The sequence below is a fragment of the Streptomyces sp. NPDC044719 genome (genome assembly GCF_056433405.1).
The window spans coordinates 1-56560 of sequence record NZ_JBWKHE010000001.1 but is presented as its reverse complement, the minus strand read 5'-3'; the positions used below and the strand labels follow the sequence as shown (position 1 = coordinate 56560).

The 56560-nt window shown below is 70.6% G+C and carries 54 protein-coding genes and 2 rRNA genes (1 of these 56 cut by a window edge); 27 read left to right on the top strand and 29 right to left on the bottom strand.

What is annotated here, in order from left to right:
* From AC07DF_RS00280 to AC07DF_RS00260, 5 genes are all read left to right on the top strand, one after another.
* A protein-coding gene (locus AC07DF_RS00280; protein ID WP_478965509.1) for an ABC transporter substrate-binding protein crosses the window boundary here: on the top strand, positions 1-747 show its 3' portion. Its footprint begins 540 nt before the window's first position; 747 of the gene's 1287 nt are visible here — the last part of the coding sequence; the start codon falls outside the window, past its left edge; it ends in the stop codon at positions 745-747.
* An 11-nt stretch (positions 748-758) separates the two neighbouring features.
* A complete protein-coding gene (locus AC07DF_RS00275) occupies positions 759-1742 on the top strand; it encodes a carbohydrate ABC transporter permease (protein ID WP_478965507.1) in 984 nt (327 codons plus the stop codon).
* On the top strand, positions 1739-2572 hold the full coding sequence (locus tag AC07DF_RS00270; protein WP_478965505.1) for a carbohydrate ABC transporter permease: 834 nt from the start codon (positions 1739-1741) through the stop codon (positions 2570-2572). The genes AC07DF_RS00275 and AC07DF_RS00270 overlap by 4 nt, the downstream gene beginning before the upstream one ends.
* Before the next feature lie 42 nt (positions 2573-2614).
* The gene (locus AC07DF_RS00265; protein WP_478965503.1) at positions 2615-4255 is read left to right on the top strand and encodes a glycoside hydrolase family 13 protein; all 1641 of its coding nucleotides are present in this window, start codon (positions 2615-2617) and stop codon (positions 4253-4255) included.
* Positions 4256-4349: 94 nt separating this feature from the next.
* Complete coding sequence (locus tag AC07DF_RS00260; protein ID WP_478965501.1) at positions 4350-4934, top strand: antibiotic biosynthesis monooxygenase; 585 nt, start codon at positions 4350-4352, stop codon at positions 4932-4934.
* Position 4935: 1 nt separating this feature from the next.
* Here AC07DF_RS00260 and AC07DF_RS00255 read toward each other — a convergent pair whose 3' ends face one another.
* The 4 genes from AC07DF_RS00255 to AC07DF_RS00240 form a co-directional block, all read right to left on the bottom strand.
* Positions 4936-6375: a HAMP domain-containing sensor histidine kinase gene (locus AC07DF_RS00255; protein ID WP_478965499.1), complete on the bottom strand. Its 1440-nt coding sequence runs from the start codon at positions 6373-6375 to the stop codon at positions 4936-4938.
* Positions 6376-7137, bottom strand: coding sequence for a response regulator transcription factor (locus AC07DF_RS00250; protein ID WP_478965497.1), 762 nt, complete (start codon positions 7135-7137; stop codon positions 6376-6378).
* 117 nt (positions 7138-7254) lie between these two features.
* Positions 7255-8331 carry an LLM class flavin-dependent oxidoreductase gene (locus tag AC07DF_RS00245; protein ID WP_478965495.1) on the bottom strand — a complete coding sequence of 359 codons (1077 nt, stop codon included), beginning with the start codon at positions 8329-8331 and terminating at the stop codon, positions 7255-7257.
* Positions 8332-8353: 22 nt separating this feature from the next.
* On the bottom strand, positions 8354-8986 hold the full coding sequence (locus AC07DF_RS00240) for a TIGR03086 family metal-binding protein (protein ID WP_478965493.1): 633 nt from the start codon (positions 8984-8986) through the stop codon (positions 8354-8356).
* A gap of 62 nt (positions 8987-9048) precedes the next feature.
* On the opposite strand from AC07DF_RS00240, the gene AC07DF_RS00235 reads away from it, so the two are divergent.
* Positions 9049-9873, top strand: a complete 825-nt coding sequence (locus tag AC07DF_RS00235) for a DUF6597 domain-containing transcriptional factor (protein ID WP_478965491.1) — start codon at positions 9049-9051, stop codon at positions 9871-9873.
* A 40-nt stretch (positions 9874-9913) separates the two neighbouring features.
* Entirely contained in the window at positions 9914-10249 is a 336-nt protein-coding gene (locus tag AC07DF_RS00230; RefSeq protein ID WP_215119737.1) for a YnfA family protein, read from the top strand.
* Between the two features lie 33 nt (positions 10250-10282).
* Here the strand turns inward: AC07DF_RS00230 and AC07DF_RS00225 are convergent, their stop codons facing one another.
* On the bottom strand, positions 10283-10720 hold the full coding sequence (locus AC07DF_RS00225; protein ID WP_478965489.1) for an ester cyclase: 438 nt from the start codon (positions 10718-10720) through the stop codon (positions 10283-10285).
* Between the two features lie 130 nt (positions 10721-10850).
* On the opposite strand from AC07DF_RS00225, the gene AC07DF_RS00220 reads away from it, so the two are divergent.
* A complete protein-coding gene (locus tag AC07DF_RS00220; RefSeq protein WP_478965487.1) occupies positions 10851-11627 on the top strand; it encodes an SDR family NAD(P)-dependent oxidoreductase in 777 nt (258 codons plus the stop codon).
* 9 nt (positions 11628-11636) lie between these two features.
* Here AC07DF_RS00220 and AC07DF_RS00215 read toward each other — a convergent pair whose 3' ends face one another.
* On the bottom strand, positions 11637-12830 hold the full coding sequence (locus AC07DF_RS00215) for an RtcB family protein (protein WP_478965485.1): 1194 nt from the start codon (positions 12828-12830) through the stop codon (positions 11637-11639).
* Between the two features lie 171 nt (positions 12831-13001).
* Here AC07DF_RS00215 and AC07DF_RS00210 point away from each other — a divergent pair, with 171 nt between their 5' ends.
* From AC07DF_RS00210 to AC07DF_RS00170, 9 genes are all read left to right on the top strand, one after another.
* Positions 13002-13859, top strand: a complete 858-nt coding sequence (locus AC07DF_RS00210; protein WP_478965483.1) for a DUF3558 domain-containing protein — start codon at positions 13002-13004, stop codon at positions 13857-13859.
* 134 nt (positions 13860-13993) lie between these two features.
* Positions 13994-14860, top strand: a complete 867-nt coding sequence (locus AC07DF_RS00205; RefSeq protein ID WP_478965482.1) for a DUF3558 family protein — start codon at positions 13994-13996, stop codon at positions 14858-14860.
* A 112-nt stretch (positions 14861-14972) separates the two neighbouring features.
* Positions 14973-16214 carry a DUF2637 domain-containing protein gene (locus AC07DF_RS00200; protein WP_478965480.1) on the top strand — a complete coding sequence of 414 codons (1242 nt, stop codon included), beginning with the start codon at positions 14973-14975 and terminating at the stop codon, positions 16212-16214.
* A gap of 250 nt (positions 16215-16464) precedes the next feature.
* A complete protein-coding gene (locus AC07DF_RS00195; RefSeq protein ID WP_478965478.1) occupies positions 16465-16614 on the top strand; it encodes a hypothetical protein in 150 nt (49 codons plus the stop codon).
* A 213-nt stretch (positions 16615-16827) separates the two neighbouring features.
* A complete protein-coding gene (locus AC07DF_RS00190) occupies positions 16828-19065 on the top strand; it encodes a B12-binding domain-containing radical SAM protein (RefSeq protein WP_478965476.1) in 2238 nt (745 codons plus the stop codon).
* A gap of 82 nt (positions 19066-19147) precedes the next feature.
* On the top strand, positions 19148-20404 hold the full coding sequence (locus AC07DF_RS00185) for a hypothetical protein (protein WP_478965474.1): 1257 nt from the start codon (positions 19148-19150) through the stop codon (positions 20402-20404).
* A complete protein-coding gene (locus AC07DF_RS00180) occupies positions 20401-21723 on the top strand; it encodes an MFS transporter (protein ID WP_478965472.1) in 1323 nt (440 codons plus the stop codon). Before AC07DF_RS00185 ends, AC07DF_RS00180 begins: the two co-directional genes overlap by 4 nt.
* Entirely contained in the window at positions 21720-22424 is a 705-nt protein-coding gene (locus AC07DF_RS00175; protein ID WP_478965470.1) for a hypothetical protein, read from the top strand. Before AC07DF_RS00180 ends, AC07DF_RS00175 begins: the two co-directional genes overlap by 4 nt.
* 55 nt (positions 22425-22479) lie before the next feature.
* On the top strand, positions 22480-23778 hold the full coding sequence (locus AC07DF_RS00170) for a DUF2087 domain-containing protein (RefSeq protein WP_478965468.1): 1299 nt from the start codon (positions 22480-22482) through the stop codon (positions 23776-23778).
* 90 nt (positions 23779-23868) lie between these two features.
* Here AC07DF_RS00170 and lysS read toward each other — a convergent pair whose 3' ends face one another.
* Positions 23869-25611 (bottom strand): lysine--tRNA ligase, encoded by a 1743-nt coding sequence (lysS, locus tag AC07DF_RS00165; RefSeq protein ID WP_478965467.1) that lies wholly within the window; start codon positions 25609-25611, stop codon positions 23869-23871.
* Positions 25612-25754: 143 nt separating this feature from the next.
* Between lysS and argS the strand changes: the two genes are divergently transcribed.
* Positions 25755-27509, top strand: a complete 1755-nt coding sequence (gene argS, locus AC07DF_RS00160; RefSeq protein WP_478967518.1) for an arginine--tRNA ligase — start codon at positions 25755-25757, stop codon at positions 27507-27509.
* Between the two features lie 75 nt (positions 27510-27584).
* Here argS and AC07DF_RS00155 read toward each other — a convergent pair whose 3' ends face one another.
* Positions 27585-27968, bottom strand: coding sequence for a peptidase inhibitor family I36 protein (locus AC07DF_RS00155; RefSeq protein WP_478965465.1), 384 nt, complete (start codon positions 27966-27968; stop codon positions 27585-27587).
* Between the two features lie 307 nt (positions 27969-28275).
* Here AC07DF_RS00155 and AC07DF_RS00150 point away from each other — a divergent pair, with 307 nt between their 5' ends.
* Both AC07DF_RS00150 and AC07DF_RS00145 read left to right on the top strand, forming a co-directional pair.
* Complete coding sequence (locus AC07DF_RS00150) at positions 28276-29049, top strand: peptidoglycan-binding protein (protein ID WP_478965463.1); 774 nt, start codon at positions 28276-28278, stop codon at positions 29047-29049.
* Positions 29046-29903 (top strand): helix-turn-helix domain-containing protein, encoded by an 858-nt coding sequence (locus AC07DF_RS00145; protein WP_478965461.1) that lies wholly within the window; start codon positions 29046-29048, stop codon positions 29901-29903. The genes AC07DF_RS00150 and AC07DF_RS00145 overlap by 4 nt, the downstream gene beginning before the upstream one ends.
* On the opposite strand, the gene AC07DF_RS00140 is transcribed toward AC07DF_RS00145, so the two are convergent.
* Positions 29894-30394, bottom strand: a complete 501-nt coding sequence (locus AC07DF_RS00140) for a DinB family protein (RefSeq protein ID WP_478965459.1) — start codon at positions 30392-30394, stop codon at positions 29894-29896. The two genes, AC07DF_RS00145 and AC07DF_RS00140, sit on opposite strands and share 10 nt — an antisense overlap.
* A gap of 80 nt (positions 30395-30474) precedes the next feature.
* Here AC07DF_RS00140 and AC07DF_RS00135 point away from each other — a divergent pair, with 80 nt between their 5' ends.
* The gene (locus tag AC07DF_RS00135) at positions 30475-31257 is read left to right on the top strand and encodes a DUF4253 domain-containing protein (RefSeq protein WP_478965457.1); all 783 of its coding nucleotides are present in this window, start codon (positions 30475-30477) and stop codon (positions 31255-31257) included.
* Here the strand turns inward: AC07DF_RS00135 and AC07DF_RS00130 are convergent.
* From AC07DF_RS00130 to AC07DF_RS00120, 3 genes are all read right to left on the bottom strand, one after another.
* Positions 31254-32096 carry an arylamine N-acetyltransferase family protein gene (locus AC07DF_RS00130; protein WP_478965455.1) on the bottom strand — a complete coding sequence of 281 codons (843 nt, stop codon included), beginning with the start codon at positions 32094-32096 and terminating at the stop codon, positions 31254-31256. The genes AC07DF_RS00135 and AC07DF_RS00130 overlap by 4 nt on opposite strands.
* Before the next feature lie 107 nt (positions 32097-32203).
* Positions 32204-33421 (bottom strand): aminotransferase-like domain-containing protein, encoded by a 1218-nt coding sequence (locus AC07DF_RS00125; RefSeq protein ID WP_478965453.1) that lies wholly within the window; start codon positions 33419-33421, stop codon positions 32204-32206.
* A 111-nt stretch (positions 33422-33532) separates the two neighbouring features.
* Positions 33533-34435, bottom strand: coding sequence for an SAM-dependent methyltransferase (locus AC07DF_RS00120; protein WP_478965451.1), 903 nt, complete (start codon positions 34433-34435; stop codon positions 33533-33535).
* A gap of 77 nt (positions 34436-34512) precedes the next feature.
* Between AC07DF_RS00120 and AC07DF_RS00115 the strand changes: the two genes are divergently transcribed.
* Positions 34513-34878, top strand: coding sequence for a hypothetical protein (locus AC07DF_RS00115; protein WP_478965449.1), 366 nt, complete (start codon positions 34513-34515; stop codon positions 34876-34878).
* A gap of 27 nt (positions 34879-34905) precedes the next feature.
* On the opposite strand, the gene AC07DF_RS00110 is transcribed toward AC07DF_RS00115, so the two are convergent.
* On the bottom strand, positions 34906-36261 hold the full coding sequence (locus tag AC07DF_RS00110; protein WP_478965447.1) for a helix-turn-helix domain-containing protein: 1356 nt from the start codon (positions 36259-36261) through the stop codon (positions 34906-34908).
* A 228-nt stretch (positions 36262-36489) separates the two neighbouring features.
* Here AC07DF_RS00110 and AC07DF_RS00105 point away from each other — a divergent pair, with 228 nt between their 5' ends.
* Positions 36490-37161, top strand: coding sequence for a DUF4232 domain-containing protein (locus tag AC07DF_RS00105; RefSeq protein ID WP_478965445.1), 672 nt, complete (start codon positions 36490-36492; stop codon positions 37159-37161).
* Positions 37162-37164: 3 nt separating this feature from the next.
* On the opposite strand, the gene hemB is transcribed toward AC07DF_RS00105, so the two are convergent.
* On the bottom strand, positions 37165-38163 hold the full coding sequence (gene hemB, locus AC07DF_RS00100) for a porphobilinogen synthase (protein ID WP_478965443.1): 999 nt from the start codon (positions 38161-38163) through the stop codon (positions 37165-37167).
* A 304-nt stretch (positions 38164-38467) separates the two neighbouring features.
* Here hemB and AC07DF_RS00095 point away from each other — a divergent pair, with 304 nt between their 5' ends.
* Positions 38468-39856 (top strand): FAD-binding oxidoreductase, encoded by a 1389-nt coding sequence (locus tag AC07DF_RS00095; protein ID WP_478965441.1) that lies wholly within the window; start codon positions 38468-38470, stop codon positions 39854-39856.
* Between the two features lie 39 nt (positions 39857-39895).
* On the opposite strand, the gene AC07DF_RS00090 is transcribed toward AC07DF_RS00095, so the two are convergent.
* The 5 genes from AC07DF_RS00090 to AC07DF_RS00070 all read right to left on the bottom strand — a co-directional run bounded on the left by AC07DF_RS00090 (position 39896) and on the right by AC07DF_RS00070 (position 45608).
* Positions 39896-41602, bottom strand: a complete 1707-nt coding sequence (locus tag AC07DF_RS00090; protein ID WP_478965439.1) for a bifunctional uroporphyrinogen-III C-methyltransferase/uroporphyrinogen-III synthase — start codon at positions 41600-41602, stop codon at positions 39896-39898.
* On the bottom strand, positions 41599-42558 hold the full coding sequence (hemC, locus tag AC07DF_RS00085) for a hydroxymethylbilane synthase (protein ID WP_478965437.1): 960 nt from the start codon (positions 42556-42558) through the stop codon (positions 41599-41601). Before hemC ends, AC07DF_RS00090 begins: the two co-directional genes overlap by 4 nt.
* Positions 42555-44255 carry a glutamyl-tRNA reductase gene (locus tag AC07DF_RS00080; RefSeq protein WP_478965435.1) on the bottom strand — a complete coding sequence of 567 codons (1701 nt, stop codon included), beginning with the start codon at positions 44253-44255 and terminating at the stop codon, positions 42555-42557. Before AC07DF_RS00080 ends, hemC begins: the two co-directional genes overlap by 4 nt.
* Positions 44252-45016: a redox-sensing transcriptional repressor Rex gene (locus tag AC07DF_RS00075; protein WP_478965433.1), complete on the bottom strand. Its 765-nt coding sequence runs from the start codon at positions 45014-45016 to the stop codon at positions 44252-44254. The genes AC07DF_RS00080 and AC07DF_RS00075 overlap by 4 nt, the downstream gene beginning before the upstream one ends.
* Before the next feature lie 313 nt (positions 45017-45329).
* Positions 45330-45608: a glutaredoxin family protein gene (locus AC07DF_RS00070; RefSeq protein WP_184558945.1), complete on the bottom strand. Its 279-nt coding sequence runs from the start codon at positions 45606-45608 to the stop codon at positions 45330-45332.
* Between the two features lie 147 nt (positions 45609-45755).
* Between AC07DF_RS00070 and AC07DF_RS00065 the strand changes: the two genes are divergently transcribed.
* From AC07DF_RS00065 to AC07DF_RS00055, 3 genes are all read left to right on the top strand, one after another.
* Positions 45756-46673, top strand: coding sequence for an HAD family hydrolase (locus AC07DF_RS00065; protein ID WP_478965431.1), 918 nt, complete (start codon positions 45756-45758; stop codon positions 46671-46673).
* Positions 46674-47021: 348 nt separating this feature from the next.
* A complete protein-coding gene (locus tag AC07DF_RS00060; RefSeq protein WP_189728261.1) occupies positions 47022-47792 on the top strand; it encodes an ECF subfamily RNA polymerase sigma factor, BldN family in 771 nt (256 codons plus the stop codon).
* Between the two features lie 234 nt (positions 47793-48026).
* Entirely contained in the window at positions 48027-49271 is a 1245-nt protein-coding gene (locus tag AC07DF_RS00055) for a DUF5667 domain-containing protein (protein ID WP_478965428.1), read from the top strand.
* Between the two features lie 49 nt (positions 49272-49320).
* Here AC07DF_RS00055 and AC07DF_RS00050 read toward each other — a convergent pair whose 3' ends face one another.
* The 10 genes from AC07DF_RS00050 to AC07DF_RS00005 form a co-directional block, all read right to left on the bottom strand.
* Positions 49321-50367, bottom strand: coding sequence for a lysophospholipid acyltransferase family protein (locus AC07DF_RS00050; protein WP_478965426.1), 1047 nt, complete (start codon positions 50365-50367; stop codon positions 49321-49323).
* Between the two features lie 14 nt (positions 50368-50381).
* Positions 50382-51443 carry an NAD-dependent epimerase/dehydratase family protein gene (locus AC07DF_RS00045; RefSeq protein WP_478965424.1) on the bottom strand — a complete coding sequence of 354 codons (1062 nt, stop codon included), beginning with the start codon at positions 51441-51443 and terminating at the stop codon, positions 50382-50384.
* A gap of 214 nt (positions 51444-51657) precedes the next feature.
* The gene (locus AC07DF_RS00040; protein WP_003948845.1) at positions 51658-51756 is read right to left on the bottom strand and encodes a 30S ribosomal protein bS22; all 99 of its coding nucleotides are present in this window, start codon (positions 51754-51756) and stop codon (positions 51658-51660) included.
* Between the two features lie 154 nt (positions 51757-51910).
* Entirely contained in the window at positions 51911-52123 is a 213-nt protein-coding gene (locus AC07DF_RS00035) for a helix-turn-helix domain-containing protein (RefSeq protein WP_004984898.1), read from the bottom strand.
* 129 nt (positions 52124-52252) lie between these two features.
* The gene (locus AC07DF_RS00030) at positions 52253-53068 is read right to left on the bottom strand and encodes a phosphatase (protein WP_478965423.1); all 816 of its coding nucleotides are present in this window, start codon (positions 53066-53068) and stop codon (positions 52253-52255) included.
* 79 nt (positions 53069-53147) lie between these two features.
* Positions 53148-54323, bottom strand: coding sequence for an acetoin utilization protein AcuC (locus tag AC07DF_RS00025; protein ID WP_478965421.1), 1176 nt, complete (start codon positions 54321-54323; stop codon positions 53148-53150).
* Entirely contained in the window at positions 54274-55503 is a 1230-nt protein-coding gene (locus AC07DF_RS00020) for an MFS transporter (RefSeq protein ID WP_478965419.1), read from the bottom strand. Before AC07DF_RS00020 ends, AC07DF_RS00025 begins: the two co-directional genes overlap by 50 nt.
* Before the next feature lie 75 nt (positions 55504-55578).
* Positions 55579-56223, bottom strand: a complete 645-nt coding sequence (locus AC07DF_RS00015; protein ID WP_478965417.1) for an HAD family hydrolase — start codon at positions 56221-56223, stop codon at positions 55579-55581.
* Positions 56224-56286: 63 nt separating this feature from the next.
* Positions 56287-56403 (bottom strand): 5S ribosomal RNA (rrf, locus tag AC07DF_RS00010).
* A gap of 83 nt (positions 56404-56486) precedes the next feature.
* Positions 56487-56560 (bottom strand): 23S ribosomal RNA (locus tag AC07DF_RS00005); the annotation flags it as partial.

Here is a 56560-nt window from a genome sequence, read left to right as displayed (position 1 = left end):
GCCGCCTGCGCCGAGGTGAGGAAGCTGCCCGAGGCGAAGGGCCTGTCCTGCTACGCCGGGCAGTTCCAGAAGTACGAGGGCCTCACGGTGAACTTCGCCGAGGCCGTGCACTCCGCGGGCGGCACCGTCACCGACCCGAACGGCAGGCCAGACGTCGACACCCCCGAGGCCAGGAAGGGCCTCGACTTCCTCGCCGGCTCGTTCAAGGACGGGACGATCCCGAAGAAGGCCATCACCTATCTGGAGGAGGACGGCCGCCAGGCCTTCCAGTCCGGCAAGCTGGTCTTCCTGCGCAACTGGCCGTACGCGTACTCCCTGGCCCAGAAGAGCGGTATCAAGGGCAAGTTCGCCACCGCTCCCCTGCCCGGTCTGAACGGCCCCGGCTCCTCCAGCCTCGGCGGCCACAACATGGCCGTGTCCTCCTCCGCCCGGAACAAGGCGACGGCCCTGGACTTCATCAGGTTCATGAGCAGCGAGGAGAACACCAGGACCTTCCTCGAGGACGCCTCCGTCGCCCCGCCGTACGCTTCCCTCTACGACGACAAGGCGCTCATCGCGCAGTACCCGTATCTGCCGGTGCTCAAGGAGTCCATCCTGCGGGCCGTGCCACGGCCCCGGGTGGTGCAGTACGGCGATGTGACCTCGGCGGTCCAGCAGGAGACGTACGCCGCCCTGACCGGGGAGAAGAGCAGTGCGCGGGCGTTGAGGGACCTGCAGAAGGCGCTGCGGAAGGCCGTGGCGCTGTGAGGGCCGGGGTCATGACCGGGACTCCGGCAGAGGCCGAAGTCCGTACGGAACCTCCGCGGGCGCCGAAGCCCGGCCGGGCGACCGCCGGTTCCGGGAGGCTGGCCGCGCTGCTGGTCTCGCCGACGCTGCTGGTGCTGACGGTCGTCGTGCTCTACCCGACGCTCATGGCGCTGAAGGAGTCGCTGTACGGCCCGAAGGAGCTGGACCCGGAGACCGGGTTCATCAGCGACACCGAGCCGTTCGTCGGGCTCCAGAACTACGCGGAGATCTTCGGCGAGGCCGGGGCGCGGTTCTTCAACGCCTTCTGGAACACCACGTTCTTCACCGTCGTCACGGTCGGCCTGGAGACGGTGGTCGGGGTGGCCATGGCGCTGATCATGCACAAGGCGTTCCGGGGCCGGGCCCTGGTGCGGGCCGGGATCCTGGTGCCCTGGGCGGTGCCGACGGCCATCTCCGGACTGCTGTGGCGGTGGATCTTCAACAGCGACGGCGTCGCCAACGCCCTGCTCGGGCAGCAGATCCTGTGGACCACCGAGGGCTTCCACGCCAAGGTCGCCGTCATCGTCGCCGAGGTGTGGAAGACCGCGCCCTTCATCGGGCTGCTGGTGCTGGCCGGCCTCCAGGTGATCCCGAAGGAGGTCTACGAGGCGGCCCGCATGGACGGGGCCCGGCCGGCGCGCCAGTTCTGGCACATCACCCTGCCGCTGGTGAAGCCCGCGCTGCTGGTGGCGGTGCTGTTCCGCTGCATGGACGCGCTGCGGATGTTCGACCTGCCGTACATCCTCGTCGGCGCGCAGAAGCACTCGGTGGAGACGCTGTCGATGCTCGCGCAGAACGAGGCGGCCAACGTCCGCTTCGGGCCCGCCTCCGCCTACGCGGTGATCCTCTTCCTGTACGTGTTCCTGATCGCGCTCGCCTTCGTGCGGCTGCTCGGCGCCGACCTCGTCGGGGGCGACAGCGGGAGAAGGCGCCGTCGTACGGAGGTGGCGGCATGACGCTCACGGCCAAGTGGCGGCAGTGGCTGCCGTATCTGGGGATCGCCGCGGTGGTGGCCTACTGTCTGGCCCCGTTCTACTGGATGCTGGTCTCCAGTCTCCGCCGCACCGAGGACATCTTCGACACCTCCCTCGTCCCGGCCCCGCTGTCCTTCGAGAACTACCGGGCCGTGTTCGACCCCACGCAGGGGTTCGGGCGCGCGCTGCTCAACAGCCTCATCGTCGCCGGGATCACGACCGCGGCGGCGCTGCTGCTCGCCACGTTCACCGCCTACGCGATGGCGCGTCTCGAGTTCCGCTTCAAGCGGCTGATCCTCACGCTGATCATCGCCACCTCGATGTTCCCGGTCGTCTCGATCGTGGTGCCGTTGCTGAAGCTGTTCACGGACATCGGGTGGATCAACACCTACCAGTCGATGATCGTGCCGAGCATGTCCTTCGCGCTGCCGTTGGCGGTGTGGAACCTGACCACGTTCTTCCGCCAGATGCCGGACGAGCTGGAACACGCCGCGATGGTCGACGGCTGCACCCGCGGCCAGGCCTTCCGTAGGATCATCGTGCCGCTCGCCGCCCCGGGCATCTTCACCACGGCGATCATCACCTTCATCTGCGCCTGGAACGAGTTCCTCATCGCCCTGTCGATGACCAACAAGCCCGGCATGCAGACCGCGACCGTCGCCATCTCCAAGTTCACCGGCGCCACGACCTACGAGACGCCGTTCGGCAGCCAGATGGCCGCCGGTGTCCTCGTCACGGTCCCGCTGGTGGTCATGGTGCTGCTCTTCCAGCGCCGTATCGTCGCCGGGCTCACCGCCGGCGCCGCGAAGTAGCTCACCCCGCCCGTAGTCCCGCCCCGCATCAGAAGGAGCCCCGTGTCCCCCACCGCCCCCTGGTGGCGCAGTGCCGTCATCTACCAGGTCTACATCCGCAGCTTCGCCGACGGGAACGGCGACGGCGTCGGCGACATCGCCGGCCTGCGCTCGCGCCTGCCCTATCTGAAGTCCCTCGGCGTGGACGCCGTCTGGATCAACCCCTGGTACAAGTCGCCCATGGCCGACCACGGCTACGACGTCGCCGACTTCCGCGCCATCGACCCGCTGTTCGGCACCCTGGCCGACGCGGAGCGGTTCATCGAGGAAGCGCACGCGCACGGGATCCGTGTGATCCCCGACATCGTGCCCAACCACACCTCCGACCAGCACGCCTGGTTCCAGGAGGCCCTGGCCGCCGGGCCGGGCAGCGCGGAACGCGAGCGCTACGTCTTCCGGCCCGGGCGCGGACCCGACGGGCAGGAGCCGCCGAACGACTGGGTGTCCTGCTTCGGCGGCCCGGCCTGGACCCGGCTGCCCGACGGGGAGTGGTATCTGCACCTGTTCGCACCCGAGCAGCCCGACCTGAACTGGCAGCACCCCGAGGTGCGGGCCGAGTTCGAGTCGATCCTGCGGTTCTGGTTCGGCCGGGGCGTCGACGGCTTCCGTATCGACGTCGCCCACGGCCTGATCAAGCACCCGGAGCTGCCGGACCTGCCGCCGCGCCGGGACCCGGACGCCGGGTCGCCCTCGCGGCACGTCGACCACCCGCACTGGGACCGCGACGAGGTGCACGAGATATACCGCTCCTGGCGCAGGGTCGCCGACGAGTTCCCCGGCGACCGCTCCTTCGTCGCCGAGGCCTGGGCCGACACGCCTGAGCGGCTGGCGGCGTACGTCCGCCGGGACGGCCTGCACACCGCCTTCAACTTCGACTTCCTGATGTCGAGCTGGGACCCGAAGGACCTGCGCGCGGTCATCGACGACTCCCTCGCCATGCTCAACGCGGTGGGCGCCCCGGCCACCTGGGTCCTCTCCAACCACGACGTGACCCGCCACCCGAGCCGCTACGGCCGCCGTACCGCCAAGCGCTGGGTGGCGAACGAGAGCTACCGCCCCGAAGGGCCCCTGGACCTCGAGCTCGGCACCCGGCGGGCCCGGGCCGCCGCCCTGCTGATGCTCGCGCTGCCCGGCGGCGCCTACGTCTACCAGGGCGAGGAACTCGGCCTGCCCGAGGTCGAGGATCTGCCCGAGGACCTCCTCCAGGACCCGACCTGGGAACGCTCCGGCCACACCGACCGGGGCCGCGACGGCTGCCGCGTCCCGATCCCCTGGTCCGGACGCACGGCTCCCTACGGCTTCAGCCCGGACGACGCCACGGCCGGCCCCTGGCTGCCCCAGCCCGCCCACTGGGCCGAGCACACCGTCGAGAGCCAGAGCGGCGACCCGGCCTCCATGCTGGAGCTCTACCGTGCGGCGCTGCGCGTCCGGCGCGACCATCCCGCCCTCGGCGACGGCTCGATGACCTGGCTGGACACACCGGACGGGGTGCTGGCCTTCAGCCGGGACCCGGGCTTCGTCTGCGTGGTCAACCTCTCCGCCGAACCGTACGAACTGCCCGGCCACTCCGGGGTCCTGCTGGCCGGCGGCCCGCTGGAGAACGGCCGGCTGGGGCCGGACCAGGCGGTGTGGCTGGCGGTGTAGGGCGCCGGCGAAAAGCAGTTGACCGCTCCCCGCCGTCCACGGGCACGATCACGGTTCCGCTTCCGTCCTCCGTACGCGTGAAGGAGTTCCGTCCGTGCCCTCAGCACTCTTCCCGGACCTGGCCGCCCCCGGCACATGGGTGATCGGCACCCGGTATGCCGACGGCCCCGGCCGGCAGCAGACGCTCGTAGCGGAGGAGTCGGCGTCACTGGAGCCACCGCCCGTCGGCCTCGCCGCCGTCAGCTGGTTCCTGAGCACGGACGGGGAGACCGTGCTGACGCTCGCGCGGTGGGACGACGACGCCGGGGTTCCGCCCGTCGGCCCGCCCCGCTATCGCCTCTACCGCAGCCTGGCCGAGGAGCGGGAGACCCGCGTCCCGGGCTGTCTGATCACCGCCGCGTTCGACGTCGACGGGCCCGAGCGGCAGCGGTCGTTCACCGACGCGGTGATCGCGGCCCAGCCCCGGGAGGGCGGACATCCCGGGGCGATCTCGGCCCACTTCCTGCACAGCGTCGACGGCAGCCGGGTGCTGCTGTACACGGAGTGGACCAGCGCCGAGGCCCACCAGGAGGCGGCCGAGGCCGGTGATCACGACCAGGGGCACGCGCTGTTCTCGGGGACGCCCGGGGTGCGGCTCACGCACGGCGGGCGGTTCCGGCTCCATCGCGGCCTGCGGTGACTCAGTGGGCCGGGCGCCCGTCATCCACCGGGAAGCCGCCGACCGTGAACCCGATCACCGTCCCGCCTCCGTCCCGCCGGACCGCGAACGGCGCTCCCCCGTGCGCGAGGGCCACCTCGCGGACGATGGACAGGCCGAGGCCGGAGCCCGGCAGGGAGCGGGCGTCGGCGGCGCGGTAGAAGCGGTCGAAGACGCGGGTGAGGTCGTGGTCGGTGATGCCGGGGCCGCGGTCGAGGACCTCGACCCGGATGGTGCCGGGCCGGGCGGGCCCGGAGACGACGATCTCGATGGGAGCCGTGCCGCGCTGGTCGAACTTCACCGCGTTGTCGACGAGGTTGGACAGCGCCCGGCTCAGCATCCCGGGCCGTCCGTCGGTCGTGGTGTCGCCGCTCGCGCGGAGCGTGATCTCCCGGCCGCTGCGGCGCCGGGCCAGGCCCGCCACCTCCTCCGCGAGGTCGGCGACGTCCACCCGCCGCGGCGGCTCGGTGTCGGACTGCCCGGCCGCGAGGTCGACGAGTTCGTTGACCAGGTCGGTCAGCTCGCGGGCCTCCTGGCCGAGGTCGGCGACCAGTTCCTCCCGGGTCCCGGGCGGCAGTTCGTCGATCCGGCGGAGCATCGAGATGTTCGTCCGCAGCGAGGTCAGCGGCGTCCGCAGCTCATGGCCCGCGTCCTGGACCAGTCGCCGCTGGTCCTCCTCGGACTGGGCGAGCCGGCCCAGCATCCGGTCGAAGGCCCGGCCCAGCCGTCCCACCTCGTCATGACCGGCGACCGGGACCTGGATGCCGAGCCGGCGGGTCCGGGCGACGTCCTCGGCGGCGTCGGTCAGGACGACCAGGCGCCGGGTGATGCGCCGGGCGAGCCACCAGCCGAACAGGCCGGCGGCGATCACGACGGCCGCCATCAGCAGCAGCGTCCGCCGCTGCAGCGCCCGCAGCAGGTCCTCGACGTCACTGAACTCCTGGGCGACCTGCACCGCGCCCCGGCCGCCGCCGAGGGAGACGGTCGCGACGCGGTAGACGTCGTCGCCCACGTCGACGTCCTTGTGCTCGACCACCCGGCCGGACAGGGACGCGGCGGCGATCCGCACATCTGCCCCGGTCACGGGCAGTCCCGGACTGCCCGCGTCGACGACATGGCCGTCCGGGCCGAGCACCTGCACATCGGTGCGGGCGGGCCGCACGAGGTCGTGGCCGGGCGCGGCGGAGGAGAAGTCCTCCGGCGTCATCCGGTTCTCCCGCACCTCGTCCCGCAGGTCCTGCACGACCTCGTCGAACACCGTCTGCTGGTCCACCCGCACCAGCCGGGCGGCCGCGCTGTAGGACAGGATGCCGACCAGGATCGTCACGGCCGCGGTCACCGCCGCGAACGACACCGCGAACGTGGTGCGCAGCGAGACCAGCTTCGGCCGCCGTCCGCTCAAGCGCCGGCGGAGGCGGCCCACTCAGTCCTCCCGCAGCACATAACCCACGCCCCGCACCGTGTGGATCAGCTGCGGCCCGTCCGGATCGTCGAGCTTGCGGCGCAGATAGCCGACGTAGACGGCGAGGTTCTTCGAGCCGGGGCCGAAGTCGTAGCCCCAGATGCGGTCATAGATCGTCGAGTGGTCGAGGACGATGCCGGCGTTGCGGACCAGCAGCTCCAGCAGCTCGAACTCGGTGCGGGTCAGTTCCAGCTCGCGCGCGCCCCGCCAGGCCCGGCGCGCCTGCGGGTCCATGCGGACGCCGGCGGCCTCGACGAACCGGTCGGGCAGCTGCCTGGGCGCCTCCGGCACGGGCGCGGCACCGGCGGGCCCGCCACCGGCCGGTGCGCCGCCGAGGGGGTCGCCCACGCCCACCGGGCTGGTGCGGCGCAGCAGCGCGCGCAGCCGGGCGAAGACCTCCTCCACGTCGAAGGGCTTCACCACGTAGTCGTCGGCGCCCGCGTCCAGGCCGGCGATCCGGTCGGCGGTCTCCACGAGGGCCGTCAGCATCAGGACCGGCGTCCGGTCGCCCTCGGCGCGCAGCACCCGGCACACCTGGAGCCCGTCGATGCCGGGCATCATCACGTCCAGGACGAGCACGTCGGGGCGGTTGCGGTGGGCCTGCGCCAGTGCCTCGACACCGTCGGCGACCGCCATGACCTGGTAGCCCTCCAGGGTCAGGGCGCGCTCCAGGGCGTTGCGGATGGCGCGGTCGTCTTCGGCGAGCAGCACTGTTTGGGGCACGCGTCCAGTGTGCCTGGCGACCGGGTCCCCGGGACCGGATGCGCTGCGCCGGAGCGTCCTTCTTACTCCCCTCTCACCAGGGATCACGCAACCTCGGGCGGGGTGCCTACCGTCCTCTCACCCCCGGGCCCGCGCGAGCCGGGCCGCGTGGGTCGGCGCGTCCGGCACGTCCGCCGGGCGGCCCACGGCGAACTCCTTGCGCAGCACCGGTACGACCTCCTCGCCCAGCAGGTCGATCTGCTCCAGCACGGTCTTCAGCGGCAGCCCGGCGTGGTCGACCAGGAACAGCTGGCGCTGGTAGTCGCCGGCGTACTCCCGGAAGGCCAGCGTCTTCTCGATGACCTGCTGCGGGGTGCCGACGGTCAGCGGCGTCTGCTCCGTGAAGTCCTCCAGCGACGGCCCGTGCCCGTACACAGGGGCGACGTCGAAGTAGGGCCGGAACTCGCGCACGGCGTCCTGCGAGTTCCGCCGCATGAAGACATGCCCGCCGAGCCCGACGATCGCCTGCTCGGGCGTGCCGTGCCCGTAGTGGGCGAACCGCTCCCGGTACAGCTCGACCATGCGCCGGGTGTGGTCGGCCGGCCAGAAGATGTTGTTGTGGAAGAAGCCGTCGCCGTAGAACGCGGCCTGCTCGGCGATCTCCGGGGAGCGGATCGACCCGTGCCAGACGAACGGCGGTACGCCGTCCAGCGGCCGGGGCGTCGCCGTGAAGCCCTGCAGGGGCGTACGGAACTTCCCCTCCCAGTCGACGCCCTCCTCGCGCCACAGGCGGTGCAGCAGGGCGTAGTTCTCGACGGCGAGCGGGATGCCCTGCCGGATGTCCTGCCCGAACCAGGGGTACACCGGCGCGGTGTTCCCGCGGCCCAGCATCAGATCCACCCGGCCGTCGGCCAGGTGCTGGAGCATCGCGAAGTCCTCGGCGATCTTCACCGGGTCGCTGGTGGTGATGAGGGTGGTGGCCGTGGAGAGGACCAGCCGCTCGGTGCGGGCGGCGATGTAGCCGAGCATCGTGGTCGGGGAGGAGGGCACGAAGGGCGGGTTGTGGTGCTCACCCGTGGCGAAGACGTCGAGCCCGGCCTCCTCGGCCCTGAGCGCGATGGCGACCATGGCCTTGATCCGCTCGCGTTCGGTCGGTGTCCGGCCCGTGGTCGGGTCGGGCGTGACGTCGCCGACACTGAAGATCCCGAACTGCATGGTCGCTCACCCTCCAGATTGTTTACCCTTCAACCGTACCTGGGGGAACGACAGCGGGCGCGGGGGCATTCCAGTGGGGGTCCCTGCCGGTCCGCCCGAGCAGCCGCTCCCAGGCCGGCGCGCCCTCCGCCACCGGCACCGGCTCCCCGAACACCCCCATCTTCCTGGCCGTCGGCGCCAGCTCGTCCACCGCGCCGGACAGCTCCGCCACGACCGCCTCGTCGGCGCCCGGATACTCCTGGCCCGTCGCCCGCGCCAGGTCCCACACGTGCACGGTCAGATCGAGCAGGGCCATCGAGCCGACCAGCCGCGCCGGCATGTTCATCCCGCCCGTCGTGCCCTCCTCGGCACCCGGCGCCGACCAGGCCGCCACCAGCCGCTCCGACTCCTGAGCGAGCCGCTCACGCCACTCGGGGCCCCCGGCGACCGGTTCGGGCGCCGCACCGAAGTCCGCCGCCTCCTTCACGGCCAGCCGCTGGAACTGCACGATCACCTGGAAGAGGTGATCGACCAGCGCCCGCACGTCGTACTCGGCACAGGGCGTGGGAGCGGCGAGCGCCGCGTCGGGAATCCCCCGTACCACCGGCACCGCCCGCTCCCGCGCCAGGCCCAGCAGCTCACCGATGCCGTACGTCTTCACAGGGTTCGTGTCCATGCCCCGACCGTAGGGACGTCCACGACCGCCCATCTTGAAGAAACGCGACGTACGATCCGGCCATGGAGGCACCCCGCCACGACACCCGCGGGATCGTCGACCCGTCCGGGCTGCTGAACCGCGTGCGATTCCGCCGCCACGAGCCCGCCGAGCCGCTGCGCCGGCACGTCGAGTGGTACTGGCTCATCGACTGGGACCTGCCCGAGCCCTACGCCTCCCACGTCGTCCCCCATCCGTCCGTCAACCTCACCTTCCAGTGGGACGAGGACGAGAGCCCGCCCTACGGCGAGGTCACCGGCGTCGCGCTCGGCCTCTACACCAGGAAGCTGACCGGACGGGGCCGGGTCTGCGGGGCGAAGTTTCGCCCCGGCGGCTTCCGGCCGTACGCCCCCGGGCCGCCGGTCTCCCGGTGGACGGGCCGCACACTGCCCGCCCAGGAGGTCTTTCCGCAGATCACCGCCGACACCGCCCGCTCGGTCGTCACCCCCGCCGACGACCGCGCCCGGGTCGCCGCCCTCGACGCCTTCCTGCTCTCCCTGCCCTGCGCCCCGGACCCGCAGGCGGACCTCGCGATCGACCTCGTCGAACGCATCCGCGCGGACCGCTCCGTGCGCCGCGTCGGCGACTTCGCCGAGGCGCGGGGCCTGTCGGTACGGGCGCTGCAACGGCTCTTCTCGACCCGGGTCGGCGTCAGCCCCAAATGGGTCATCCTCCGCTACCGCATCCACGAGGCCCTGGAACAGGCAGGCCACCGCGGCGACATCGACTGGGCCGCCCTCGCCGCCGACCTCGGCTACGCCGACCAGGCCCACCTCGTACGGGACTTCACGGCGACGGTGGGGGTGCCCCCCACGGCCTACGCGGCGGAGGCCCGGGCCGGGCACTGAGGGATCCTTTCACCATGCCGAGCATGCGAAGCTGACCACCATGTTCGTGCTCCGCTCCGCCGCCCTGTTCGTCGTCGCCGCGCTGTTCGAGATCGGCGGCGCGTGGCTGGTCTGGCAGGGCGTGCGCGAGAACCGGGGCTGGCTGTGGGCGGCCGGCGGCGTCCTCGCGCTCGGCGCGTACGGCTTCGTCGCGACGTTCCAGCCCGACGCCCACTTCGGCCGTGTACTCGCCGCGTACGGCGGGATCTTCGTCGCCGGTTCGATCCTCTGGGGCGTGGTCGCGGACGGCTACCGCCCGGACCGCTGGGACATCGCGGGCGCGCTGATCTGCCTCGCGGGCATGGCGGTCATCATGTACGCCCCGCGAGGTGACTGACCGGCCCCTTCGCCCGGCTCAGAACGGCCCGGCTCAGAACGGCTCGTCGGGCGGCAGCAGACCCAACTGCCCCAGGAAATCCATCTCGTCGAAGTACAGCCGGTAGTCGACGATCCGCCCGTCCCGCACGGTGGCGATGTCCACCCCGCGGATCCTGATCTCCTTCTGCGTCGGCGGGAGCGTCTCACCGTTGGGCAGCTCCAGCGGCCCGGTGTTGCGCCCGCTGAAGACCCCCTCGTCGATGGCCGTGTCGCCGACCTCGTAGGAATGCAACGGCTGGAACGTCCCCTCGGGGACCGCCTCCGTCATCGTCCGCCAGTACTCGACGATGTTGTCGCGCCCGCGCAGCTCACCCTCGTCAGGGGTGAAGGCCACCGCGTCCTCGGCGTACAACTCGCCGATGACCTTCAGATCGGCGTGCGTGGTGATCGCGTCCGTGAGCCGGTCCATGACCTCACGTGCCTCGCCCATGATCCACCTCCAGGGAAGACCGGAAAACCAGGGCACCACCCGCCCTCATTCTCCCACCGCGGGGCCGACCTATCCTGGCCGGAAGCCGGTACGCAGAAGTCGGTCCGCACATCACGCCCGAGGAGCTCCCATGGCCACCGCCGCCCCGTCCGCAGCCTCCCGCATCGCCGTCGTCACCGGTGCGAGCAGCGGAATCGGCGCCGCCACGGCCCGACAGCTCGCCGCGGCGGGCTACCGCGTCGTCCTCACCGCGCGCCGCAAGGACCGCATCGAGGCACTGGCGGAGGAGATCAACAAGGCGGGCCACCAGGCCACGGCCTACGCCCTCGACGTCACGGACCGCGCGGCGGTCGACGAGTTCGCCACGGCCTTCAAGACGATCGGCGTCCTGGTCAACAACGCGGGCGGCGCGCTCGGCGCCGACCCGGTCGCGACCGGCGACCCGGCCGACTGGCGCCAGATGTACGAGACGAACGTCATCGGCACGCTCAACCTCACCCAGGCCCTGCTGCCCAAGCTGGACGCGAGCGGCGACGGCACGGTCGTGGTCGTCTCCTCCACCGCGGGCCACGGCACCTACGAGGGCGGCGCGGGCTACGTCGCCGCCAAGCACGGCGCCCACGTCCTCGCCGAGACCCTGCGCCTGGAGATCGTCGGCCGGCCGGTCCGCGTCATCGAGATCGCCCCCGGCATGGTCAAGACGGACGAGTTCGCCCTGACCCGCTTCTCCGGCGACACGGAAAAGGCCGAGAAGGTCTACGAGGGCGTGGCCGAACCCCTCACGGCCGACGACGTCGCCGACACCATCACCTGGGCCATCACCCGCCCCAGCCACGTCAACGTAGACCTCCTGGTCCTCCGCCCCCGCGCCCAGGCCTCGAACACGAAGGTGCACCGGGAGTCCTGAGCCGGCCGGTCAGCCCTTCACGCAGACGACCTGCTTCAGCTTCGCCACGACCTCCACCAGGTCCCGCTGCTGGTCGATGACCTGCTCGATCGGCTTGTAGGCGCCCGGGATCTCGTCCACGACGCCGGAGTCCTTGCGGCACTCCACGCCCCGGGTCTGCTCCTCCAGGTCCTTCGTCGAGAAGCGCCGCTTGGCCGCGTTGCGGCTCATGCGCCGGCCCGCGCCGTGCGAGGCGGAGTTGAAGGACTTGTCGTTGCCGAGGCCCTTCACGATGTACGAGCCCGTGCCCATGGACCCGGGGATGATCCCGTACTCGCCGGAGCCGGCCCGGATCGCGCCCTTGCGGGTCACGAGCAGGTCCATCCCGTCGTAGCGCTCCTCGGCCACGTAGTTGTGGTGCGCGCTGATCTCCGGCTCGAAGGCCGGCTTCGCCTTCTTGAACTCCTTGCGGACCACGTCCTTCAGGAGCGCCATCATGATCGAGCGGTTGTACTTCGCGTACTCCTGCGCCCAGAACAGGTCGTTGCGGTACGCCGCCATCTGCGGGGTGTCCGCGACGAAGACCGCGAGGTCGCGGTCGACGAGGCCCTGGTTGTGCGGGAGCTTCTGGGCGACGCCGATGTGGTGCTCGGCCAGTTCCTTGCCGATGTTCCGGGAGCCGGAGTGCAGCATCAGCCAGACGGAACCGGTCGTGTCTGTGCAGACTTCGACAAAATGGTTTCCGCCGCCGAGCGTTCCCATCTGCTTTGTGGCGCGTTCTGCACGGAACTTGACCGCTTCGGCAACCCCGTCGAACCGCCCCCAGAAGTCCTCCCAGCCGGCCGTACCGAACCCGTGCAGCCGCCCCGGGTCGACGGCGTCGTCATGCATACCCCGCCCCACCGGAATCACCTGCTCGATCCGCGACCGCAGCCGCGACAGATCCCCGGGCAGGTCGTTCGCCGTCAGGGACGTCTTCACCGCCGACATCCCGCAGCCGATGTCGACCCCCACTGCCGCCGGGCACACCGCACCCCGCATCGCGATGACCGAGCCCACCGTCGCGCCCTTGCCGTAGTGCACGTCGGGCATGACCGCGAGGCCCTTGATCCACGGCAGCGTGGCTACGTTCCGGAGCTGCTGGAGCGCACCCTCCTCGACCGAGGCCGGGTCGGCCCACATCCGGATCGGCACCTTCGCGCCAGGCACCTCTACATACGACATAACGTCCTCAATCCCCCGTAAGCGAACAGAAGTCTTCAAGAGCAAATACCGGAGCCAAGGTCTACGAAAGGGAATCCGGACCGGCGTTCACGGCAGTGCGTGCGATACACATTGTGTTCATCGGCTGCCCCGCGACGGCAAGCCAATATCCGCCCCGAGAGGAGCCCCCACGTGCAACGGAAGGCGTACGCACCCGCTATCGCCGCGCTCCTCGCGGCCCTGCTGGCCGGCTGCACCGGCAGCTCGGGCGACGACGGCCCGACGGACGACTCCAACCCCGGTGACACCGGCACGGCTTCACCCGCCGCCGAGCCGGGCCGCTACCGCACGCTCCCCGAGCCCTGCACCGCGGTCGGCCAGAGCACGCTCGGCGAACTCCTGCCCGGCATCCGGCAGATCACCGACGGCGAGCAGCGCGAGAAGGCCTACGAGGGCGAGCCGACGGCCACGTTCGACACCGACCGCAAGGTCGGTTGCCAGTGGAAGGTCGACGGCCCGCAGGCCACCGACCATCTGCTCATCGACTTCGAACGGGTCGTCTCCTACGACAACGCCGTCAGCGACGACAGCCAGGCCGAGCAGCTCTTCGCGGAGCGGGAGGCCGCCGCCCACCTCCCCGAGCCGACGGCCACCGAGTCGGTCACCGAGTCGGCCGCCACGGAGTCCCCCGCCGCCGGCAGCACCCCGGCAGGCGGCTCCTCCGCCGCCCCGAGCGGTCCTCCCGGCTCGGCCTCCCCCCCCTCCGGCGCCGCGTCGCCCTCGACGTCCACCTCCGCCGCCCCGACCGAACTCCAGCCCCGCGTGCTGGAGGATTTCGGCGACGAGGCCTTCATCGACGACGAGCTGAGCAGCTCAGGTTCGACGGCCAAGCAGCGGACGGTGACTGTGGCATTCCGCACGTCCAATGTCATCGTGACCATCGAGTACGCCGAACAGCCCGCCACCGTCGGCGTCGTCCCGGACAGCAAGGAATTGCAGGACAGGGCCCAGAAACTGACCTCCCAGCTCGCCGATTCGCTGAGCGACTGAGGCCCCTTCACGCCCCCTTCACGCACACCCGCAAACCACGCGAAGGAAGACCACACCTCCGCCGCACCGCGTACGGTGACCACTCGGCCCCGTTCCGACCGCAGGGAACCACGAGCGTCATGAGTGAAGGAACCATGCAGCGACGAGCACAGCGAGACCAGCAGGACCAGCGAGCGAAGCGACTCAACCGCGTCCTTGTCTGCGCGGCCGCCGTCCCCGTGATGCTGGTCGCCGCCGGCTGCTCCTCGGACTCCGGCTCCGGCGACAGCACCGACAAGGCCGCGAACGCGGCGGCCTCGGCGTCCGCGAGCCCGTCGCCGACCGTCGAGGCGGCGGCGTACGACAAGCTTCCGGAGTCCTGCAAGGCACTGTCGAAGAAGACGCTGAAGGAGCTCGTCCCGGAGAGCAAGTCCGGCAAGGAGGGCAAGTCGGACGATATCTCCACGCGCGGCAGCTGCTCCTGGAACAGCCTCGACAACAACGGCGTGAAGGGCTCGCAGTTCCGCTGGCTGAACGTGTCGATGCTGCGCTTCGAGTCGGACACCACCCGCGGCTCCGGCGAGAAGCTGGCCCAGCAGTACTACGAGAAGCAGGTCCAGGACGCCCAGGCCGCCGAGGGCGCCAAGGGCGTCAAGTCGGAGCCGGTGACCGGCACGGGCGACCAGGCGACGGCCGTGAGCTACGACCTGAAGAAGAAGGAAGGCACCTTCAAGCAGCAGACGGTCGTGGCACGCGTCGAGAACGTCGTCGTCACGCTCGACTACAACGGCGCCGGCCTGGCCGGCGACAAGTCCCCGAGCGCCGGCGAGATGGCCAAGGACGCGAAGAAGGCCGCCAAGGAGGCGGTGGCCGCGGTGTCCGAGGCGAACGGAGCGGGCGGCGGCAAGGCGAGCGGCGAGCCGTCGAAGTCCCCGTCCAAGGAGCCCTCGAAGGGAGCCTCGGAGGGACCCTCCAAGGACTCCTCCGCGTCGCCGTCGAGGACGCCCGCGAAGAAGAGCTGAACACCGCCGACCGGAACCGGCCACCCGTCCTCCGCACACATGTGCCACCCTGTTGCGCGCAACAGCACGCAAGGGGAGGGGAAGACGGGTGGCCGCGCCACAACTGACTCGGATGCACCGCGTTCTCATCGGCGTGGTCGTGGCCGGCGCTGTGATCATCGCCGGTATCGGCTTCGCCGGTTCGTACGCGGCGGTCCGCGAGTTGGCCCTGAAGAAGGGCTTCGGGAACTTCTCCTATGTCTTCCCGATCGGCATCGACGCGGGCATCTGCGTCCTGCTGGCCCTGGACCTGCTCCTCACCTGGATCAGGATCCCCTTCCCCCTGCTCCGCCAGACGGCCTGGCTCCTGACAGCGGCGACGATCGCCTTCAACGGCGCGGCCGCCTGGCCGGATCCGCTCGGTGTCGGCATGCACGCGGTGATCCCGATCCTGTTCGTGGTCGCGGTCGAGGCGGCCCGCCACGCGATCGGCCGGATCGCCGACATCACGGCCGACAAGCACATGGAGGGCGTCCGCCTCACCCGCTGGCTGCTCTCCCCGGTGCCCACGTTCCTCCTCTGGCGCCGCATGAAGCTCTGGGAGCTTCGCTCCTACGACCAGGTCATCAAGCTGGAGCAGGAACGTCTCGTCTACCAGGCGCGGCTGCGCTCCCGCTACGGCCGCAGCTGGCGCCGCAAGGCCCCCGTGGAGTCCCTCATGCCGCTGAGGCTGGCACGCTACGGCGTCCCGCTGGCGGAGACGGCCCCGGCGGGGCTGGCGGCGGCGGGTATCGAACCGCAGCTGTTGCCGCAGCCCGCAGCGCCGGCACTGGAGTCCAGGGCCGTCCAGGCGACGACACCCGCCCAGGCGTCGATGCCTGCTGCGGCTGTCGAGGAGGGGCCGAGCCAGTGGTTCGCCACGCCCCAGCACGTGCAGTATCAGGGCGACTACGACCCGCACTACGAGCCTCCCAGGTATGCGCCGCCTCCGCAGGAGCAACAGGCCTTCCCCGACGGACAACCGCAGCAGGACCCGGTGCCCCAGTTCCGCGCAACCAAGTCCGAGCCTGCTCCCGAGCCGATGCCCGAGCCGGTCCTGGAGCAGGCACCGGAGCCGCAGGTCCAGGTACCGAACGGCGCGGGCGGTATGCGTCCCCTGGGCGAGGGCGTATCGGACGCAGGGCCCTCGGACGAGGACCTGTACCAGGTGTTCCGGTACTCGATAGAGGGCGAAGGCCTGCCCACGCCGACCGCTTTCGCCGCGAACGTCGAAGCCGCGTACGGGTTGCGCCTCCAGTCTCGCGATCTGAACAAGTACATGGACCAGTTCGCTGCCCGTCTCAACAGTGAGCTGCTGGAAGAGCACATCGCATAGGCCGGAACCAAGACCCCGGCAGGGCGGGGCCACATTCGCCCTTGGTGCCCGAAATCAATGAATTTCGGAATCAAATCCTAGATTGCTCGAGTCAGAAATGACTGAAGACTGCTGGCCGTCATGACGAGGGCATCTTGTGAAGAGCCGATCACGAAGATAAGTTCCTCCCACGCTGGACGGCCGGGGAGTCGAGCGCTGGCCGTGGCAACCAATTTCACAGGGCACCATTCGTCACGAACGGGAGATCCCCATGAACCTCAACCACGACACCGCGCAGGATTTCGACGTCGACGCCCTCCTCGCCCTCGCCGAGGCCGACGAGGCCCTGTCCGTCGAGGCTGTCACTCCGAACCGCCTCAACAGCAAGTACGCCCTTCTGCAGGAGCCCGGCAACAGCTGACCGAGGGACCCGCGCTACAGCCTGACCGGCTGAAGCACGCTCCGTCCGCGTTCTAGTGGCCACACTCGACTCCCCATCCAGCATCGGATCTCCACAAGGGCTCACATGCGGCAGCCTCGAATACTTCTCGTCAACCCGCCCATCTGGAACGTCTACGCGCCTCACCTCGCAGTTCCACTGCTGGCCGCAGTCATGCGTCGGCACGGCTGGCAGGTGTCGTCCCTCGACCTGAGCATCGAGCAGACGGACTGGCTGCTCTCCGCCGACGGGTTACAGGCGCTGCTTCCGCAAGCCGAGCGCCGCCTTGGCGAGACAGCCCTGGATGAGCGACGGGCGCAAGAGGAGATCCTCGCCGTGTTCGGTGACACGGTGGCGCGCATCGACAGTGCCAGAGCCGCACTCAAGTCCCGGGACATTCTGGCGGACCCGCTCGCCTTTACCAACGCCGCCACAGTCGTCCGCAATGGCCTCGCTTGCGTTTCAGGTTCCTTTCCCGGTTTGAATTTCGACCTCCGGGGGAACTTCTCCAGTTTCTCTCACCGACGCTCGGATTCCGTCCTGGAGGCGGCCAGGTCGGCGGACCGTAACGTGTACGGATGGGCTCTGGAACGTCGCCCGATCCCCGAACTGGAGGACGCCGACCTGGCGGTGGTGGGCATCTCGGTGTCCGCCGACACACAGCTGATCGCCGCCCTCACCGTGGCCCGCCACGTCAAGCGCCGGCGGCCGGACGTCCACGTGGTCATGGGTGGGAATCTCACGACGCGCATGGTGAGTCGCTGGCAGGAGGAGCATCCCTTCTTCGAGTACGTGGACTCATTCGTGTCCTACGAAGGAGAGGACGCGCTGCCCGCGCTGTGCGACCGGATCACCGGTGCCGACGACAGGACCGTCCCGGGGCTGCTGGAACGCGACGGCCGTGGTGGACTCCTGCGTACCCCGGCAGCCATGGTCGACGTGACCGATCTGCCCACGCCGGACTTCGACGGTCTGCCGTTGGACCAATATTTTGCGCCAGGCCCCGTCCTGCCGCTTCAGGCTTCGCGGAGCTGCGCCTGGGACTGTGCCTTCTGCTCGATCCCGTTCGCCAGCAACAAGTTCCGTATCCGGCGCGCCGACCAGGTCGTTCACGACATGGCCGCTCTGGCGGCCAAGTACGGCAGCGACACCTTCATGTTCGTCGATGAGATCATGACGCTCACCTCGTTGCGCGGCGTTTCACGGCAGCTGATCGACGGGGGGCACAAACTCTCCTGGTACGGGGAGACCCGGTTCAGCAAGGGGCTTGACGAAGAGCTGGCGAAGGCACTGCGGGACTCCGGGTGCCGACGTCTCGACCTCGGCCTCGAGTCGTACAACCAGCGCGTGCTGGACCTGATGCGCAAGGGGACCAAGGTCGCTGACGTCGAGCCGTCGCTTCAGGCGCTCTTGGGGAACAAGGTGCCTGTCCACCTCTTCTGCATGACCGGGTTCCCGGGAGAGACGGAGGAAGAGGCCCTGAGAACCCAGGAGTTCGCCGCTGAGACACTCCGTCGCTCCACGGAGGAGTTCGGCGTACCGTACTCCACCGCCGCCAACGGGCCGTTCATCCTGGACGTGCTCTCTCCGGTCGGTGAACGTCCCGATCTGTTCGGTGTCGAGCTGATTCCACCAGGCGAAGGCGAGGACCTGGCCTTCGACCTTGACTACAAGGTCGTTGAGGGCCTCACTCAGGAGGACGCGGCCCGACTCACCTCCGGCGGACCGGGTGCGGTCGGGGCCGCGTTCCACCAGGGGACCTGGATCGGGGATGCCGAGGAGTGGTCGTTCTTGTGGGCTGTGGCCGAGGCGGAGCTGCCGGCCCGGCGGGTGACCGCACCTGCTTACTCGTGCCCCGACGTGGGCGCTGCGACCCTGGTGCGGCTCGCGGACGGTGTGCGTGCCAGAACGTCGGCCACCGGGCGGGGCATTCTGCTGCATGTGCCGTCGGGCGACGCCCTGCTGTCGATATCGCAGGAGTGGCGTCCTCTGCTTGACGGTCGATTCCACGCGGTAGCCGACCTCTGGGCGAACGTCGCTTCGACCAGACTGGCCGCGACCACCCTGGCGCGGCTCGCCGCCCACGGGGCCGTGACCTTCGAACCGGCTGACGCCTCCGACGGGCATCGTCCGCTCTGGTATGCCGCTCACCCCCACGAGGTGACGGACAGCCGTGACGACGGCAGTTGCGTGCTCACATCTCCGGAAACGGGGAGTGGAGTCAGGGTCTCCGCCGCCGGCCGACTCCTCTGGTTGCTCGCGGCAGACGGTGCGACGGCTTCTGAACTGTCGGCCCGGTCCCGGCTGCCGGAACAGCAGCTGCGCCCGCTTCTCGAAGATCTGGCCAGGCACCGTGTGATCACAGTGGTCTCTCTCCACCCTGAGCTTCTCGGGCCGCCCCTGCCGACCGCGGCTGCGCGACGTGTGCCCTGACGGCTCGCCCCAGTCCACCGTTGAAACTGCCGCGCGTCGCGGCACGAGTACAGGAGCTTCTCCCTTGCCTCACCCCGTCTCTGTGTCAGGCGCCGAAACGGACCGCTTCTGGAAGGAGTTCGCTTCCCGTCACTGGGAGCAGCAGCCGCTCTCTCTTCCCGATGCCCCCGTTCAGCTGGATATCAGTGACGAGGAACTGCTACGGGCTCTGGTTCTGGCGGCTGACCAGACCAACCGCCCCAAGGGATCGGGACTTCCCAAGGTCGTGGTGACGGTGGACGGCCGGACACAGCCGATCGATACGCGGCCCTTCCTGCCCCTGCCCGAGGACCGCTCCCTGGACCACTACACCGCCCGGGTCGATGAGCGGATGCGACATCACGAATGGAGCGTCGCTGTATCCGGCCTGCACGCTGTCGATGCGCCGCTGTGGGACCGGGCCAAGCGACTGTCCGACGACGTCTACCGGTACACCGGAGCACGGGTCGCCGGTCGCGTGGACATCGACACCTTCATCGGCCGGTACACCTCCACCAATGTCGGCGTGCACGTCGACCACGCGGGGAACTTCGGTTTCACCCTGCGTGGCCGCAAGTCCCTCCTCACCTGGCCGCCGGCGCACGCCGGACAGGTCCCGCAGCACACCGCCGACTATGCGTCGGCTCGTGACCTGGCCGACGTGTTGGTCGGAGTGCCCGGTGCGCTGACCTACTTTCCCTCCGAGCAACTGCATGTGGGTGAGTCCCCCGAAGCAGTGGCTGTCAACGTCAACATCGCCTTCTTCACCAAGAGCGATCCGGCCGCCCTGGTCCTCCAAGCCGTCGGCGGCCTCCTCTCACACACACGTACCGCCGAGGCCGGCCCCGGCGCGCACACTCCGGAGGGCATCCCAGCCGCAGCCGCGGCCGCGCTCACGGCCCTGAAGGAACTGTCCGGCGGCGAGGTCGAAGACGTCGTCTGGGAGCACCACATGCGCTCGGTGACGTCCGGCGGTCTGGGCGTGGGCCGGCCGGCCGAATCACCCGTTCCCGTACCGCGCGACGCCCGGGTCCGGACACACCGAGACATCGTGGTGCGGCAGCGGCTGCTCACCGATGGCCGCCGCGCCGTGGCCACGCAGGGGCACACCCTCAAAGTCGCCGACCATCCGCAGGTCGAGGCAGCCGTGGCCACCTTGGCCAGGGGAGAGACGCTCGACCTCTCGGACTGGGAGCGCGGGGCGGACAGCCCGGCCGTCCCCTTGCTCCATGCCGTGCTGTTGAGGCTGTCGACCTGGCGCGCCATCGACGTCGAAGCCTCCGTGTCCGCCCCCGCACATCAGACGGAGCCGCTCCAGTGACATCCCTGCGGCAGGGCAGGGCGGCGACACTCCTGGTGATCGCCGCCCTGCTGGTGAGTACGGTGGGTGACGAGGTCGCCATGGTGGCGCTGGCCCTGCGCGGTGCTGACCGCACAGGGCTGACATCGGTGGTGTCGGCCCAGATGCTCGCCGGCCTGGTGCCCGGCATTGTCCTGGGCGGCCCCATCGGACGGATCGTCGACCGCTTTCGCGCGGACGCGGTCCTGGGCGTGGCCCTGGCCCTGGAGTGCCTGATCGCCGCGTCCGCGGCCGCGGTCGCGGACGGCGCGGTACTGCTCATCGCCACGATGCTGCTGCTGGGTGCCTTGGGGGCCGTCGCCCAGACCTGCGTGATGGCACTCGTGCCGCAACTGTTCCCGGCTTCCGACGCCCAGCTGCGGGTGAACAGCCTCATGGAGTCTGTGAGAAACGCGGGGTACATCGTCGGCCCGCTGCTGGTGGGCCTGCTGACGGCGCGTGGCGGTACCGGACTGGCGCTGGCAGTCGACGCGGGCACCTTCGCCTTCGCTCTGCTGGCCGTGCCGGTGATCAGCCGCTGGCTGGTCGTGGTGGCCCGGGAACGTGCGCGGACAGCCGACGTTTCTGACGCCACCGCTGTCGGCAGGGACCAAGCGATCACGGGCGGACCGCAGCCCTCCGGGAAGACCGCAGGAGGCCTTCGCGTCGGTCTGGCCCTGCTCTGGGCGGGAGCACAGCGCCGGACCACGCTCGCCACGATCGTGGTCACCGTGGCGGCGACCTCGGTCGTCAACGTGCTGTTGCCCTTCTTCGCGGAAGAGATCCCTGGAGGCACGGCTGTCTACGGCGTGCTGCTGGCAACCTGGAGCGTGGGTCTGGTGCTGGGGCCGGTCACCCTACGGGGCCGGCTCGGTCAGCGGCCTACCGCCGTCGTCGCCGTCGGAGCTGCGGCGATCATCGGCCTCAGTTATCTGGTGACCGGCGCCTACCCGGTCGTTCCGCTGATGCTGGCCGCCTTCCTGTGCGGCGGCATGGCCAACGCCGTGCAGAACGTGGCGCTCCGCACGTATGTCATGGCCGACTGCCCACAGGATGTCCGGGGCCGTGTCGGCGCCGCATACGGAGCGACGCTGCAGAGCTCGGTGGCCGTCGGCTTCGCCCTCGCTGGGCTCGCTCCTGCCGACTGGGCTCGCTGGGGCATCCTCACCGGAGGCGCGGTCGCCTTGCTGGCCGGCACGATCGGCTGGCTCCGTACACGCGCGGTGGCCCCCTCCCCTCAGGCTCTGGCGGAGGACGTGTCCGTGCCCGCCGGAGGGGCATCGGCGGGAGACACGCCGTGAGCAGGCGACGGACCGAGCTCGACCCGGTCATCCCCCGGTTCTGCGCACAGACAGGCGCCTCGCTGCCGCTCGCCTGGGAACTCGCCTGGGCGGAGCAGCCCGACGACGCCGTGGTCAAACTGACACCGCCGCCAGGTCCTCGGGCGTTCGACCGCGCCACCTGGCCCCGTCGCCTGTCTCCGGACATCAGGCTCAGCCTGCCGTCCGGGGTGGGGCTCCGGAACACGCCGGTGCCGTTCCTGCACGGCGAAGGGCCTGTCGCGGTGTTGTTCGGGACGGAACCGTCGGCCTTCGCCGAGGTGCCCGAGCCGGTCGGTGACCTCCTGGCGCGCGGCGCCTCGGTGGCCGACGTCCGCCGAGGGTGGGGGGCGGCAGAGGAAGCCGTCGACCACGTTCTGGTGGGCATGATGCGATGCGGCCTGCTGAGGGGCGACACGTTGCCCCTGGCCCAGCATGAGCCGGACGGTGCGCGGATGCTGGTCCAGGAGGCGTGGGTGCAGGCAGTGGAGCGGGAATCCGGTGTCCACGTCCTCGCCCACACCGCGAGCGGCAACTTCCTCCAGGTCGGTGCGGTCGCTCTCCAGCTGTGGCGGTGGGCTGGGCACGAGGACGGAATCGCCTTCGACGGGCTGCCCGCGAAACTGCACGATGTGGGGGACCGACTGCTGTCCGCCGGCATGGTCCGGGCCGTCCGGGCCTGATGCCGCGTACAGGATGACGGCTGCGGAAGGAGCAGCCGAAAGGAGAGGGCGATCCATGCACGATCCGGTCGACGAGGCGCTGCGCACTGTTGCGCGTCCGGGTATGGGAACCGAGAACGCCGGTCCTGCGCTGCGCGTGCTGGCCAGGATGCTGCGTCCGCGCACCGTGGTGGAAGTGGGGGCCGGCTCCTCGACGCTGCATTTGCTTCTCGGGCTGCGCGATGCCCGTTCGGAGGCCGACGAAGACCGGCGAATCGTCCGCGGAGAGGTCACAGCGGACGAACGGGCGTCGGTACTGCATCCACGTTCCGTACTCGACGCATACGTGCCAAGGCTCCTGGTCGTCGACGACCTCTCCGTACCCGGCACGTCTGCGCATCAGGTCCGGGAGACAGCCTGTTCGCTCGGCCTGGACGACATGCTCACCTTCGTCGAGCGAGACTTCTTCGACCTGGAAGAGCGTGAGATCGACGCATGGGGCCCATTGGACCTGGTGTGGCTCGACGCCGGCACACAGGCCGACGACTCCGGCTTCCTCACATCCCTCTGGCCCCATGTGGCGCCCGGCGGCACGATCGTGCTGCACGAGCCGTATCTGGCCACGACAGTCGAGACGCACACCCGGCAGGGCCTCAGCCGCGTGGCGGGCCGGGTTGTCCCCACACCGCTGTTGCAAGAACTGCGCCGCCAGGCCGCCGAATCGGCTGACGGCTTCGACGTACTTGCCTTGGGCGAACCTCACAAGCACCGCCAAACCGGCCTGCTGCTGTTGCGCAAGCACAGTTCGTGGGAGCGTGACAGGGGTGTCCCCTTCGCCGAGGAACTCAAGGCTCTGGGCGAGTCCGACTCCGCCAAAGCTCCCCTGCTGGGCCCGGTCTCCGCACAGGCGGCCGGCGACACGGCAGACACAGCGGGCAGGATCCTCGCAGTACTCGCCGACGACACTCGGCGCACCGTCTACAGCGCCGTCGTCCTGCAAGCCGGCACCACTCAGGGCATCGCAGAGCGTCTGGGAATGGCTCCCGGGCGATGTGCGAAGTCCCTCGCGGCGCTGGAACAGGCGGGATTGGTCGCGTACACCGAAAAGCTCTGGTCCACCGTCAATGACGTCTGGCGGCATGCGGCGCCTCGGCGCCCTCGGCCACGGCCTCAAACCTCGATCCCCACGAAGCACAGCAAGCGCAAGGCATTCCTCGAGGGACTCGTACCGCTTTTCGCACTTCAACGGCGTTACCCGGAAGCCGAGGTCAACGAAGTGTTGCGTGAGGTCCATCCGGATGTGGCCGCTCTGCGCCGGTATTTGGTGGAGGAGCAGCTGCTGATGCGAGCCGATGGTCAATACTGGCGGCCGTGATCAGCCGCGGTGCACGGCACCCAGCCGTGGCGCTCGAACCCATTCCCGGGATCAAAAGGGGCCCTCGAGTGAGGGCCCCTTTTTCCTGACTTACTCCCCGAGCAGCGCCCGGACCCGCTCCTGCCCCACCGCAAGGAGCAGCGTGGGCAGCCGCGGCCCGGTGTCACGTCCGACCAGCAGGTGGTACAGCAGCGCGAAGAAGGACCGCTGAGCCGTCTTGATCTCCGGCGGCAGTTCCTTCGGCGTCGCGTCGGCGGAGAACCCGGCCCGCACCTTCGGCACGCCGTAGACGAGGTGCGTCAGCCCGTCCAGCGACCAGTGCTCGGCGAGCCCGTCGAGCAGCAGCCGCAGCGACTGCAGGGAGGCCTCGTCGAGCGACTTCAGCAGCTCGCCGTCGGGCTCCTCCCGCACGATGGTCCGCTGGTCGGCGGGCACGTGCGTGTTGATCCAGGCCTCGGCCTTGTCGTATCGCGGCCGCGCCTCGTCGAGCGAGGTCAGCGGCTGCTCCGGGTCCAGCTCGCTGAGGATGCGCAGCGCCTGGTCCTCGTGCCCGGCGGTGATGTCCGCGACGGACGCCAGCGTGCGGTACGGCAGCGGCCGGACCGTCCGCGACAGCTCACCGGCGGCCGTACGCACCGCACGCGAGTGCGCGGCGGCGTCGGCCGGCAGGACGCTGCCGTCGGCGACCTTGGCGTCCAGCCGGTCCCACTCGTCGTACAGCCGCTGGATCTCCTGGTCGAAGGCGACCTTGAAGGACTGGTTGGGTCGGCGCCGCGCGTACAGCCAGCGCAGCAGCTGGGGTTCCATGATCTTCAGGGCGTCCGCCGGGGTCGGCACGCCACCGCGTGAGGACGACATCTTCGCCATGCCGCTGATGCCCACGAAGGCGTACATGGGCCCGATGGGCTGCTTCCCGCCGAAGATCCCGACGATCTGCCCGCCGACCTGGAACGACGACCCGGGAGAGGAGTGGTCGACGCCACTCGGCTCGAACACGACACCCTCGTAGGCCCACCGCATCGGCCAGTCGACCTTCCAGACCAGCTTGCCGCGGTTGAACTCGTTCAGCCGGACCGTCTCCGAGAAGCCGCACGCGGTGCAGGCGTACGTCAGCTCGGTGGAGTCGTCGTCGTAGGACGTGACGGTGGTGAGGTCCTTCTCGCAGTTGCCGCAGTACGGCTTGTACGGGAAGTAGCCGGCGGCGGTGGAGCTGCCGTCGTCCTCACCGGCCGCGCCCGAGCCCTCGGCGGCCTCCAGCTCGGCCTCGTCGACCGGCTTCTGCCCCTGCTTCTTGGCCGGGGCCTTCTTCGTCCGGTACTGGTCGAGGATCGCGTCGATGTCGCCGCGGTGCTTGACGGCGTGCAGGATCTGCTCGCGGTACACACCGGAGGTGTACTGCGCGGTCTGGCTGATCCCGTCGAACTCCACTCCCAGCTCGGCCAGCGACTCGACCATCGCGGCCTTGAAGTGCTCGGCCCAGTTCGGGTGCGAGGAGCCCTTCGGCGCCGGGACGGAGGTCAGCGGCTTGCCGATGTGCTCGGCCCACGACTCGTCTACCCCCGCGATACCCGCCGGGACCTTGCGGTAGCGGTCGTAGTCGTCCCAGGAGATGAGGTGCCGCACCTGGTGCCCCCGGCGGCGGATCTCGTCGGCGACGAGGTGCGGGGTCATGACCTCGCGCAGGTTCCCGAGGTGGATGGGGCCGGACGGGGAGAGCCCGGACGCGACGACGACGGGTTTGCCCGGGGCCCGACGCTCCGACTCCTCGATGACCTCATCCGCGAAACGGGAGACCCAGTCGGTGGTCTCGGTGCTCTGAGCCACGATCGGCACGTCCTTCTTTCTCCAGGGCAGCCGTACGGTCAACGGCCGGTGCCCATTCTCCCAGACGGCATCCCGCCCGGGAAAATGGCTTTACCCCCCGTGGGATACTGAGCGTGCCCATCGATTCCCACGAGGAGAACGGCATCCATCCCATGACCTCGGTCACGTCGCTCACCGCTCAAGTCCAGCAGCGTCTCGCGAACGCCCTGTCGGCCACCCGGCCGGAGGCCGACGCCGACCCGCTGCTGCGACGTAGCGACCGGGCCGACTTCCAGGCCAACGGGATCCTGGCCCTCGCCAAGAAGGCCAAGTCGAACCCCCGGGAACTGGCGACGGAGGTCGTCGGCAACATCGTCACCGGTGACGTGATCAAGGACGTCGAGGTCTCCGGCCCCGGCTTCCTCAACATCACGATCGCCGACCGGGCGATCACCGGGAACCTCGCCGCGCGGCACGCGGACGGCGAGCGGCTCGGCGTGCCGCTGAAGGAGGACGCGGGCATCACGGTCGTCGACTACGCCCAGCCGAACGTGGCGAAGGAGATGCACGTCGGTCACCTGCGGTCGGCGGTCATCGGCGACGCGCTGCGCGGCATGCTCGACTTCACCGGCGAGAAGACGATCGGCCGGCACCACATCGGCGACTGGGGCACCCAGTTCGGCATGCTCATCCAGTACCTGTTCGAGCACCCCGGCGAGCTGGCCCCCGCGGCCGACGTCGACGGCGAGCAGGCGATGAGCAACCTGAACCGGGTGTACAAGGCGTCGCGTGCGCTCTTCGACGCGGACGAGGAGTTCAAGGAGCGGGCCCGTAAGCGGGTCGTCGCCCTCCAGTCCGGTGACAAGGAGACGCTCGAGCTGTGGCAGCAGTTCGTGGACGAGTCGAAGGTCTACTTCTACTCCGTCTTCGAGAAGCTCGACATGGAGATCCGCGACGAGGAGATCGTCGGCGAGTCCGCGTACAACGAGGGCATGCCCGAGACCGCCCGCATCCTGGAGGAGACGGGTGTCGCGGTGCGCTCCGAGGGCGCGCTCGTGGTGTTCTTCGACGAGATCCGCGGCAAGGACGACCAGCCGGTCCCGCTGATCGTGCAGAAGGCCGACGGCGGCTTCGGCTACGCGGCCTCCGACCTGACGGCGATCCGGAACCGGGTCCAGGACCTGCACGCCTCGTCCCTGCTCTACGTCGTGGACGTCCGTCAGTCGCTGCACTTCAAGATGGTCTTCGAGACGGCCCGCCGGGCGGGCTGGCTGAACGACGGCGTCACCGCGCACAACATGGGCTACGGCACGGTGCTCGGCGCGGACGGCAAGCCGTTCAAGACGCGTGAGGGCGAGACCGTACGGCTGGAGGACCTGCTGGACGAGGCGGTGCAGCGGGCCGCCGAGGTCGTGCGGGAGAAGGCGCAGGACCTCACGGAGGACGAGATCCAGGAGCGGGCCGCTCAGGTCGGCATCGGTGCCGTGAAGTACGCGGACCTGTCGACGTCGCCGAACCGGGACTACAAGTTCGACCTGGACCAGATGGTGTCGCTGAACGGCGACACGTCCGTCTACCTCCAGTACGCGTACGCCCGGATCCAGTCGATCCTGCGCAAGGCGGGCGAGACCAAGCCGGCCGCGCACCCGGAGCTGGAGCTGCACGCGGCGGAGCGGGCGCTCGGCCTGCACCTGGACGCGTTCGGCGACACGGTCTTCGAGGCGGCCGCGGAGTACGCCCCGCACAAGCTGGCCGCGTACCTGTACCAGCTGGCGTCGCTGTACACGTCGTTCTACGACAAGTGCCCGGTGCTGAAGGCCGAGTCGCCCGAGCAGGTGGAGAACCGCCTGTTCCTGTGCGACGTGACGGCCCGTACGCTCCACCAGGGCATGGCCCTGCTGGGCATCCGGACGCCCGAGCGGCTCTGAGCCCGGCCCTGACGACAGGCCGAGGGCGGCACTCCCCCGTTGAGTGCCGCCCTCGGGGTTGTGCAGACCCGCCGGTCAGCGGCAGTTGACCCACGTGTTGGACTTCATGTAGCGGGTCGTGCCGCCGGTCTCCTTGTACCCCCTCGGGACAACCCCGCTGGACCCGCGGTGGTTCTTCTCCGAGAACCACTTGAAGTCGCAGGAAGCGCCGTGGTTGTACCAGGACTTGAAGCCCTGGAACACGGCGAACTGGGTCAGGTCGTTGTTGGTCCCGGCGACCTTCTGCATGCGGCCGGTGTAGTTCTGCCCGGCCCACACGCAGAACCAGCCCGAGGGACAGTCCGACGCCGCCTGCGGCGAGGCCTCCGCCGCACCGGCCGTACCCGCGTTGCCGGCCAGCAGACCACCGGTCAGCGCGATCCCCCCGGCCATGACGGCGAGCTTCCTGGTCATACGCATTGTGCTTGCCCCCTTCGTGGTGGGCCGACCACACCGGCCGGCTCGACAACGAGACTGCGGGCCGGGGACTGGGATCCACCACAGTCGCCGCAGAAGTGACGTACTCACGGGACGTCCCCCACCCTGACCTGCCCGGACATCACCCGCCGGGACGGTACGGCGGGACGCTCGCGGCGGGCGGTGGCCGAATCGGTAGGGGGCGGCAGGGGGATCGGAACCGATGTATGGGGCACCGCGTGGATGCTGATGCAGAATGCGGCGGTAACGGGACCGCTGACCACGGTCCGCGAACGCGAGTGGGGGGAACATGTCGCGTTGGAAAGGGCTGCCCGAAGAACTGGACCCGCGTGTGCGGCAGTTGGTGGTGCGATTACGCCGGGCCAAGGACCACAGCGGACTGAGTCTGCGCCGGCTCGCGGCGAAGACGGGCTACAGCGCGTCGTCCTGGGAGCGCTACCTCGCCGGCCGCTCTCTCCCGCCGCGGGAGGCCGTCGAGGCGATGGCCCGGCTCGGCGGTGACGATCCGACCCGGCTGCTCGCGCTGCACGAGGTCGCCGCCGAGGCTTGGGGCACGGGGGCCGAGCACCGCAGAGCACCGGCCGGGCCCGGCACCGGCACAGCCCGCCCGCACGGCCGGGCGCTGCGCATCACCCTCGTCGCCGGGTCGGTGGCCTTGGTGCTGGCCGTCGCCGCCGCGGTACTGCTGGCCGTACGGCTCACGGACGGCGAGGGCGAGGCGGCCGCGACCCCCCTCACCGCGTCCGCGGCCACGCGGGCCCCGGGGACACCGAAGCAGCCGGAACGCGAGCGCCCCACCTACACCTGCCGGGCGGAGCGGATCGACGGCCGCTGGTACGCGGGCAACAGCCGTACCCAGAAGGCCATCCTGGCGAAGGGCCACGCCGGACCGGAGGTGGCCGAGGCGCAGTGCCTGCTGCGTGACGCGGGCCTCTCGCCGGGAGCCGTGGACGGCATCTTCGGCCCGCACACGCAACGCGCGGTCAAGGACCTGCAGAAGCGTTCCGGCCTGGTCGTGGACGGCATCATCGGCCCGCACACCTGGAAGGCCCTACGGGAATGACGCGGTCCGCGCAGCACGCGCTGCCGCCGGAACGCGCCCGGCTGGCCGCCGCACTGAGGGACTTGCGGACCGGGACGGGCCTGAGCCTGGCGGCCCTCTCAGCGAAGACCACCTTCAGCAAGTCGTCCTGGGAGCGCTATCTCAACGGCAAGTCCCTGCCGCCCAGCCGAGCGGTGCGGGAGCTGTGCAGCCTCGCCGGCGAGCCGGAGGGCCGCTGCCTGGCGCTGTGGGAGCTCGCGGAGTCGGAGTGGAGCGGCCGGGCGGCGGCACGGCCCACGGAGGCCCCCGTGCCCCCGGACCCTGCGGAAACGGACACCGGGCACCCTCCCGGCGGCAGGGGCGCGGTCATGGCGGTCCTCGCGTCGGTCTGCGCGTTGGCGGCCGGCGGCCTCTCGGTCGCCCTGGTCCTCCTCGCGGGCCACACCGGCGACAGCCGCCCCTCCGCACCGCCTTCCTCCGCCCCGGCACCCCGCTGCCGGGGAGCCACCTGCGAGGGCCAGGACCCGATGCCCATGAAGTGCGGCACACACCCCCTCACCCTCGCCTCACACCGCACCTCCACCGGAGCCCACCTCGAACTGCGCTACAGCGCGGAGTGCGGGACTGGCTGGGCCAGGATGTGGAGCACGCGCATCGGCGACCGTCTTGAGCTGGACACGGCCGACGTGGGCCGTCCGCACACCGCTGAGATCACGGACGGCATCGCCGCACAGTCGTACATCTACACACCCATGACCGAGGCGCGACCGGGCGCGACCGTCCGGGCCTGCTTCCTCCCGATGACGGGAGGAAGCCGCGAATGCTTCGAATCCCGCGTCCAACGGGTCGCCGTCCCGTCCCCGTCTCAGCGCTGAGCCGTGCTGCTCGCGCCGTCCAGTGCCTCCCGGATGATGTCCGCGTGCCCGGCGTGCTGGGCCGTCTCCCGGATCAGATGCAGCAGGATCCGGCGCGCCGACCAGTACTCGGGCTCCGGTGGCGACCAGGGAGTCACCGGCAGGGGCACGCTGTGGCCCAGGTCCGGCAGCCCGGCCAGGGCCTCGTCGGTCGCCCGCGCGGCTGTGGCGTACCGCTCCAGCAGCCCGTCGAGCGTGTCGCCCTCGGCCATGCGGTACTGCCCCATGTCGAGCATCCCGTCGGGCAGTTCACCGTCGCCCCTGACCATGATCCGCGTCCACGCCTCCTCGCCCCGGGCGAGGTGCTTCACGATCCCGCCCAGGGTCAGCTCACTCACGGTCGTGCGCCGGGCGGCCTGCGCGTCTCCGAGTCCGCGCACGGTGATCAGCAGCAGTTCCCGCTGCTCGGCGAGAGCGGACAACAGGTCGGTCTTCTCCGAGGAAGTGGTCATGGCAGGACCGTACGGAGCGATTAGGTCAGCTCGCGTCCTCTGATGTCCCCTTGTCAGTGGCCGGATCTACAGTCACCACCATGGCGACACTTCCGAACCCGCTCCCGACACTGGCGGCAGACCCGAGCGGCCGCGCACTGGGGCTTGAACTCCCCGCCGGGACCCTGCTCGACACCACCGACGAGGGCCCCTGGTACGAGCCGTTGCTGTGGTGCGCGCAGGAGCGGGCCGTGCCGGGCGACTGGACGGCGCTGGAGCCGACGCGACGGGTCGGGCTGCTGCCGGTCGTGCTCGATGTGGGGGACGGCCATGGCGGGCCGGACCGCTGGGAGCTGATGCCCGGCGAGGTGTCCTACCCCGGGGATCACGACGCCGAAGAGGTGCTGGCGGAGTACTGGGAGGAGTGCGCGGCCGACGGCGCATGGCCCGGGCAGGCCTCGCCCGCCGCTCGGGGGCAGGACCCGGAGGCGGTCGCCACGAACATCGCGGACTCGCTGCTCGAGGACGGCGGTCCGCTGAAGGACCCCCGCCTCGCCCTGGTCCCGGCCCGCCGCAGCGCCGACATCCCGACGGCGATCGGCTGGACGGGCCCGGCGAACCACGAGGGCGACACGGCCCGCCTCAGCGCGGTGCTGCGCTCCTGGGAGGACCGCTTCGGCATACGGGTCGTGGCCCTCGGCTTCGATCATCTGCTGGTGTCGGTAGCCGCCCCACCCACCACCCTCGCGGAGGCGGAAGCCGTCGCCGCCGAGCACTTCGCGTTCTGCCCGGACAACATCTGGCAGAGCACCGACCCCACCCTGCGGGCCTACGCCGAGCGCCGGCTCCTCGACCAGCCGATCTGGCACTTCTGGTGGGACTAGGCACCTTCAGCCGGCAGCAGCGTCATCCCCTCGGGCACAGCGATGCCGAACTCCTCCTCAAGAAGCCGCCGCGCCTCCGCCTCACCGGTCACCACGCGCTCGGTGACCGTCCCGTCGGCGCGGGTGTCGGTCAGCAGGCTCCCGTGGAGCAGCAGGTGCCGCGCGGCGCTGACGCTCTGGACGTAGACGCGCTGGGTGAACGGCGAGCGCGGGTTCGTGCCGATGTGCCAGTTGATGACGTCGAGATCGGGCTTCTCGAAGGGCTCCAGGGTGAAGGCGTACTGACCGGCCCAGTCGTCCTTTCCCCGGTCGTGGGCCTGGAGTACCCACATCTCCAGGGGCCCGTCGTGCGGCACGTGCACCAGCCGATGCCGCCGACCGGCCCCGGCGAACTCGACGTCCGTCACCAGCGGCACCGGCTCCAGCAGCGCGCCGATCGCCCCGAAGCCGACGTCCGCGAGGTACGGCCGCGGTTCGCCGGGTACCTCCACCAGCAGCGCCATGTGTGTGCGCGGCCGGCTCGCGATGCGGTCGGCGCCCACGACGACCCGCGCGGTCAGCAGGGCCACCCGGAATCCCAGCGCCTCCAGCGCGCAGGCGAACAGCGTGTTGTGCTCATAGCAGTATCCGCCGCGTCGGCCGTGGACAAGCTTGGCCATCAGGTCGGCCTGCTCGAGGGAAGGCGCCCGGCGGCGCAGTGCGTCGAGGTTCTCGAACGGGATGGCCCGCATGTGCGACAGCTGCACACCACGCAAGGTCGCCGCGTCGGCCCGCCGCTGCCCCTCCCATCCGATCCGCCGGAGATACGCGTCGAGGTCGAACTGCTCGGAATCGGACATGACGTCACCGTAACCAGCACGGTCCGCCCCGGGCCGCAGTCCACAGCCGTAGCTCCCGCTCCGCCTTTGGCCCTAGGCCGTGTCCGGCCCAGGGCCTGCTGTCAGGATCAGGCGCGGCCCGCCCGCACCCCCTCCCCCAGCCTCCGCAGCCCCTCCCCGATCTCCTCCGGCGTCTGCGTCACGAAGCACAGCCGCAGGGTCGTGCGGTCGGGGTCGCCTGCGTAGAAGGGGGCGCCGGGGACGTACGCCACGTCGTGCCGCACCACCTGCGGCAGCAGAGCCGCCGTGTCGTACGGCTCCGGCAGGCGCGCCCAGAGGAACATGCCGCCCTCGGGCCGGTTCCAGACCGACCCCTCGGGCAGCGCCCCGGCCAGCCCCGCGAGCATGGCGTCCCGGCGTTCGCGGTACACACCGGCGACGCGCGTGACGTGGGCGTCCAGGTCGTGGTCGGCCAGGTACCGGGCCGCGGCGAGCTGGTTGACGGTCGGGGTGTGCAGGTCGGCGGCCTGCTTGGCGACGGCACAGGCGCGCCGCAGCTCCCCGGGGGCGCGCAGCCAGCCAAGCCGCAGTCCGGGCGCCATGACCTTGGAGAAGCTGCCGAGCAGCACCGTACGGTCCTCGGCGCCCGGGTGGGAGGCGATCCAGGGCACGCGGTCGCCCTCGTAGCGCAGCTCGCCGTAGGGATCGTCCTCGACGATCCACAGCCCGCGCCGCGCGGCGACGGCGGCCACGGCGGCACGCCGCCCGGCGGGCAGCGTACGTCCGGTGGGGTTCTGGAAGGTGGGCACGGTGTACAGCAGCTTGGGCCGCTCTCGCGCCACCAGCTCCTCCAGCGCCTCGGGATCGACGCCGTGCTCGTCGCCGGGTACGGCCACGACCCGCGCCCCGGCGAAGCCGAAGGCCTGAAGTGCCGCCAGATAGCAGGGGTTCTCGACGAGGACGGTGTCCCCGGGTTCGAGCAGCGCGGTGGCCAGGAGGGAGAGGGCCTGCTGCGAGCCGGTGGTGACGAGCAGGTCCTCGGCGCCGGTCGGCAGGCCGCGTGCGGTGGTACGTGCGGCCAGCGCGCCCCGCAGCACCGGCTCGCCCTCGGTCGTGGAGTACTGCAACGCCCGCTCGGGCACCTCGGCGAGCACCGCCCGGTACGCGGCCGCTATGCCCTCCGCGTCGAACAGCTCCGGCGCCGGCAGCCCGCCCGCGAAGTTGATCACGTCGGGGCGGGCGGTGATCGCCAGGATGTCCCGTACGGGGGAGCCGCCGACGGACCGGGCCCGCGCGGCGAGCGACGGCACGGGAGAGCGGGTGGGCGCGTGATCGGCGACGGTCATGGCACGGCTCCTTCGGCTGCGGTGACGCCTCGTGCCCCGCACCCTAGAGAAATGCGTGCCGCCTACAAGAAGATTTCCGGGATTCGGACACGGGAGCATCCGGTCCCCGGCTCAGCCCTTGGCCCCGATCCCCGCGTAAACATTGATGTCCGCGTCCGTGACGTCGTTGATGTCGCGGTAACGGACCTTCTCGATGTCGTCGAGGCGCGCGAGGAAGGACTCCTCCGGCTGCTCGGGGACGGGAGCCGCGTGGTCGGGCCGCCAGCGGTGCGCCGGGACGACGCCCGGGTCGGCGATCTCCAGGGAGTTCTCCGTGAAGAACCGCTCGACCTCCGCCCGGGACCGCAGCACGAAGGTGAACCCCCGCTCGGTGTACGTCCGCTGGACCGCGCGGATGTTCTCGGGGTTGAGGTCCTCGGTGAGATGGCTGAGCACCAGCCGGCTGCCGACGGGCAGCGCTTCGAGCAGCTCACGCACCAGCGGATACGCCTCCCCGTCCTCGACGAAGTGCAGGATCGCGACCAGGCACAGCGCGACCGGCTGGTCGAAGTCCAATGTCTTGGCGGCCTGTTCGAGGATGCGGGCCGGGTCCCGCAGATCGGCGTCGATGTAGTCCGTACGCCCCTCGGGCCCACTGGTCAGCAGGGCCCGCGCATGCGCGAGCACGACCGGGTCGTTGTCGACGTACACGACCCGCGACTCGGGGGCGACGCGCTGCGCGATCTGGTGCACGTTCTCGGCGGTCGGCAGCCCCGTGCCGATGTCGAGGAACTGCCGGACGCCGTCCTGCTCCACCAGCGTGGTCACCGCGCGGCGCAGGAAGTCGCGGTTGTGCCGGACGTCGAGGTACCCGCGCGGATTGGCGGAGAGCGCGGCGGCGGCCGCGTCCCGGTCGGCCGGGTAGTGGTCCTTGCCCCCGAGGAAGACGTCGTAGACCCGCGCCGGGTGCGCCTTGCTGCTGTCGATCCTCCTCTGCAGCTCGGCGGGATCCTGGCTGAGCGCGTCACCGGACATGGACGTCTCCCTGAAGAGTAGGTGGTTCAATCAGCAACCACTCCAACGGTCAACAACCTAACGCCTCAACTGATTTGATGGTGCCCGTGCGAACCGGCGAGCGAGCGACGACGACCCTCTGGCGCCCCACCGGCCCCAAGGAACTGGACCTGCTGCGGGAGCTCGACTGGCGTGCCTGGCCGCCCCGGCTCCCCGAGCAGCCGATCTTCTACCCGGTCCTCAACGAGGACTACGCCGTCAGGATCGCCCGCGACTGGAACGTCAAGCACGACGGCGCCGGCTACGTCACCCGGTTCGAGGTCGACTCCGGCTTCCTGAACCGCTACCCGGTCCAGCAGGCCGGCGGGCGGACGATCCTCGAACTGTGGGTACCGGCTGAGGAACTCGACGAGTTCAACGCCCACATCGTCGGCAAGATCGAGCTGGTGCACGAGTTCCACTGAGAGCAGGTCAGTCGGTCCGCCGTCCGGTCACTCGGTGGTCCCCTCCTCGACCCACTTGTCACCGCCCAGCGGGAACTCGTACGCCGGACGCCCGTTGTTCCCGCTCGTACGGAAGGGCCGGCCCTTGTCGTCCACCGTCAGCGTGCCCTGCCGGCTTCCGCTGGACCAGCTCAGCTCCAGGTACCAGCTGACGTCGTAGGCGGAGGCGTCGGCCCGGATGTAGTAGACCTCCGGGTCGGACTGGCTCACCGAGAACGGGAAGTCGTCATGACCCGCCTCGGCGACGACGGAGGGCCGCGCGGCATCGAGGGCGACCGTGAAGAAGCGCGTAGGGACGCCACCGCCGCAGCCGACGCCCGGATAGCCCATGGCGTAGTCGTTCCAGGCGAGCGGCGTCCGCTTGCCGGCCATACGGACCGTCAGCCCGTCGACGACCACCGTCTCCTTGCCCGTGCCCTGCACGGTGAGCTTCAGAAACTGCTGCCCCGACGGGACGGCCCCCGTCGCCGCCACCCAGGCGGGCGCGTCCTGCTCCAGCGGCGGCGGCCCGACCTGCCCCGGCGGACGGTTCACCAAGTAGCGCTGGGAACAGGGGTCTTCCCAAGCATGCGCGGTGGTGTTCACGGTGAGGGGGACGGAGCCGGCGGCGGGGACGCTGGTACGGCCGGGACGGCCGCCGTCGCCCTCGCCGGCAGCGGGGGCACGCGAGGCAGGGGACGCGGAGGCGGAGCCCTTTCCCCCGTCCTCGCTCTTGCTGTTGCCTTTGTCCTTGCCCTTCTCCTTGCCGGTGCCGGCGGAGGAACTGCCCGAGGGAGACGCCGAGGCGCCCGAACCGCCGTCCTGCGCCCGGCCGCCGTCGGACACCGCGGCCGTACCCCGGCGCCCGTCCTCGTCCGCCCCACCGGAGGGCACGGCCACGGCGAGCCCGACCCCGCCCAGCACGACGGCGGCGGCGATACCGGCGAGGAGCGCGGGACGAGGCCGCCGTGACCGGGGCGGATCCGCGGGAGCAGCCGAGGCATCCGCAACCGCCCCCGGCCCGTCAGCAACCGGAGCCACTGCCCCTGCCACTGCCCCTGCCGCAGCCACTGGCGCCAGCGCAGGCTCGGACGAGCCCCCACCCCCCTTGCGCCCCCGCCCCGCATCCGCCAGCACCCACCGCCGATGCAGCTCGACGAGCTCCTCGGGCGACGCCTTGCACAGCCGGGCGAGCCTCTCCACCGGCGCGTAGTCGGCGGGCACGGCATCCCCATTGCAGTACCGGTGCAGCGTCGACGTGCTCATGTGGAGCCGCTTGGCGAGCACCCCGTAGCTCAGCCCGGAACGGTCCTTCAACTCCCCCAGCAGCGCGGCGAACCCCGCCGCGGCCGTGCCTTCCGACACCCTTCCTCCATCCCCCGCTGTCCCGTTCACCCGTTCCAAGGCAGGGACGTTTCCCCAGGTCAAGGCCTGTACGGGCGTTCCAGCGTCCCGGATGCTCCGCCGGGTGTGGCGGCCGGGACGGATGACCGCACAAGCTCTGGTCATCCAAGCACGCCGCTCCCGGCCGACCCGTCGGCGGCTCGCTCGGCTCTTCTCGCCAACCGCCTTTGTCCGAAAGGGAACCCACCCATGCGCAAGCACCACGCCCTCCCCGTCGCCCTCCTGGCCGCACTCGCCCTGACGGCGTGCGAGGACGGCACGGGCCCGCAGGACGAGGGCGCGGCCAAGCCCCAGGTGACGTCATCGACGACGGCGACCACCACGCCCCAGCGGACGGCCACCGGCGCGAAGGGCGCGCAGTCGGGGACGACCGGCAAGTCGAAGGGCGGGAACTCCGGGGCGGCCAAGCCCACCGACCCCGCCGACCCGGCCAACCGCGTCTCCTGCAACGGCACCAACACCACCGTCACCGCCCAGCCGGTCCGCCGCCCCCTCAACCACATGCTGATCACGGTCAAGAACACCGGCTCGAAGTACTGCGACCTCACCTACTACCCGGTCCTGCGCTTCGACGAGATGCAGTGGGCCCCGCGGCCGATCGAGGACTCCAAGCCGCAGGCGGTGACGACCCTGGCCCCCGGCGAGTCCGGCTACTCGGGCGTGACACTGTCGGCGGCCGACGGCAGCGGCGACGGCGGCACCACCGGCCACAAGCTCGAGGTCGGCTTCCAGGGCCGCACGCCGAACAGCGGCGGCGGCCCCTCGGCGCTCCCGTCCCTCCCGGCCAAGGGCGTGTACTACGACAGCTCGCTGACGGCCACGTACTGGCTGCGCGACATGGACGACGCGCTGTCCTACTGAGTCCTACTGACGGTTCAGCTTCTGGGCCGCCTCCGTGGCCCAGTAGGTGAGGATGTTCCGCGCACCGGCCCGCCGGATGCCGGTCAGGGCCTCCATGATCGCCCGGTCCCGATCGATCCAGCCCCTCTCGGCGGCGGCCTCGATCATCGAGTACTCGCCGGAGATCTGGTACGCGGCGACGGGCACGTCCACGGCGTCCGCGACCCGGGCGAGGATGTCCAGGTAGGGCCCGGCTGGCTTGACCATCACCATGTCGGCGCCCTCCTCGAGATCGAGGGCGAGCTCCCGCATCGAATCACGCACATTCGCGGGATCCTGCTGGTACGTCTTCCGGTCCCCCCGCAGGGACGAGCCGACGGCCTCCCGGAAGGGCCCGTAGAACGCGGAGGCGTACTTGGCGGTGTAGGCGAGGATGGCGACATCCTCCCGGCCGATCTGGTCGAGGGCGTCACGGACGACCCCGATCTGCCCGTCCATCATCCCGCTGGGCCCGACCACATGGGCCCCGGCATCGGCCTGTACCTGGGCCATCTCGGCGTACCGCTCCAGGGTCGCGTCGTTGTCGACCCGCCCCTCGGAGTCCAGCACCCCGCAGTGCCCGTGGTCGGTCGTCTCGTCGAGACAGAGGTCGGACATGACGAGGAGCTCGTCCCCGACCTCGGCCCGCACGTCCCGCAGGGCGACCTGCAAAATCCCGTCCGGGTCGGTCCCCGGCGTCCCGAGGGCGTCCTTCTTCGACTCCTCCGGCACGCCGAACAGCATGATCCCCGAGACCCCCGCCGCGACCGCCTCAGCGGCGGCCTTCTTCAGACTGTCCCGGGTGTGCTGCACGACCCCGGGCATGGCCCCGATCGGCACCGGCTCACTGACGCCCTCGCGCACAAAGGCCGGAAGAATGAAATCGGCGGGGTGCAGCCGGGTCTCGGCCACCATCCGACGCATGACGGGGTTACTCCGCAAACGCCGCGGCCGAGTACCGGGAAAAGATCCGTACGTCGTCATACCCCAACGCTACGCCCGCCCAAAACCTCCCGATGCCGACGCCCTGTCGGCCCCCGCCCGAGCTGCGGGCATGCGTGCCGCTAGGGGCGGCACGGGTGGGCGCAGCGGCACCCCGCTCCGCCGGGCTGCGAAACCCCCCGCCCTCAGCCCCAACGCCGGGCACCATGAAGCCCACAGCCCCGCAATGCGCCCCCACCCACCCAGGTCCATCCTGAAACCAAAGGACAAGGACCCCGACGGCCCAGGCCCAGGCCTACGACCCCGCCGCCGCCGTCCCTCCGTACGCCCATCCACGGAGGACGCGATGACCGCCCCCCACCACACCCCCGACCTCTTCGCCCTGTCAGAAATACACGGCCCGGTCCTACGCCCCGGCGACCCCGCCTACGCCGAAGAAGTAACCGGCTTCAACCTGGCCGCCCTGCACACCCCCGACATCGTCATCGGAGCCACCGGCCAAGACGACATCGTCACCGCCATGCGCTGGGCGAAGGCCACCGGCACCCCCGTAGCAGTCCAGGCCACCGGCCACGGCGCCAACTTCCCCATCGAACAGGGCCTGTTGATCAACACCGCCCGTATGACCGACGTACAGGTCGACCCCACCACCCGCACGGCCACCGTCGCCGCGGGCGCGAAGTGGCGCCACGTCATGGCCGCCGCCGCCCCGCACGGCCTGGCCGGCCTCAGCGGCACCTCCACGGACGCGGGCGTCATCGGCTACACCCTCGGCGGCGGACTCCCGGTCCTCGGCCGCGCCTACGGCTACGCCGCCGACCTGGTCCGCTCCTTCCAGGTCGTCACCCCGGACGGCCACCTGCGCGAGACGGACCCCCGGCACGAACCGGAACTGTTCTGGGCCCTGCGCGGCGGCAAGGGCAACGTAGGCGTCGTCACCTCACTCGTGACGGACCTGCTCCCTCTCCCGCGCCTCTACGGCGGCGGCGTCTACACCCCGGGCGAACACGCCGAGACCCTGCTGCGCACCTGGGCCGACTGGACCCGCACCGTCCCGGACGAGATGTGCAGCGCGTTCACGATCCTGCGGCTGCCGCCCATCCCGCAGATCCCGGAGCCTCTGCGCGGCGGCTTCTGGGCCCGCGTGGCGATCGCCTGGCCCGGCCTCCCGGCCGAGGGCGAGGCCCTGATCGCACCGCTCCGCGAAGCCGTCCCCGTGGCCGTCGACACGGTCGAGGTCATGGACCACGCGGCCCTGGACCGTATCCACATGGAACCGCAGGACCCGCTCCCCGCGAGGGAGTCCTGCCTGCTCCTGCGCGACCTGTCCCCCGACGCCATCCGCACGTTCCTGGACCAGACCGGCCCCACGACCGGTGCCGACTACCCCCTGCTGATGGTCGAGATACGCCACATGGGCGGCGCGATGTCCCGCCCGTCGGCCGTCGAGGACGCCGTCTGCTCCCGCGACGCCCGGTACTTCGTCGACTCGGTCGGCATCCTGGCCGCCCCGCCCGCCGCCGAGGCCATCGAACAGGCGACGGCCCGGCTCTACACCGCGATGGCCCCCTACGGCACGGGCCACACCATGGTCAACATCCACGGCACCCCGGGCGACGAACAGGACATCGCCCGCGCCTGGACCCCGGAGGTCTACGACCGCCTGCGCCACGACAAGGCCACCTACGACCCGGCGAACCTGCTGCGCTACGGCCACGCGGTGACTCCCGCGTAGCCGCAGCCCACATCCTCGATCCGCCGGCGCCCAGCCGGCTCAGGTCGTCGAACGCCGCCGCCGGGCCCCCGGCCGCCGCTCGCTCGGCCGGGTCACCGCGTCCCCGGCCTCGACAGCCGCGGCTCTGCGCTTCGCGCCGAAGTCGGCCAGCGCCTCGGCCAGCTTGTGCACGGACGGCTCGGGCGCCATCACGTCCACCCGGAGCCCGTGCTCCTCGGCGGTCTTCGCCGTGGCCGGGCCGATACACGCGATCACGGTCACGTTGTGCGGCTTGCCGGCGATACCGACCAGGTTCCGCACGGTCGACGACGACGTGAACAGCACGGCGTCGAACCCGCCGCCCTTGATCGCCTCGCGCGTCTCCGCAGGCGGCGGCGAGGCCCGCACGGTCCGGTAGGCCGTGACGTCGTCGACCTCCCAGCCCAGCTCGATCAGCCCGGCCACCAGCGTCTCCGTGGCGATGTCGGCACGCGGCAGGAACACCCGGTCGATCGGGTCGAAGACCGGGTCGTACGGCGGCCAGTCCTCCAGCAGCCCGGCGGCGCTCTGCTCCCCGCTCGGCACCAGGTCCGGCTTCACACCGAACGCGATCAGCGCCTTGGCCGTCTGCTCGCCCACCGCCGCGACCTTGATCCCGGCGAAGGCCCGGGCATCGAGCCCGTACTCCTCGAACTTCTCCCGCACGGCCTTGACCGCGTTCACCGAGGTGAAGGCGATCCACTCGTAGCGGCCCGTCACGAGCCCCTTGACCGCACGCTCCATCTGCTGGGGCGTGCGCGGCGGCTCGACGGCGATGGTCGGCACCTCGTGCGGCACGGCCCCATACGACCGCAGCTGGTCGGAGAGCGACGCCGCCTGCTCCTTCGTGCGCGGCACGAGCACCTTCCAGCCGAACATCGGCTTGGACTCGAACCACGCGAGCTGGTCACGCTGGGCGGCGGCGGAACGCTCACCGACCACGGCTATCACCGGCCGGCCGCCGTCGGGCGAGGGCAGCACCTTCGCCTGCTTCAGCGTCTGCGCGATCGTGCCGAGCGTGGCGGTCCAGGTGCGCTGCCGGGTGGTCGTACCGGCGACGGTGACCGTCATCGGGGTGTCCGGCTTGCGGCCCGCGGAGACCAGCTCGCCGGCCGCCGCGGCGACGGAGTCCAGCGTGGTGGACACGACCACCGTGCCGTCCGACGCCCCGACCTCCGTCCAGCACCGGTCCGACGCCGTCCGCGCGTCCACGAACCGCACGTCCGCGCCCTGCGCGTCCCGCAGCGGCACACCGGCGTACGCGGGCACACCGACGGCGCTCGCGATACCGGGGACGACCTCGAAAGGCACCCCGGCGGCGGCGCACGCCAGCATCTCCTCGGCGGCGTACGTGTCGAGGCCCGGGTCACCGGACACCGCACGCACGACCCGCCTGCCGCCCCGCGCGGCCTCCATGACAAGATGTGCGGCATCCCGCACCGCGGGGGCCGCGGCGGTGGTTGACGTGCCGTCAACTACCGTCAGCTGGGGCGTTCCTGTGCCCGGCGCCGGATCCTGGGAAGGATCCGAATCCGTGTGCACTTCGGCGACGCCCTGCCTGGCGTGCTGACGTACGACGTCGAGCACCTCGTGCTCGGCGACGAGGACGTCCGCGCTCGCCAGCGCCTCCACGGCGCGCAGAGTTAGCAGCCCCGGATCTCCGGGTCCGGCACCCAGGAAGGTGACGTGCCCGTGTTCAGGACCGGCGGAAAGGGCGGTGGGGCTCAATGTGCTCGCTCCCCCATCAGACCGGCCGCGCCCTGGGCGAGCATCTCGGCCGCGAGTTCGCGACCGAGCGCCATTGCCCCGTCGTGCGTCTCGGGCACGGGACCGGTGGTGGACAGCTGCACCATGCGCGTGCCGTCGGTGGTCCCGACGACGCCGCGCAGGCGCATTTCCTTGACAATCTGCCCGTCGGCCAGAAGGTCGGCCAGCGCGCCCACAGGTGCGCTGCAGCCGGCCTCCAGGGCGGCGAGCAGTGATCGCTCGGCCGTCACGGCGATCCGCGTGAACGGGTCGTCGAGTTCGGCGAGCGCGGCGATGAGGTCCGCGTTGCCCGCGGTGCACTCGATCGCCAGGGCCCCCTGGCCGGGGGCGGGCAAAACCGTGTCGACCGACAGGAAGTCGGTCACCTCGTCACCGCGGCCGATCCGGTTCAGTCCGGCGGCGGCCAGCACGACGGCGTCGAGCTCACCGCCCCGCACGTATCCGATCCGGGTGTCGACGTTGCCGCGGATCGGGACCGTCGCTATGTCCAGTCCGTGGCCGCGCGCGTACGAGTTGAGCTGGGCCATGCGGCGCGGCGAACCCGTTCCGATGCGGGCCCCGCTCGGCAGGTCGGTGAACTTCAGCGCGTCCCGGGCGACGATCACGTCCCGCGGGTCCTCGCGCACCGGCACGGCGGCCACGACCAGGTCGTCGGGCTGCGTGGTCGGCAGGTCCTTCAGCGAGTGCACCGCGAAGTCGACCTCGCCCTTGAGCAGCGCGTCGCGCAGGGCGGTCACGAACACACCGGTGCCGCCGATCTGGGCGAGCTGCTCGCGCGAGGTGTCGCCGTACGTGGTGATCTCGACGAGCTCCACGGGCCGCCCGGTCACCCGGGTCACGGCCTCGGCCACCTGCCCGGACTGGGCCATGGCGAGCCTGCTCCGGCGGGTACCGAGCCGTAGTGCCTTGTCGTTCATGCCGGCCCTCGGTTCTTCTCGGTAGTGCTGTCCTCGGCGCGGGAGACGGCGGCCACCGTCTCGGGGTCGAGGTCGAACAGGGTCCGCAGCGCGTCCGCGTACCCGGCGCCGCCGGGCTCGGCCGCGAGCTGCTTGACCCGTACGGTCGGCGCGTGCAGCAGTTTGTCGACCACGCGCCGCACGGTCTGGGTGATCTCCGCACGGTGCTTGTCGTCGAGGCCGGGCAGCCGTCCGTCGAGCCGGGCGATCTCGCCCGCCACGACATCGGCGGCCATGGTGCGCAGGGCGACCACGGTCGGCGTGATGTGCGCGGCCCGCAGTGCCGCCCCGAAAGCGGCGACCTCGTCGGAGACGATACGCCGCACCTGGTCCACATCGGCAGCCATCGGAGCGCCCGCTGAGGCCTCCGCCAGCGATTCGATGTCCACCAGCCGCACCCCGGCCAGCCGGTGCACGGCCGCGTCTATGTCGCGCGGCATCGCCAGGTCCAGCAGGAACAGCACGGGCTCGGGCCGCGGCGGCTCCTCGACCGGCTCGGGCCGGCGCCGCTCGGGGATCCGGCCGACGGTGGCCGCGGTCGCCGCGAGCGCGCCGATCAGCTCGGCGTCGACCTCGGGGCCGCTGCGGGCGCCCTCCCGGCGGTCGACGGTGCCGCCCGCGACCCATGCGGCGTGCTGCTCCAGCGTGGCGGCGTCCATGCCGGCCACGGCGGCCTCCCCCATGACGGAGAAGCCGGGCTGCACGGCGGCCAGGTCGAGCGGGCAGTTCTCGTCGTTGCCTACGGATGTGGGCGGCAGTTCGGCCTGCCGGGGCTCGGCATGCCGGTCGTCCTCGATCTCGGCGGCGGGCTGTCCGGTGCGGCCCTCCACCGCGGCGGCGACCGACTCGGCCGTCAGGACCAGGCCGGTCGCGCCGGTGCAGGAGACGGCGACGTCGGCACGTGTCAGCTCGGCCGGCACCGATTCCATCGGGACCGCGCGGGCCGCCACGTCCGTGTCGTCGCCCTCCATCAAGATCTGGGCGAGGCGCTCGGCCCGGTCGAAGGTCCGGTTGGCGACGACGACCTCGGCGACACCGGCACGCGCGAGCGTCGCCGCTGCCAGGGAGGACATCGATCCGGCGCCGATGACCAGGGCCTTCTTGCCCCGGGCCCATTCCTGTATGTCACCACCCCGCGCCAGCTGCTCCAGGCCGAAGGTGACCAGGGACTGCCCCGCGCGGTCGATGCCGGTCTCGGAGTGGGCGCGCTTGCCGACCCGCAGGGCCTGCTGGAACAGGTCGTTCAGCAGGCGGCCCGCGGAGTGCAGGTCCTGCGCCCGGGCCAGGGAGTCCTTGATCTGGCCGAGGATCTGCCCCTCGCCGACGACCATCGAGTCCAGCCCGCAGGCCACCGAGAACAGGTGGTGGACGGCCCGGTCCTCGTAGTGCACGTAGAGATAGGGGGTGAGCTCCTCGAGGCCGACCCCGCTGTGCTGGGCGAGCAGCGTGGACAGCTCGGCGACACCGGCGTGGAACTTGTCCACGTCGGCATAGAGCTCGATGCGGTTGCAGGTGGCGAGCACCGCGGCCTCGCTGGCCGGCTCGGCGGCGACCGTGTCCTGGAGCAGCTTGACCTGCGCGTCCGCGTTCAGCGAGGCCCGTTCCAGGACGCTGACCGGGGCGCTGCGGTGGCTGAGTCCGACGACGAGGAGGCTCATGCCGGCATCACGGCGGGCATGTCCCCGTCAGGCCCCTGGTCGGCGGACTCCTTGCGGGCGGCGGCGGTCGGCACGCCCCCGTCGGAGGCGGCGGCCTCCTCGCCGGCCTTGCGCTGCTCGTGGAAGGCGAGGATCTGCAGCTCGATGGAGAGGTCGACCTTGCGCACGTCGACCCCGTCCGGGACGGACAGCACGGTCGGCGCGAAGTTCAGGATGGAGGTGACACCGGCGGCCACGAGCCGGTCGCAGACCGCCTGGGCGGCACCGGCGGGGGTGGCGATGACACCGATCGACACGCCGTTGTCCTGGATGATCTTCTCCAGGTCGTCGGAGTGCTGCACGGGGATCCCGGCGACGGGCTTGCCCGCCATGGCCGGGTCGGCGTCGATCAGCGCGGCGACCCGGAATCCGCGGGAGGCGAAACCGCCGTAGTTGGCGAGCGCGGCGCCGAGGTTACCGATACCGACGATCACGACCGGCCAGTCCTGGGTGAGGCCCAGTTCGCGGGAGATCTGGTAGACGAGATACTCGACGTCGTAGCCCACACCGCGGGTCCCGTAGGAGCCGAGGTAGGAGAAGTCCTTGCGCAGCTTCGCGGAGTTGACCCCCGCGGCGGCCGCGAGCTCCTCGGAGGAGACCGTGGGTACCGAGCGCTCCGACAGCGCGGTCAGAGCGCGGAGATACAGCGGAAGCCGGGCGACGGTGGCCTCGGGAATCCCTCGGCTGCGGGTCGCCGGTCGGTGAGTTCGGCCAGTTGCCACGGTGCTCCTGCGGGTAGAGCGGGGCTGTAGGCGGTCATACGTCCCTACATGACCGCCCCGTCGAAAGCAGGCTATGTCTTTGTGAACGCGTGCACAAAGATGGTGTCCGATTTGCCCGCCCAACGTGACCGGGCTCACGCGCCCCCGGCGCACACCCGGGGAACCGGCGCACAAGCACCGCCGTTCCTTCGCTTCTGGGGGCAAAACCGCACACTCTCCTCTGTGTATCCCGCCCCCGAGACCAGCCAGCTCGATCCTAAGCGACCTGACCGACCGCTTTGTACTGCTCGGTCAGTCGCTTCAGCGGCCGGACTCAGTCGGTCAGGGCCTTGCGCAGGCGCCCCTCGTTCACACGCCAGAACGTGTGCTGCCTGCCGTCCACCAGCACGACCGGGATCTGCTCCCAGTACTGGTCGTGCAGCTCCCGATCCTCGGTGATGTCCTTCTGCTCCCAGGGGACTCCGAGATCACCGCACACCTTCTCCACAACGACCTGTGCGTCATCACACAGATGACAGCCGGGCTTGCGGATCAGGGTGACGAGCCGGTCCCGAGGGGGCGTACGACGAAAGAGGGGACTCATGTCAGCCATTGTCGCGCGCCCGGGACACGCCGACCCGCCCTCCGCGACCTCCCCGCCCTCCCCGAGCGGCATCTTTAACGACACACTCGCCGAGAGTTCACACGCTCCAAACCTCTCGACTCCGGAACCCCCGAACAAACTGGCTATGCTCACGCCATGGCCGCTCTCGGATGGCTCACTCCCCGTAGGCGCTCCGCCACGGCGCGGAGCGTTTTGGCAGGCGAGGCCTCGGCGGAGGCAGCCCGCAAATCCACGCAGGAAGCTTCCGGCACGACCGAGGAACCGCAGTTCCCGGTCCACGGCGACGACCAGGCCGCCGCCTTCTTCGACCTGGACAACACCGTCATGCAGGGCGCCGCGCTCTTCCACTTCGGGCGGGGCCTGTACAAGCGGAAGTTCTTCGAGACCCGCGACCTCGCGAAGTTCGCCTGGCAGCAGGCGTGGTTCCGGCTGGCCGGCGTCGAGGACCCCGAGCACATGCAGGAGGCCCGCGACTCCGCCCTGTCGATCGTCAAGGGCCACCGCGTCGCCGAACTCCAGTCGATCGGCGAGGAGATCTACGACGAGTACATGGCCGAGCGCATCTGGCCCGGCACCCGCGCCCTCGCCGAGGCCCACCTGGACGCGGGCCAGAGGGTGTGGCTGGTGACGGCGGCCCCCGTCGAGATCGCCCAGGTCATCGCCCGCCGCCTGGGCCTGACCGGCGCCCTGGGCACGGTCGCCGAGTCGGTCGACGGCGTCTACACGGGCAAGCTCGTCGGCGAACCGCTGCACGGCCCCGCGAAGGCCGAGGCGGTCCGCGCGCTGGCCGCGGCGGAGGGCCTGGACCTGACCCGCTGCGCCGCCTACAGCGACTCGCACAACGACATCCCGATGCTGTCCCTGGTCGGCCACCCCTACGCCATCAACCCGGACTCCAGGCTGCGCAGGCACGCCCGCGAGCTGGACTGGCGCCTGCGCGACTACCGCACGGGCCGCAAGGCGGCCAAGGTCGGCATCCCCGCGGCGGCCGGCGTGGGAGCCGTGGCCGGCGGCACGGCGGCGGCGATCGCCCTGCACCGCCGCCGCCGCTGACGAACGATCAATCCGGGACACCATCGTTTGCGGGATGACAACGCCCGTAAATCCAACTGGCGTACCCCCAAAACCTCGTATCCAGTCCTCTTGGCTGCACACGGCCACAACACGCCCTGGACTCAGCCGCAATCCGAACCCTTTCGGTCAACAACCGTTCACAAGTCGGCACTTGATCCGGCGTCAATCGGTTACGGAAGCGACGTAATCGATGATTTGAGCAACTCGGTGTAGCAGAGCCTGCACGAAGCGTTATTCTCCTCAGACGCAAACCGGTACCCCTCCGTCGCTACGACGGGTGAAAGGTCCCGCACTGCACGTGATGGAAGCTCTGCCTCTGGGAGTCCCGTGTACCCACACGTCGGGGTTGACGCCTCGGGCCTGGCTACGCTGCGCGCAACGGTCCTCGACCTGTTGCGCGGCTTCGTCCCCACCGCGTCCGCCGTCCCCGCATTCGCCACCGCCGCACCCGTAGGCCCTTGCTATGCACTGGCCGACGGCAGCGCCGCGGTCGGCAGACGAGGGCGCCCGTCCGGCGGGGCCACCGCCCGGCGGCCCGCGGCGGACAGCGACAGCGCCCGCATGATGGACCTCGTGGAGCGCGCCCAGGCCGGCGAGGCCGACGCCTTCGGCCGCCTCTACGACCAGTACAGCGACACCGTGTACCGGTACATCTACTACCGGGTCGGAGGAAAGGCGACCGCCGAGGACCTCACCAGCGAGACCTTTCTGCGGGCTCTGCGCCGCATCGGCACGTTCACCTGGCAGGGCCGCGACTTCGGCGCCTGGCTGGTCACGATCGCCCGCAACCTCGTCGCGGACCACTTCAAGTCCAGCCGCTTCCGCCTCGAGGTCACCACCGGCGAGATGCTCGACGCCAACGAGGTCGAGCGCTCCCCCGAGGACTCCGTCCTGGAGTCCCTCTCCAACGCCGCCCTGCTCGACGCCGTACGGCGGCTCAACCCCCAGCAGCAGGAGTGCGTGACACTCCGCTTCCTCCAGGGCCTCTCCGTCGCCGAGACCGCCCGTGTGATGGGCAAGAACGAGGGCGCCATCAAGACCCTCCAGTACCGGGCCGTCCGCACCCTCGCCCGGCTCCTCCCGGAAGACGCCCGCTGACCGGACCGCACGCTCGGCGACACTCAACTCACGTTCCGTGACGGTCCGTTGGCTTCGGCATCCGATCAGCCGGGGTCCGTAACCCAAGTGCCGCGCCGCTCGTTGTGCGGGATGCAGGCTCCCTGTGGTCACCCCTGGCCGACCCGATCACTCGATCGTGTGGTTGTGGTCAGGGTGTGCAACCCTCAGGACCCCCTGGGGAGTCGACCGTCATGACGAGAGGAGGTGCCGCCTGTGATCGCGAACGTATCGGCACACCGGCGGGCGAACGCCTTCGCCCAGGCCCTGGAGGAGCAGTCCGAGCAGGGCACGGCGGCCGAGCAGTCCGAAGGTTCGGCACCAGCCCCGGCACCCGCGGAACAGACCGAACCGGCACGCCTGACGGCGATCGCCTCCGGTCTCGACGCGCTGCCCAAGCCGGAGCTCGACCCGGAGGTCAAGGTCGTCCAGCGGGCCCAGCTGGTGGCCGCGTTCGAGGCCATGCTCCAGGAGGGCACCGCGGGAGGCGGGGCGACGGACCGAGCAGTCCCCGGGCAGCGCGCCCGCGGCGCCCACCGCGCCGGCTCACTGAAGAAATTCCGTCCGCGTACGCGGCTCGCCAAGGGCCTCACCGCCGGCGGACTCAGCGTCGGCGTGGCCGCGAGCGCCTTCGGCGGAGTCTCCGCCGCCAGCTCCGACGCCCTGCCCGGCGACTCGCTCTACGGCCTCAAGCGCGGCATCGAGGACGTCAAACTCGGCCTCGCCGACAGCGCCGACGAGCGCGGCCGGGTCTACCTCGACCACGCCTCCACCCGGCTCAGCGAAGCCCGCCGCCTGATGGAGCGCGGCCGCAGCGGCCCCCTGGACCACGAGTCCGTCGGCGAGATCCGCCGCGCCCTGTCCGGCATGCGGCACGACGCGTCGGAAGGCCACCGGCTGCTGAGCGAGGCGTACGAGCACGACCCTGACTCCCTGGGCCCCATCCAGGCCCTGTCGGCGTTCTCCCGCTCCCACCGCGAGGCCTGGGGCGAACTGCGCGAGAGGCTCCCCGTCCAGCTCGGGGACGTCAGTGACCAGGTGTCGTCGGTGTTCGACGCCATAGAGGAGGACGTCGCCCCGCTGCGCTCCCTCCTCCCCGAGCCCCCGGCCGGGAACGGCGGCGCCGGCAAGCGCCAGGGCGCCTCCGAGTCGGCCTCCACCGGCTCCTCCGCCACCGACCGGTCGGCCCAGCCCGGCAAGAGCGGCAGCGGGGGCACCGACAAGGGCGGCACCAGCGGTGGCAGCGGCAGCCCCAGCCGCTCGGCCGGCTCCGGCAGCGACAGCGACGGCCTGCTCGGCGGCAGCACCGGAGACCTGCTCGACCCGCCGAAGGACGGTGAGGCGAGCACCTCACCCTCGGCGGACGGCAGCGCACCCGTCCCCAAGCCCGACGTCACACTCCCGCCGCTCCTGCCCGGCCTGCTGCCCGGCCTGGGCATCGACGGCGAGGACGCACGCTAGACGGTGCTGGGCGCCCCCGCACGGGGCGCCCAGCACCGTAGCCGAAGCCTCAGAAGAACACCGACCGCCGCTGCACCAAAAGCTTGTACAGCGTGTGCTGGATCTGCTCCCTGACCTGGTCGGTCAGGTTGAACATCAGCATCGGGTCCTCGGCCGCCTCCGGCGGATAGCCGTCCGTGGGGATCGGCTCGCCGAACTGGATCGTCCACTTGGTCGGCAGCGGAATCGCGCCGAGCGGCCCGAGCCAGGGGAACGTGGGCGTGACCGGGAAATACGGAAAGCCCAGCAGCCGGGCGACCGTCTTGGCGTTGCCGATCATCGGGTAGATCTCCTCGGCCCCGACGATCGAGCAGGGGACGATCGGCGTCCCGGCGCGCAGGGCCGTCGAGACGAATCCTCCGCGGCCGAAGCGCTGGAGCTTGTACCGGTCCGCGAAGGGCTTGCCGAGGCCCTTGAAGCCCTCCGGCATCACCCCGACCAGTTCGCCCTGCTCCAGCAGCCGTGACGCGTCCTCGGCACAGGCCAGGGTGTGGCCGAGCTTGCGGGCCAGCTCATTGACCACCGGCAGCATGAACACCAGGTCGGCGGCGAGCAGGCGCAGATGCCGTCCCGCCGGATGGTTGTCGTGCACGGCGACCTGCATCATCAGGCCGTCCATCGGCAGTGTGCCGGAGTGGTTGGCGACGATCAGGGCGCCGCCCTCGGACGGGATGTTCTCGATGCCCTTCACCTCGACCCGGAAGTACTTGTCGTACAGCGGGCGCAGCAGGGACATCAGGACCTGGTCGGTGAGCTCCTCGTCGTAGCCGAAGTCGTCGACCTCGTAATCCCCGGTGAGGCGGCGGCGCAGGAAGGCCAGGCCGCCCGCGATCCGCCGTTCCAGACCGCCGTCGCCGTCCCGGGACCGCTCCGGCGGCTGCTCCTCAGAAGTCACAGGAACATCATCCTGCGGAACAGCCCTGGTGGGCAGAGGCTGCACCTCACGGACCTGCGCCGACTCCGTGCCCGAGCGCCGGTTCCCCGCGTTCCGGCGCCGCTGCACGGCGTTTCCCCGGGACCGGTCGTCGTCGAACGGAATGACCTTGGCATCCGCCATCGTTGATGCGCTCCTCAGTTGGCGCTCTGCGTCGGGGGGTGGCCGTCGCCCGCGAGGGGCAGCGCGGCGATCCGGTCGACGGCTCCCGCGAGGGCCTCCGGCGGAAGAAGTCCGGGTCCCTGGCTGCGGACGAAGTCCGCGAACGTTTCCGCGGTCGTGTATTTGGGCTGGAATCCCAGCGTTTCTCGCATCTGGCCCGTGGCCACCACCCGGCCATGGGTGAGCAGCCGGATCTGCTCGGGCGAGAAGTCCGTCATCCCCAGCGTACGCACCAGCGAGCCGGCCCAGGTGACGGCCGGGAGCGGCAGGGGCACGGTGGGGCGCCCGAGGCGCCGGGAGCACTGGGAGAGCAGCAGGACGCCGTCGCCGGCGATGTTGAAGGTGCCGCTGTTGAGCGTGCCCCGCCTGGGCTCGTGGGAGGCGATCCGCAGCACCTCGATCACATCGTCCTCGTGCACGAACTGCAGCCTGGGGTCGTAGCCGAACACGGTCGGCAGGACCGGCAGCGCGAAGTACGAGGCGAGCGGGGTGTCCGCGGTCGGGCCCAGGATGTTGGCGAACCGCGGCACGCACACGGCCACATCGGGCCGGCGGCGCGCGAAGCCTCGGACGTAGCCCTCGACCTCCACCGTGTCCTTGGCGAAGCCGCCGCTGGGCAGGGACTTGGGCGGGGTCGTCTCGGTGAAGACGGCCGGGTCGCGGGGCGCGGAGCCGTAGACATTGGTGCTGGACTTCACGACCAGCCGCTGCACGGCCGGGGACTTCTGGCAGGCACCGAGCAGCTGCATGGTGCCGATGACGTTGGTCTCCTTCAGGGAGGCCCGGTTGCCGCTGCCCAGCGGCGTGCCCGTCACGTCCAGGTGGACGATCGTGTCGGCGGCCGTCTCGGCGAGCACCCGCGCGATTCCGGGCTGCCGGATGTCTGCCTGGATGAAGTCCGCGCCGCCCAGATGGTGCTCGGGCGGCACCGCGTCCACGGCGACCACCCGGTCCACCTCGGGGTCACGCTGGATCCGCCTCACGAACCGGCCCCCCAGCTGGCGGGCCACTCCGGTCACGAGCACGACCTTGCCCAAGATCAGCGCCTTCCTTCCACAGCCTCTTGTCCCCGCCGCGTTCCCCCGTGGGGCCAACTTAGCGGTTCGGTGTTGCGCTGTGATGACCGCCCGATGCGCGAAGTGACGGGAACACCGACGGGAAACAGCCGGACGTCCATGGCGATACACGTGTGGCCCCCCACTGTTGAGTGGGGGGCCACAACGACGCTCTCGCGGCGTCCGCGTCGCGAACTTACTTCTTGTTGCGACGCTGGACGCGCGTGCGCTTGAGCAGCTTGCGGTGCTTCTTCTTGGCCATCCGCTTGCGCCGCTTCTTGATAACAGAGCCCACGACTACCCTCGCTCACTTCTCATCACTCGGTGTTGGGCGCCATGGGCCCATACGACCTACGAGGGGCTAGCCTACCCGCCCGAGCGCTGAGGTCGTAATCGAGAGGGCCAGGGTGATCCCGAGTGCCCTGTGAGGGATCACCCCGCCCCAGCCGTCAGGCGGTTTCCACCCCCACGTAGCTCTCGCGAAGGTACTCGTGAACCGCTTGCTCCGGGACGCGGAAAGACCGCCCCACACGGATCGCGGGCAGATGACCGCTGTGCACCAGCCGGTACACGGTCATCTTCGACACTCGCATCACCGAGGCGACTTCCGCCACGGTAAGGAACTGAACCTCGTTCAGAGGCCTCTCGCCAGCTGCAGCCATGACACACCTGAACCTTCCGCACTCGACGGCCACCGGCTTCCCCTTCCGGTGACTCTTCGTCGCTGCGTGCTCACTCCCCAATGTAGGGGCCAGTGATGCGAGTGGGGAAGAGGTGCACCCATCAACGGCCTACTGTGACAGACACGCCCGATTGAGTACGTAGCGGGTAAGCGGCAGGTAGTAATCAGACCGCACGCCGTCATCAAGTGGAACGACGACGGACACGGACCCCTCCGCCTGCCCGACGAACGGGGCGGGATCGTCCGTATCGGCCGGCCCGATGGCCTCGAACCCCAGCTGACCTGCCCCGCAGACCCACCCGTGATCCCCGATCACCAGCTCGGGAAGGGGCCCGCCGGCCTCCGCCGCGGCGGCCAGCGCGGTACGAACCGGGAGAGGTGAGTGCGTATGTGCGCCGGGCTCACAACCGGGGCGTTCCGCACCGGGGGCTCGCACCAGCGCGACTCCTCGTACGTAGTCGAGGTTGTACGTACGTAGGCCGAACCGGGTCGTTATGTCGACACAGTGACCCTGCGCGGGGGTGAGAACCGCACACCCCGCCGCCGACAGCGCGTCTGCCAGAGCGGCGTAGAAGCCGAGCAGCCGGTGCGGGTGCCCGGTACCGAGAAGCACCGGGGCACCCCGCTGGGCGGCATCGGCGAGACGGTCCGCGAAGGCGTCCAGCGCGGCCACGGTCCGCTGTGGATCGATCACGTCCTGGCCGGAAGTCCTTCGAGAATCGGCCGAAACCCCGCACCGGTCCGCCATCAGCTCGGTCAATTCCCGCTGCTTCCAAGCCCCTTCGGGATCGATACCGAGCAGCACACGGGGGTCCCGGACAGCGAAGAGCCGGTAGCTGCGCAGGCTCTCCTCACGCGACGTGGCCACGGTACCGGCGAGCCGTGCACCCACCAGGTGCGTACGCAGAACTTCGGGGGTCAGCACGTAAAGATCGTCCGCGACCAGGGCCTCGCCTGTCCCGGGAACCGGCGAACACCGCACGGTCGGCCTACCGGGGGGCGGCTCACCCCGGCAGCAGCCCCCGCAGCGGGAACACCGCCCGCCGGGCCGCGAGCACCGCCTGGTCCAGCCGGTCCGCGGGGTCGTACCCCGTCTCCCAGCCGGTCCACTCCACCGGCCAGCGCCCGTCCGTCATCCGCGCCGGGGCCAACTGCCGCGTCCGCGCGAACACTTCCTGCCGCCAGCTCTCCGGGATCATCGCCTCGGGCTCCACCTCCCGGTGCGCCGCGATCGCGACCAGATGCGTCCACGACCTCGGTACGACGTCCACCACCGCGTAGCCGCCCCCGCCCAGGGCGACCCACCGCCCGTCGGCGTACTCGTGCGCCAGGTCGTGACAGGCCACCTGCACCGCCCGCTGGGCGTCCAGCGACACGGCCAGGTGCGCGAGCGGATCCTCGAAGTGCGTGTCGGCCCCGTGCTGCGTCACCAGCACCTGCGGCCGGAAGTCGGCGATCAGCTCCGGCACCACGGAATGGAACGCCCGCAGCCACCCGGCGTCCCCGGTCCCGGCCGGCAGCGCCACGTTCACCGCCGAGCCCTCCGCCGAGTCCGCCCCGGTCTCCTCCGGCCACCCGGTCTGCGGGAACAGCGTCCGGGGATGCTCGTGCAGCGAGATCGTCAGCACCCGCGGGTCATCCCAGAACGCCGCCTGCACCCCGTCCCCGTGATGCACGTCGACATCGATGTAGGCGACCCGCTCCGCCCCGAGCTCCAGCAGCCGGGCGATCGCCAGCGACGCGTCGTTGTAGATGCAGAACCCGGACGCACCGCCCGGCATCGCGTGGTGCAGCCCGCCCGCGAAGTTCACCGCGTGCGACGTCTCGCCACGCCACACGGCCTCCGCCGCCCCCACCGACTGCCCGGCGATCAGCGACGACACCTCGTGCATCCCCGCGAAGGCCGGATCATCCATCGTCCCCAGCCCGTACGACTGGTCCGCCGCACCGGGCTCCGCCGAGGCGGCCTTCACCGCCTCGATGTAGTCCTCCCGGTGGACGAGCCGCAGCGTCGACTCCCCGGCCGCCTTCGCGGCGACCACCTCCACCTCACGGTCCAGCCCGAAGGCGTCGACCAGTCTCCGGGTCAGCGCGAGCCGGACCGGGTCCATCGGATGCCCGGGACCAAAGTCATAGCCCGTTACTGCCTCGTCCCACATCAGCTGTGCGCGGCCGCTCATGACCGCCACCGTATCGGTCCGGTTGAGCGGCGAACGACCGGGCGTACACGAGCGTCACCAGCACCAACACCATCGGCACGAGCATGGCCCCGCGATAGCTCCACAGATCCCCGAGCGCACCCACCAACGGCGAACCGATCAAGAAGCCCACATAGTTGAAGACATTCAGCCGCGCCACGGCCGCATCCGACGCCCCGGGGAACAACCGGCCGGCCGCCGCGAACGTCTGCGGCACCAGCACACACAACCCCAGCCCCAACAGCGTGAACCCCAGCATCCCGACCCACGCCCCTGGCGCCCCCGCCACCACGGCGAAGCCGCCCGCCGCGACCAGCGCCCCGGCCCGCACCACCGCGACCGCCCCGAACCGCCGCACCCCGAAGTCGCCCAGGGCTCGCCCCACCAGCGTGGTGACCATGTACACGTTGTACGGCACCGTCGCCAGCTGCTCCGAGCTCCCCAGCACGTCCTGCAGATACTTCGCACTCCAGTTGGAGACCGTCGAGTCCCCGATGTACGCGACGGTCATCACCAGACACAGCGGCAGCAGCAACTTGAACGCGAGAGCCTGCCCCTCCCCCGTCTTCCCCTCCACCCCGGCCCCCGCCACCGGCCCCGCACCACCGCCGTCGACGTACCACCGGCTCCCCACCAGCACAGCCGGCAACAGCACCACCACGACCGGCAGATACGACACCCACAGCGCCAGATCCCAGTGCGCCCCCACCCACGCCAGCGAGGCCCCGACGATCCCGCCCAGGCTGTAGGCCGCGTGAAAACTGAGCATGATGCTGCGCCCGTAGGACCGCTGCAGGCTCACCCCGAGCATGTTCATCGACGCGTCCAGCACCCCGACGGCGAGCCCGAACGCCGCGAGCGCCACCCCCAGCTCCACCATCCGCTCCCCGGCCCCGACCCCCAACAGAGCCAGCAGCACCACTGGCTGGGACCACCGCAGCAGCAGGCTCGGCGGCACCCGTTTCACCAGCCGCTCGGTACTGACGCTCCCGGCCCCGGCGAGGATCGGCACGGCGGCCAGAAAGGCGGGCAGCAGCGCGTCGGAAACCCCGTACCGGTCCTGGATGGCCGGGATCCGCGTCACGAGCAGAGCGAAGGCGACCCCCTGCACCAAGAAGCTGAACGCCAAAGAGCCCCTGCCGCGCCGCAGCACATCAGTCATGGCGGCGAGCGTAGGGCCCCGGCTTACCCGTGGGTAGATCCAGCCAAAGATGAATTTGCCTCATCTTCCACGGGCTCACACCAGTAGATCGGCCAGCTCCCCCATGTCGGAGAAGAGCCGGGTGGCGCCGGCGAGCTTCTCCGCCGGGGTCATGGCGGTGAACCCGTACACGTCCATGCCGGCCGCGACGGCCGCCCGCACCCCCAGCGGACTGTCCTCGACGACGACGCACCGCTCCGGCGCGACCCCCATCCGCTCGGCGGCATACAGAAACAGATCGGGAGCCGGCTTACCCCTCCCGACGTCCTGCGAACTGAAGATCCGCCCCTCGTCGAACCACTGGCTGAGCCCGGTCGTCCGATGCCCCACCCGAATCCGCTCATGGCTCCCGGACGAGGCCACGCAGTACGGCACCCCGTCCGCGGCGAGCTTCTCCAGGACGCCGGAGACCCCGGCCACAGCCACCAGCTCCTGCTCGAACGCCGCGAACACCCGCGCGTGAAAGACGTCGTCGAAGCTCTCCGGCAATCGCCGTCTCGTCCGCTCGAGAACCAGCTCATGAATCCGGTGCATCGCCGACCCCATGTAGTCCCGAATGGACTCCTCGTACGAGGTCGGATGCCCTAGCTCCGTGAGGTACGCGGCCAGCAACCGGTTGGAGATGGGCTCACTGTCGACGAGGACACCGTCGTTGTCGAAGATGACGAGATCGTAGTTCATATCCACGACCCTAAACGCAGAAAACCCCCGCATCCGAAGATGCGGGGGTTTTCTTGAAGAATTGTTCGGCGGCGTCCTACTCTCCCACAGGGTCCCCCCTGCAGTACCATCGGCGCTGAAAGGCTTAGCTTCCGGGTTCGGAATGTAACCGGGCGTTTCCCTAACGCTATAACCACCGAAACACTATGAAACAGACAAACCGTCCGCATATTTCAGCGGGGCTGTTCGTGGTTTCAGAACCAACACAGTGGACGCGAGCAACTGAGGACAAGCCCTCGGCCTATTAGTACCGGTCAACTCCACACGTTACCGTGCTTCCATATCCGGCCTATCAACC

Coding starts and splice junctions, on each gene's coding strand:
- AC07DF_RS00275 (WP_478965507.1), top strand. CDS start 759: ATGACCGGGACTCCGGCAGAGGCCGAAGTCCGTACGGAACCTCCGCGG.
- AC07DF_RS00270 (WP_478965505.1), top strand. CDS start 1,739: ATGACGCTCACGGCCAAGTGGCGGCAGTGGCTGCCGTATCTGGGGATC.
- AC07DF_RS00245 (WP_478965495.1), bottom strand. CDS start 8,331: ATGCAGTTCGGGATCTTCAGTGTCGGCGACGTCACGCCCGACCCGACC.
- AC07DF_RS00240 (WP_478965493.1), bottom strand. CDS start 8,986: ATGGACACGAACCCTGTGAAGACGTACGGCATCGGTGAGCTGCTGGGC.
- AC07DF_RS00235 (WP_478965491.1), top strand. CDS start 9,049: ATGGAGGCACCCCGCCACGACACCCGCGGGATCGTCGACCCGTCCGGG.
- AC07DF_RS00230 (WP_215119737.1), top strand. CDS start 9,914: ATGTTCGTGCTCCGCTCCGCCGCCCTGTTCGTCGTCGCCGCGCTGTTC.
- AC07DF_RS00225 (WP_478965489.1), bottom strand. CDS start 10,720: ATGGGCGAGGCACGTGAGGTCATGGACCGGCTCACGGACGCGATCACC.
- AC07DF_RS00220 (WP_478965487.1), top strand. CDS start 10,851: ATGGCCACCGCCGCCCCGTCCGCAGCCTCCCGCATCGCCGTCGTCACC.
- AC07DF_RS00215 (WP_478965485.1), bottom strand. CDS start 12,830: ATGTCGTATGTAGAGGTGCCTGGCGCGAAGGTGCCGATCCGGATGTGG.
- AC07DF_RS00205 (WP_478965482.1), top strand. CDS start 13,994: ATGCAGCGACGAGCACAGCGAGACCAGCAGGACCAGCGAGCGAAGCGA.
- AC07DF_RS00200 (WP_478965480.1), top strand. CDS start 14,973: ATGCACCGCGTTCTCATCGGCGTGGTCGTGGCCGGCGCTGTGATCATC.
- AC07DF_RS00195 (WP_478965478.1), top strand. CDS start 16,465: ATGAACCTCAACCACGACACCGCGCAGGATTTCGACGTCGACGCCCTC.
- AC07DF_RS00170 (WP_478965468.1), top strand. CDS start 22,480: ATGCACGATCCGGTCGACGAGGCGCTGCGCACTGTTGCGCGTCCGGGT.
- argS (WP_478967518.1), top strand. CDS start 25,755: ATGACCTCGGTCACGTCGCTCACCGCTCAAGTCCAGCAGCGTCTCGCG.
- AC07DF_RS00155 (WP_478965465.1), bottom strand. CDS start 27,968: ATGCGTATGACCAGGAAGCTCGCCGTCATGGCCGGGGGGATCGCGCTG.
- AC07DF_RS00150 (WP_478965463.1), top strand. CDS start 28,276: ATGTCGCGTTGGAAAGGGCTGCCCGAAGAACTGGACCCGCGTGTGCGG.
- AC07DF_RS00145 (WP_478965461.1), top strand. CDS start 29,046: ATGACGCGGTCCGCGCAGCACGCGCTGCCGCCGGAACGCGCCCGGCTG.
- AC07DF_RS00140 (WP_478965459.1), bottom strand. CDS start 30,394: ATGACCACTTCCTCGGAGAAGACCGACCTGTTGTCCGCTCTCGCCGAG.
- AC07DF_RS00135 (WP_478965457.1), top strand. CDS start 30,475: ATGGCGACACTTCCGAACCCGCTCCCGACACTGGCGGCAGACCCGAGC.
- AC07DF_RS00130 (WP_478965455.1), bottom strand. CDS start 32,096: ATGTCCGATTCCGAGCAGTTCGACCTCGACGCGTATCTCCGGCGGATC.
- AC07DF_RS00125 (WP_478965453.1), bottom strand. CDS start 33,421: ATGACCGTCGCCGATCACGCGCCCACCCGCTCTCCCGTGCCGTCGCTC.
- AC07DF_RS00120 (WP_478965451.1), bottom strand. CDS start 34,435: ATGTCCGGTGACGCGCTCAGCCAGGATCCCGCCGAGCTGCAGAGGAGG.
- AC07DF_RS00115 (WP_478965449.1), top strand. CDS start 34,513: ATGGTGCCCGTGCGAACCGGCGAGCGAGCGACGACGACCCTCTGGCGC.
- AC07DF_RS00105 (WP_478965445.1), top strand. CDS start 36,490: ATGCGCAAGCACCACGCCCTCCCCGTCGCCCTCCTGGCCGCACTCGCC.
- hemB (WP_478965443.1), bottom strand. CDS start 38,163: ATGACGACGTACGGATCTTTTCCCGGTACTCGGCCGCGGCGTTTGCGG.
- AC07DF_RS00095 (WP_478965441.1), top strand. CDS start 38,468: ATGACCGCCCCCCACCACACCCCCGACCTCTTCGCCCTGTCAGAAATA.
- hemC (WP_478965437.1), bottom strand. CDS start 42,558: ATGAACGACAAGGCACTACGGCTCGGTACCCGCCGGAGCAGGCTCGCC.
- AC07DF_RS00080 (WP_478965435.1), bottom strand. CDS start 44,255: ATGAGCCTCCTCGTCGTCGGACTCAGCCACCGCAGCGCCCCGGTCAGC.
- AC07DF_RS00070 (WP_184558945.1), bottom strand. CDS start 45,608: ATGGCTGACATGAGTCCCCTCTTTCGTCGTACGCCCCCTCGGGACCGG.
- AC07DF_RS00065 (WP_478965431.1), top strand. CDS start 45,756: ATGGCCGCTCTCGGATGGCTCACTCCCCGTAGGCGCTCCGCCACGGCG.
- AC07DF_RS00050 (WP_478965426.1), bottom strand. CDS start 50,367: ATGGCGGATGCCAAGGTCATTCCGTTCGACGACGACCGGTCCCGGGGA.
- AC07DF_RS00035 (WP_004984898.1), bottom strand. CDS start 52,123: ATGGCTGCAGCTGGCGAGAGGCCTCTGAACGAGGTTCAGTTCCTTACC.
- AC07DF_RS00025 (WP_478965421.1), bottom strand. CDS start 54,323: ATGAGCGGCCGCGCACAGCTGATGTGGGACGAGGCAGTAACGGGCTAT.
- AC07DF_RS00020 (WP_478965419.1), bottom strand. CDS start 55,503: ATGACTGATGTGCTGCGGCGCGGCAGGGGCTCTTTGGCGTTCAGCTTC.
- AC07DF_RS00015 (WP_478965417.1), bottom strand. CDS start 56,223: ATGAACTACGATCTCGTCATCTTCGACAACGACGGTGTCCTCGTCGAC.